Below are 57671 nucleotides of genomic sequence, written 5' to 3' on the forward strand. Positions count from 1 at the left end.
TGATGGTTATTAGTTTGTTGAGCGTGTGGAAATTTTGTTACCTGCACTTTATCCCCGAAGATACCAAATCACTTTTCTTCATCATGTTCTTATTTTCGTACTCATACATTAGAAAATCCTCGTTCTAAATAGGTGAAGAATTGGAGTATTTTTATGAATTTCTGCTGAATAACGATAAAAAATACATTACATAGCAAACTCAAAGAATATAAAAATCGCTTTTTTCCGGAAGCTTCGGTAAAAAACGAAACTTTTGTCTCTATGATTTTATTTTATAATGTAAACGGTTTCTTATATAGTATACTTATACTATCAATTTGCTCAAGTAGATACTGACAGGAAGGATAGAAAAACAGATGGAATACATAAATACAAGACAAAAAGAGATTTTGTATCTGTTGTTATCTGAACCTGATGACTATTTAGTTGTGCAAGATTTCGCAGATAGGGTACAGTGTTCTGAAAAAACAATCCGGAATGATTTGAAAGTGATCGAGGATTATCTCAATGAGCATTCTCATGCACAGCTTATTCGAAAACCAGGGTTGGGCGTTTATTTACATATAGAAGAACAGGAAAGGACCTGGCTAAGCCAACAATTACATACTGAACATTTTTCTTCTAGGCAGCGGAGCGATGAAGAAAGAATGCTGCACATTGCTTATGACTTATTAATGAATCCGAAGCCTGTTTCCGCAAAAGACATTGCTGCTCGGCATTTTGTCAATCGATCTTCCATAAAAAAGGATTTATACGCAGTAGAAGAGTGGCTGAAGCGTTTTGATCTCACACTGGTTTCTAGGCAGCGGCTTGGATTAAAGGTTGAAGGGAACGAAAGAAATAAAAGAAAGGCATTGGCAAGAATATCTGATTTGATTCACAATACAGAGTTTACCAGCCAATTTATTAAAAGTAAGTTTTTACATTATGAAGTAGACTTTGTGACGAAAGAAATCAAATCACTACAAAAAAAGCATGCCCTCTATTTCACAGACGAAACGTTTGAAAGCTTGCTGCTGCATACATTGTTAATGGTCCGCCGCATCAAAATGAAGCAGCCGATTTCATTGTCCCCAAAAGAAATGGCGGCAGTAAGAAAGAGGAAAGAATATCAATGGACATTTGCTTGTTTACAGCGGCTTGAACCGGTTTTTGCAATCCGCTTCCCTGAAGAAGAAGCCGTGTACTTAACATTACATATATTGGGCGGTAAAGTTCGTTATCCATTGCAGACAGAAGAGAACCTTGAAAATGCTGTGCTTCCTAAGGTTGTAGGGCATTTAATCAATCGTGTTTCAGAGCTGAAAATGATGGATTTTCATAAGGATCAGGATTTGATCAATGGTTTGAACATTCATCTCAATACTGTGCTACAACGGCTGAGCTACGATCTTTCTGTAGCAAATCCTATGCTCAATGACATCAAAAAGATGTACCCTTATTTGTTCCACCTCATCATTGATGTTTTGGAAGATATCAATCAAACATTTGATCTTCATATTCCTGAGGAAGAGGCAGCATATTTGACATTGCATTTTCAGGCAGCGATCGAACGGATGCAGTGCAACAGCGAGACACATAAAAAGGCGATTATCGTCTGCCACATGGGGATTGGGATGTCACAATTGCTGCGGACAAAAATTGAACGGAAATGTCATCAAATCGCTGTAATGGCCTGTATTGCAAAGGCCGATTTAAAGGATTATATCAAAAAGCATGAGGATATTGATCTTGTCATATCCACCATTGCGCTGGAGAATATAACGGTTCCCCATATTGTTGTGTCTCCGCTTTTAGAGCCTGGCGAAGAGAAGAAATTAAGTGCGTTTATACGTCATCTGGGCGAATCGCACCGCCAAAAACAAAAAACGTTTCAGATGCTGAACAATACGACTCCTTTTTTGGTTTTTTTGCAGCAGGAGGCGGAGCATCGCTACAAGTTAATCGAACAGCTGGCGACAGCTTTGTGTGAGAAAGGCTATGTTGATAAGGACTATGCGGTTCATGCGGTGATGAGGGAAAAAATGTCGGCGACAAATATTGGGTCAGGCATTGCCATTCCTCATGCAAACGCTAAATTTATTAAACAATCAGCAATCGCGATTGCCACATTAAAGGAGCCGCTTGAATGGGGAAATGAAAAAGTTTCGCTCGTTTTTATGCTGGCTGTCAAACACGAGGATCAAACCATGACAAAGCAGCTGTTTAGCGAGCTTTCATATCTTAGCGAGCAGCCGGCCTTCGTCCAGAAGCTGACGAAAGAAGCCAATGTCATGACATTTTTATCTCATTTGGATTATTAAAAGCAGGGATTATTCCTTGCTTTTTTTGTTATAGGGAAAAATGCCTTTATTACCGGAAGCCTATGGTAAAAAAAGCGATTTTAATGAGTTGATTTCGGTATACAGTTGAGACAAGATCTTATTATTCACACTTTAAAGGAGGTTTCCTATGAAACTGTTAGCGATTACATCTTGTCCGAATGGAATCGCCCATACGTATATGGCAGCGGAAAATCTGCAAAAAGCTGCTGACAGACTGGGCGTTAGCATCAAAGTTGAGACCCAGGGGGGAATTGGTGTCGAAAATAAGCTAACCGAAGAGGAAATTCGCGAAGCGGATGCAATCATTATTGCTGCAGACCGCTCGGTAAACAAAGACCGGTTTATAGGCAAAAAACTGCTGTCTGTGGGGGTACAGGACGGCATCCGCAAACCGGAAGAATTGATTCAAAAAGCTCTTAACGGGGATATACCGGTTTATCGTTCCGCTTTAAAATCGGAATCCGTCAATCATCAGGAGAAGAAACAAAATCCAATTTACCGTCATTTAATGAACGGCGTTTCATTTATGGTTCCTTTCATTGTTGTCGGCGGATTATTGATAGCGGTTGCATTAACGCTTGGAGGGGAGAAAACACCTAAAGGCTTAGTTATTCCGGATGATTCCTTCTGGAAAACGATTGAACAGATCGGCAGTGCTTCATTTTCATTTATGATTCCGATTTTAGCCGGCTATATCGCCTATAGCATCGCTGATAAACCGGGGCTTGTGCCAGGGATGATCGGCGGATATATTGCGGCGACTGGAAGTTTTTATGACAGCGCAAGCGGCGCCGGATTTCTCGGGGGGATTATTGCCGGGTTTTTGGCCGGATACGCTGCACTCGGGATCAAAAAATTAAAAGTTCCAAAAGCCATCCAGCCGATTATGCCGATTATTATTATTCCGGTGTTTGCATCACTGATTGTAGGTTTAGCGTTTGTGTTTTTGATCGGCGCGCCTGTAGCTCAAATTTTCGCCTCTTTAACAGTTTGGCTGGCGGGGATGAAAGGGTCGAGCTCGATCCTTCTGGCATTGATTTTAGGGGCAATGATCTCATTTGATATGGGCGGTCCCGTAAATAAGGTGGCGTTTCTGTTTGGATCGGCAATGATTGGAGAAGGAAATTATGAAATTATGGGACCAATTGCTGTCGCCATTTGCATCCCGCCGATTGGTCTTGGCATTGCGACGTTTTTAGGAAAAAGAAAATTCGAGGCATCTCAAAGAGAAATGGGGAAAGCAGCATTTACGATGGGACTCTTCGGCATTACTGAAGGAGCGATTCCATTTGCGGCGCAGGATCCTCTTCGAGTCATTCCAAGTATTATGGCAGGTTCTATGACAGGTTCTGTGATAGCCATGATTGGCAATGTGGGAGACAGAGTGGCGCACGGCGGACCTATCGTTGCAGTGCTTGGCGCAGTTGATCATGTCTTGATGTTTTTTATTGCTGTGATTGCAGGATCTCTTGTCACTGCTCTGTTCGTCAATGTACTAAAAAAGGATATTACGGCGTCTCCTGTGCTCAGTGAAACTGCACCGCCCTCCGCGCCAAGTGAAGCTGCGGCAGCAAATGAAATAAAGCAGCCAAATCAAAGCCAAAAAGCTGAGATGTCGGAAATCAAAAAACTGACAGATATTATCAGCCCGGAATTAATTGAACCAAATTTATCGGGGGAAACGAGGGATGACATCATAGATGAATTGATTCAGAAATTGTCCCGAAGAGGTGCGCTGCTTTCAGAGAGCGGGTTTAAACAAGCCATTTTGAATCGTGAACAACAGGGAACAACGGCGATCGGCATGAATATCGCAATTCCGCACGGAAAGTCTGAGGCGGTCAGGGAGCCGAGTGTTGCCTTTGGGATCAAACGATCAGGCGTTGATTGGAATAGCCTGGATGAATCAGAAGCTAAATTAATCTTTATGATTGCTGTACCGAAAGAGAGCGGGGGAAACCAGCATCTCAAAATACTGCAGATGCTATCTCGAAAGCTAATGGATGACAATTATAGGAAGCGGCTGCTTTCCGTGCAAACAACAGAAGAAGCCTACAAGCTGCTGGAAGAAATCGAATAAAGCGGGGGATTTTCATGACGACTGAACCGTTATTTTTCAAGCCTGTTTTCAAAGAAAGAATTTGGGGCGGGACCGCTTTAGCTGATTTTGGCTATACCATTCCGTCACAACGAACAGGAGAGTGCTGGGCTTTTGCCGCGCATCAAAATGGTCAAAGCGTTGTTCAAAACGGAATGTATAAGGGGTTCACGCTCAGCGAATTATGGGAACATCACAGACATTTATTCGGACAGCTTGAAGGGGACCGTTTCCCTCTGCTTACAAAAATATTAGATGCTGACCAGGACTTATCTGTTCAGGTGCATCCGAATGATGAATATGCCAACATACATGAAAACGGTGAGCTTGGAAAAACAGAATGCTGGTACATTATTGACTGCCAAAAAGATGCCGAGATTATTTATGGCCACAATGCAACAACAAAGGAAGAACTAACTACCATGATAGAGCGTGGAGAATGGGATGAGCTCTTGCGCCGTGTAAAGGTAAAGCCGGGGGATTTTTTCTATGTGCCAAGCGGTACTGTTCATGCGATTGGAAAAGGTATTCTTGCTTTAGAGACGCAGCAGAACTCAGACACAACCTACAGATTATATGATTATGACCGAAAAGATGCAGAAGGCAAGCTGCGCGAGCTTCATCTGAAAAAGAGCATCGAAGTGATAGAGGTCCCATCTATTCCAGAGCGGCAAACGGTTCACCATGAACAAATTGAGGATTTGCTTACAACGACATTAGTTGAATGCGCTTACTTTTCGGTGGGGAAATGGAACTTATCAGGATCAGCAAGCTTAAAGCAGCAAAAACCATTCCTTCTTATCAGTGTGATTGAAGGGGAGGGCCGTATGATCTCTGGTGAGTATGTCTATCCTTTCAAAAAAGGAGATCATATGTTGCTGCCTCACGGTCTTGGAGAATTTAAACTCGAAGGATATGCAGAATGTATCGTCTCCCATCTGTAACATAGCAGGGCTTGAGAAATAAATTTGCGAGTGAACACTCCTATTCTCCAGCAATGATCTAAATAAAATAAGAGTTTAATAGTTGGAGAAGAAATGTTACACTCTTTTCTGTATATGGTAAAGAATGAAAAAACACGATTCGGTTGGTAGTCCGGATGCATGATTGAGAATGTCAGTAACCTTCCCCTCCTCGGGATGTCCATCATTCTTTAATATCTTTTATGAGGAGGGAATCGTTATGAAATTAACGATTTACTACGATGGTCAGTTTTGGGTAGGCGTTGTTGAAGTTGTGAACAATGGAAAGCTAAGAGCCTTTCGTCATCTTTTTGGCAAAGAGCCGAGGGATTCTGAAGTATTAGAGTTTGTTCATAACCAACTTTTGAATATGATGGCCCAAGCTGAGCAGGAAGGAGTGAGTTTACAAGGCAGACGTCAAAAAAAGATCAATCCAAAAAGATTGCAGCGCCAGGTTTCAAAAGAGTTGAAAAACGCCGGAGTAGCTTCTAAAGCTCAAGAGGCGATAAAGCTAGAGCTTGAAGCAAGAAAGCAAAAGAAAAAACAAATAATGAAAGAACAACGAGAACATGTAAAAGAGCAAAGGTATATGCTCAAAAAGCAAAAAGCGAAAAAGAAGCACAGAGGTAAATAATCCAAACAAAAGCAGGCGCAGTGCCTGCTTTTGTAATTAAGAACTCTACTTTGTAACATATATCCAATGTTTATAATCCGCTGATTTATGATCCAATATAAACCCTAACTTCTCCAAGGTTTTTTGTGAGCCTAGATTATCATGTTCGCATCTTGCGGTGATCCGGTTTACTGTTTCTTGGCTTAATGCCCAGTTTATTAGTTTTTGGGCGGCTTCCACACAATAACCTTTGCGGCGATGACTTTTATTTGTTGCAAAACCGATTTCAATCATGCCATTTTCGTCTGGTTCACCTAAAAATCCAGTTCCCCCAACAATTTCATGACTGTCCTTCTTTACAATAATCCATGAATCAAATCCTTTTGTTCCATTGTTTTTGACTAAAATCTCGCGGAAATAAGGTATCGCTTCAAAAAAATCAGAATTTGGCCATTCACCATTTGTTTCATAACCTAAGTTTTTGATAGCCTGATGATCTTGTTTAGACGCGGCGTCAAGAAGGGGAATATCAATCGTTTTTAATCGTAATCGATTCGTTTCAAGGAGAACCATATATCTAATCCTCTTTTCTTTTTTACTGGGAATAATGATAACATATAACAATTTCCTCTGATACCTTGGCAGTAGAGAAAGATGAAGAAATTGAGGGGAATTGAAAGATGACAGGTAAGAGTTTGCCCAGACCAAAAACGGGTAGGAAAATGCCGATGTTAATGTGTCCCTACCCGTTTTTTTTCTGTTCCTGAATGCAGGGTTTCTGATAACATGTTGTGCTACCTTTTCGCAATCAAATAAAGCGATATGGCTCTTTGGGTTTGCACAGGATTATGAATGATAATGACCCATTGGTTTCTTCGTCTTGGAAAGCTTGCTACCGCATACAATGGAGCAGTATCGCGCGGAGTGAACCCGCCATTTATCACGTTGATATCTCTTCCTTCAAGATGACAAACTAAGTATTCACCTGGATTGATGACCTGTTGGTTCGTCCATGCGTAAGAATAAAAGCCGTCTCCAAGATCTTCGGTGGAAGATGGGGGGACAAAGCCATCTACAGTCAATGTGATTTCTCTTCTTCGCTGTCTTTCTGAAAAGTCTGGACTTCTTTGAGGGTTATGAGTATGTGAAAAGTAAGGAATTAACGCAGGGCCATAAAAGTAATGATACAAAGCAACCACTCCTTTATTTTCCATTCATACAAATTGTATGTGGGAGTTATTTGTTCATTCCTGTTTTGTTCCATGTAGACTAATAATGGGCTATAGGCGTCCAAGGTAATCAATTTGTCCTTTCGTTGATTCAATGCTAGTAACCTTGAAAATGCAGGTTAGGATGATAGAATTTACATATTACTGCAAGAAGTTAGACATACATCATTTTGATAGTGGGTGAAAACGATGGCGAAAAAAATAGCAAAAACAAATGCGGTTCGTCTGATAGAACAGCAGAACATCTCTTATGAGTTATTAGGGTATAAAACAGACGGCCAGCCTGTAGATGGCATCTCTGTTGCGGAAAAAATCGGTTATCCTTTGAAATTTGTATATAAAACGTTGGTGGCAGCAGCAGGAACAAATCATTATTATGTCTTTGTTGTACCCGTTGCAGAAGAGTTAGATGTAAAAAAGGCAGCAAAGGTGACAGGGGAAAAGAAAATAGAAATGATTGCAATGAAGGAGCTATTAGCGGTAACTGGCTATCTTCGCGGCGGCTGCTCGCCAATTGGCATGAAAAAATTGTTCCCGACCTATATTGATGCATCTGCAGAAACGCTTGATTTTATCATTGTCAGTGCAGGGAAAATCGGTATGCAGCTAAAGTTGGCGCCACAAGATTTAGCCAAATCATGTGATGCCGCATTTGCAGAAATTGTATAGATGCAGATATAGGGGAAACGAAAAAGCTTAGTCATATCGATTAAGCTTTTTCTGCATCTCTTTCAAATATGATTTCAAAATAAGCAGCTGCCCCATACCCATCTATACTGGGAGCGAAAATCTGAACAAATCTCCAGCCTCTTTTTGCATAATCATGGATGATTTGCTGGTAGTCTTCTTTAGGTCTTCTTCTCATCGTACTCAGCTCAACTCTTACGAATTCATATTCTTTCATCGTTTAATCCCTCCTAATAAGGTATACGTAAAATGGAGCAAGAAGTTCCGAAAACCTAGGTTAAGAGCCGAAAGTATATTTCCCTCACTAAAACAAATACATTTATGCCAGCTGCCTGTATGCATCTGGAAAGAGTTAAGGGGCTATAAAACGAATGTCACCGGGTCAGCAGTCCAAATGAATCTCTTGCTTATTGCATTTGACTGAGTATATAAGTAAAAAAAGAGCGGCCAGAACATATAAGAAGGAGATGATCATTAACGCACTCATAACAGGGTAATGTTTAGCGGAGTAGATGAAAAAATCAAGCTGTGAAATTTGTTTGGGGCTGCTGACGGCATCAATTCCATTTAGCAGTTTTGAGAGTTTAGCAGTATAGTTCCAATCAAATCGATCTGAAACAAGCTCGCTTCCTTGATACCAATTAACAGCAGCTAAAAACAGAAATACCATAATAGAAAATCCAAGCTGAACAACTAAAAATATTCCCTTCACTTTTGTATGACCTCCAGATCTATGAATATGGGAAAATCAAACAATATATTATCACCGTATGGGTTATTCTTGCAATTTCACTTTCATGCAACTCAAACGCAAGTCTATTTTTTTGTTTGTTTTTGGCTTATAATACCTGATGATGGAAAAAGAATGCGGGTTTATAGATTAGAGAAACAAATGTATTTCTTAGCATTTTTTATTTGTGGAGAGAGTATAGAAGCATTCGATTAGATCTGCTTTTTCACAGAAACGGTTTTCATCTGTTTGCCTGAGCTTTACAATTGGCTGGCAAAAAAACAATGATTTCTTTCAATCAAAACATGCAACGATGCGACACATTTTATATCTTTATGACTTATCTCATTGCCTTTAAGTCATCCTATCGAGAAAGCGATGGTATTTTATGAATAAAGAAACCCTAAAAAACATACTCATGATTTTTTCAATATGCGCAACCCTTCGAGAAACTGATGGTATGCGCATAGCTGATAGCTGGATTTTGAGTGAGATTATACGATTTTTGATTTGCATGGCTGTGTTTTTTGCCGTGACATTTCTATTAGATGCTGTTTTTTCAAATAAAAAAGAGTCACATTAATGTGTGGCTCTTTTTGCATCATCTGATCAGAAACATCATAAATGAATCGATCATCATGATGAAGAACAGCAAGCAAAAATAAATAAGCGAGTAGACAAACATATCCTTTGCCCACTTCACGTCATCGTCTGTTTTGAATCCTTTGATGCTTTTTTTGATCCATATGCCTCCGAGAACCAAGGCGGCTAAGAAATAAAATGGGCTTATATGGCCGGTGCCGAGAGAGAAAGGAAATAATAGCGTGACCGGCACCAGGACGGCAATATATTGCATCATTTTTATTTTTGTTACATGGTTGCCTTTGACTACTGGCAAGAGCGGAACGCCAGCGGCACGATATTCCTCTTTGCGTCTTATCCCAATCGCCCAAAAATGCGGCGGCTGCCACAGAAACATAATCGTGTACAACAGCACTGCTGTCATACTGAGGTCACCGGTTACGGCACAATACCCCATCAATGGCGGCGCAGCACCTGGAAAGCTCCCGACAAATGTGCTCCACACAGACGTTCGTTTCACCCATACCGTATAGATGATCGCATAAAAAATAAAGGCGGCCAGTCCGAGAAAGGCCGTTAATGGATTGAGGGAATAAAGCATGGCAAGACCTGCGATTCCTAAAACAGAGCCATATGTTAAGATCATGGCTGGCGGCATTTTCCCTGTGACCGAGGCCCTGCTGCGAGTGCGTGCCATTTTTGCGTCCATATGCCGATCAAAATAGTTGTTATAGACAGTGCCGGAAGCCATCACAAACGCGGTTCCCAACATTGCTGTCACCATTGTCATCAAAAAAGCCATTCCGGTTAACGTTTTTTCTGCGCTTGCAAACGCGATCCAAAATCCGCCGAAGGCTGCTATCGAGTTTGATATGATAATGCCGGGTTTTGCAAGTTTGATAAAATCGTAAATGGTTACCCGGTTCGAAGCTTTTATGTATTTTGTTTCAGATATGGCTGCAGAATCTCTTGTATTCTCCAAAAATAGACGCCTCCCCCTAAAACTGCATGCTTTTGTTATCGTAACAAGAGGGGGACGGAATCACAATTATTTCCTATATTTGTCATGATATTGTCATTTTTAAAATAAAAAAATGGGGAGCTGGACTGCCCCCATTTTGATATGCGGCGACTAGTAACCGTAACCTCCGCCATATCCTCCGCCATAACCGCCGCCGTAACCGTACCAAGGGTAGTAAGGCGGTCGCGGGCGCGGGTAGTAATAAGGCGGGCGCGGATAAAACGGGTAGAACGGATAATAATAAGGCGGATAAAATGGCCGTCTCGGACGCGGATAATAATAAGGCTGTCTTTCATCATAAGGGGTAATTTGTTCAAATGGCTGTTCATTCAAAGGGTAATCCAAGAGGAAAACCTCCCTAGCTTTTTTTATTCCTTTTACCATATTCCTGATGCTTAAGTTGGGTGTATGTACATTCATGAAACTCGGTTTTTTTTATGATGAAATTCCTTAAAAAGGATTGACATGAACTTCTAAATCTCATAGTATTACAAATGTGAAATAAATGTTACTACAATGTTACAAGAACATTTCTAAATAGATACAGTTCCAACTGATGAAGAGTAAATCGAAATGGCTACGAAAGAAGGAGTTTTTGTTGTTAGCAAAAAGAATCAAATGGTTTCATGTATTAATAGCAGTTGTATGTGTGGTGGGCCTTATCGGCTTTTTCCATAATCATTCATTGAAAAAAGAAACGGTCATGAATAAAGTAAGAACTGATTCTCAATATGGGAATGTTGAGATCGCAACGCTTGTGAATGACGGGAAAACTTTTAATTACGCGGTTAACTATCCCGTTTTCAAAAATGAAAAAATGGATTCGGCATTAAAAAGATTCGCAGAAAAAGAGGTTCGTCAATTTCAAAAGGAAACAAAAGACGTTGACCAAGAGCATACGACAAAACGCAACGAATTAAATGTTGATTATAAAATTGTCCATTATGCCAAACAGACAGTGGCGATTGTATTTAATGAATATAAATACATCGGCGGGGCACACGGGCAAACCGTGAAAAAAACGTTTAACTATGATTTTAGTAAACAAGCGTTTCTTTCCATTGATGATATTTTCAAAGAGGACGCTGACTACTTACATAAGCTTTCGTTAATCGCTTATCATGAGCTGAAAAAGAATAAGGACATTGCAGCGGACGATGCACTGTTAAAGGAAGGGACGGCTCCGAAAAAAGAAAATTTCAGCCGCTTTGCCATCAAGGAGGATTATATCGAACTTTACTTTGACACATATCAGGTTGCAGCAGGCTATCTTGGAGAGCAATCGATTGCCATTAAAAAAAGTCTTTTAAAAGACATTCTGAAAGAACAATATATTGATAAAGCAAAAAATAAAAATAAAATCAAAGAACAAAAGCCGAAGCATGAAGTGATTTCTTTACCCAAAGAGGAAACGGTTGATCCAAATCAAAAAGTCATTGCGCTTACTTTCGACGACGGCCCGAATCCTGCGACAACAAATCAGATTCTAGACTCCTTGAAGAAATATAAGGGTCATGCCACGTTTTTTGTTTTGGGGAGCAGGGTTCAATATTATCCGGAAACGCTAATAAGAATGCTGAAAGAAGGAAATGAGGTGGGGAACCATTCATGGAGCCATCCGCTTCTCACAAGGCTTTCAGTGAAAGAAGCGTTAAAGCAGATCAATGATACGCAAGACATCATTGAAAAAATAAGCGGATACCGTCCGACGCTTGTAAGACCCCCATACGGCGGCATTAATGATGAACTGCGGAGTCAAATGAAAATGGATGTTGCGTTATGGGATGTTGACCCGGAAGATTGGAAAGACCGTAACAAAAAAACAATTGTTGACCGTGTCATGAATCAGGCGAGAGATGGAAGAACCATTTTGATTCACGATATTTACCACACCTCTGCTGATGCGGCCGATGAAATTATGAAAAAGCTCACCGATCAAGGCTATCAATTGGTGACAGTTTCTCAGCTTGAAGAGGTTAAAAAACAAAGAGAATCGAAATAAATTAAAAAAGGCTGTCCGTACGGACAGCCTTTTTTCTATTTAATAAGAGCCTGTGGTGGCCCAAACATTTAAGTTTGGTCCTGAATACTTGCCGAAAGCGTAAGAAGTCCTTGGATCTAAATCATATACCATCGGTGTATAGCAAGACTTTTGGCCGGCCACCGCTTTTCCATTGCCGCCTGCAGAATCACAATTATATCTCTTTCCGTCCGTGTTCCGGGTAATCTCCGCATTTGCTTCAAAGCCAGACGTCAATGTATTATTCATCGTGATTTTTGCCCAAGCCGTTTTACATGTACTGCTGAATTTAAGCTCGACTACTCCGATGACTTGATTGCTGGCATTCACTAAGTTTGAGGATTTTTTTGTAGAGCCGCTGGACGCACAATCATTGTAATAAGGGCTTTTTCCATCGTAGGCATGGGTTTCCGCATTGGCGGGTACTCCTTTGACGGCAAAAACAAATACTACTGCGAATAACATCAATAAAGCCTTCGTAAACAGTCTTTTCATATCCTTTATGACCTCCTTAATATGGCAAACAATAAATCATACGGAGGAACAATCAAAACATGCATGCTTTTTTGTGAACAATAAAGGCGGCCGGGAGGATGGAGTTATTGGCCGCCTTTGGTGTGAGGTTAAGCTTTTACATCAATAGTTTGTCCGAGAGTCGGATGCTGAATCATCTTTAAGGTTTGATCGGCATTTTGCTGGGCGGTGTCCAGCATTTTTTTCGTTAAAGCGATATTAACATTCTGGGCAAGGGATGCTTGATGCATCGCAACTGATAAAGCAGGAATATCCATCGTTCCACCTCCTATGCCTTACCTATCGGCGGCTTTGTATCATTTTACAGTGAAAAATGGCTTAATTTTCGCTGTTGACCCTTACGCTGCGGCATATCGTATGTTTTTGACAAGGAGGGAATCAGGATGAATCTTGTAATGGAAAAGACCTTTGAGCAATACGAAAAGCTGTTTTCAATGGAAGAACAGAAAAGAGAAGATGAATTTCGGTATACGATGATGAGGCCGTTTGAAAGGATGTGGACCGCCATCCAAGTTCCGCTGAAAGCGAAGGAGCCAAACGGCTATGATGTGATCATGGCTGCGAAAATGCTGGGCTATTTGGATGTCCGTGATGCTGAAAGCGGCCAGAAAGCACTGCAAATACTGAAAGAATCATATGTTTCAGAGACAGCTGAATCTGCACTTTTGCAATGCATATTTTTTGCTGAGCGCGAACAGCTGCGGGTGAATGCAGAGGAGATCAAATTCGGCCTTTATATCGCTGATCCAAATAAACTTCAGCTGCAAAAAGGCTACTGCGGGTTTGGCGGGATACCGGACTTTGTTCATGTATGGATTGATCCGAACCGTTATAACCTGCCAAGGATTCCTTCAATTATTGCTCATGAGTTTCATCATAATGTGCGGTTTTCGTATATAGATTTTCATCATGGCTCTGTAAGTGTCGGGGATTATCTTGTGATTGAAGGATTGGCGGATTCATTCGCCAGAGAGCTGTTTGGTACGGAACGATTGGGCCCTTGGGTAACTCGTTTTGATCATGAGGATTTGCAATATTCCATTGATGTGATTAATGAGGTGCTGGATGTGAAAGGATTTTCGGAAGTCAGCCGTTATATGTTTGGTGATCCAATTGCTAACGACCAAGGCTTTAAGCCTGCAGGTTTATCGGCTTTTGCAGGTTATGCGGTTGGATATCATGCCGTTCAGTCATTTATGAATCAACATCATATCACGATAAGCGAGGCCACACGTTTGGATGCGAAGACCATTCTTTCTCAATGCAGGCTGTTTTCTACATGAAAAAAGCGTCACATACAGCGGCGCTTTTTGATTCCCAAAACCAGCAGTTCTATGGCGGCACAGGCGGCAATTCCGATTGTATATGCTTCGATATCGCTCCATAAAAAACCGTACCCCAGTACAAGTCCGCCAAGAGAAGTATCCCTAATCTGGTCAATCCATTCGGCATGATAGAGCTGGCTGAATTCAATGACAAAACAGAAAGAAAGACTGATAATGCCCGTTATCATTGTCTTCAGCTTCCGAAATAGAAATCCGCATCCCGTAAAGATCATGGCGGCCCACAACGAGTCTCCCAGATAAGTATTGAGGGTATCAGGAAGAACACTGGAGAATGCTCTGGATCCAAGCCCCAGCCCAATGATCAGTATGGTGAAAACTACATATATCCAACGATTTCGCTTCATTGCGAATTGATACCCCGTCTCTGTTTCATCTCCCTGTATTGTAAGGAATATAGCTTTTATTTGTCCACTAAAAAAAGCGGCTGAATAGCCGCGTAGGGTGTTTATTTTGCTTTTAGGTTTACATGGTCGGCTGTCTGATCCGTGCCTATTACAAAATGGAGTTCATAGCGGCCTGTATCATATACATAATCGATTTCATCGGTAAACGGGACGGTTAACACCCGATTTGCTGGTCCTAATTGCTTCTGCAGCACTTCCGGCGTAACTCCGCCTAAATTCTGCTGCCGTTCCACCCCGGTTCCAAAGTAGCGGATTTCTGAAATTGTCATGTCTTTATGATAGGCAAATCCGTAGCCCGGCTGTCCCATATTCCAGTGATATAAATCAAATCGATTGTCTCCCCCGACTGGTCTTTCCGGTTCCCCAAACGCAGCATGGACATCGCCTTTTGTGCTTTTGTTAATGGTAAGGCCTTGCGCCTGCTGAGGCATTTCCCCTTTATAGGCGGTGTTATAGAGGTTTTTGACAAGCTCGGCGGCTGATTGATTCGTGTTTTCGGAGAGCGTGTTTGTTTGAGCTGCGGCCTTTGCCGGTGCTGAAAAGGACGCAGCCCCAAAGCCTGTAAAACAGCTTGTTATTGCTGCCGCCGCGGTAATAGCAGACATTGTCTTTTTCATGTTGATCCCTCCTTATTGATCTACCATTCCGTTTCCCTGTGTTTGTGCAATAAAACATGTGAGTGCGCTTTGTATGTTTTATTGAGTTGTTGTAAGGGAACTGAAATAGGTAATTCGGTATATAAAGCAAGAAAGGGGAATGGAGATGGCTGGCAAGAAAACAATCACAATAAACGGCGTTGAAATGGAAGCGTCCGAGGAACAGACGGTGCTGCAGCTTTTGAATAACAGCTCGATTGAAGTGCCGCAAGTTTGCTATCATCCAAGCTTAGGGCCGATTGAAACATGTGATACGTGCATCGTCAGCATCAATGGTGAGCTGAAGAGGTCGTGCTCCGCTGAATTAAAGGATGGGGATATCATTGATACGCTCTCGCCTGACGTGAAAAAAGCGCAAGTCATCGGGATGGACAAGATTTTATATAATCATGAGCTTTATTGTACAGTTTGCGATTACAACAATGGGGGATGCGAAATACATAATACGGTGAAGGAAATGAAAATCAATCACCAAAGCATTCCGTTTGATCACAAGCCATACCATAAGGATGAATCCCATCCGTTTTATCGGTATGATCCAGATCAATGTATTTTGTGCGGGCGCTGTGTTGAAGCATGCCAGGACGTTCAGGTAACTGAAACGCTGACCATTGACTGGGAGCGGGAACGCCCGCGCGTCATTTGGGATAACGACGTGCCGATCAATGAGTCGTCATGTGTGTCATGCGGCCATTGTTCAACGGTCTGTCCGTGCAACGCGATGATGGAAAAAGGAATGGAAGGGGAAGCCGGATATTTAACAGGCATCAATAACGAAACGCTGCGACCGATGATCGAGATCACGAAAGGCGTAGAGACAGGCTACGGCTCGATTCTCGCCATTTCTGATATGGAATCCGCCATGCGTGATGAACGAATCAAAAAAACGAAAACCGTCTGCACGTATTGCGGCGTCGGCTGCAGCTTTGATGTCTGGACAAAGGGCAGAGACATTCTGAAAGTAGAGCCGCAGGAGGAAGCGCCAGCCAACGGCATTTCTACTTGTGTGAAAGGCAAGTTCGGCTGGGATTTCGTTAACAGCGAAGAACGCCTGACAAAGCCGCTGATCCGTGAAGGTGACCATTTCCGTGAAGCAGAGTGGGAGGAGGCGTTATCGCTGATCGCCAGCAAGTTCACGGAATTAAAAGAGGCGTTTGGCCCGGATTCTCTCGCTTTTATTACATCTTCTAAATGTACAAATGAAGAATCCTATCTTATGCAAAAGCTGGCCAGAGGGGTCATTGGCACAAATAATGTGGACAACTGCTCTCGCTATTGCCAATCTCCTGCGACTGCCGGCCTGTTCCGGACAGTCGGCTATGGCGGTGATTCAGGATCAATTACAGATATCGCGCAAGCGGACCTTGTTTTGATTATCGGTTCGAACACGTCTGAGTCGCATCCAGTCTTATCCACTCGCATTAAACGGGCTCATAAGCTAAGAGGGCAGAAAGTGATCGTCGTGGATATCAGAAAACACGAAATGGCAGAACGCTCCGATTTATTTGTCCAGCCGCGTGCCGGATCGGATATCGTCTGGCTGAATGCGATCGCCAAATATTTAATAGAAAACGGCAAGGCCGATGAACGATTTTTGAGAGAAAGAGTGAACGGACGGGATGAATATGTAAAAAGCCTCGCGCCGTACACACTTGAATATGCCGAGGAGAAAACCGGGATTGATCGAGAAACCCTTATCCAAATGGCAGAGATGATCGGGCAAGCTGACAGTGTGTGCGCATTGTGGGCGATGGGCGTGACACAGCACATTGGAGGAAGCGACACGAGCACGGCGATATCTAATCTGCTGCTTGTGACAGGAAACTACGGAAAACCGGGAGCAGGTTCTTACCCATTGCGCGGCCATAACAATGTGCAGGGAGCAAGTGACTTCGGAAGCATGCCTGACAGAATGCCGGGCTATGAAAAAGTGACGGACGAACAAGTCCGCCAAAAATACGAGCGGGCGTGGGGCGTGCCGCTGCCGAAGGAGCCGGGTATGACCAACCACGAAATGATTGAAAAAATCCATTCCGGACAGCTGAAAGCGATGTATGTAAAAGGTGAAGAAATGGGCCTGGTGGATTCCAACATCAATCATGTACACGCCGCATATGAAAAGCTTGATTTCTTTGTGGTGCAGGACATTTTCCTTTCACGTACAGCGGAGTTTGCTGATGTGGTTCTTCCTGCGAGCCCAAGCCTTGAAAAAGAAGGAACCTTTACAAACACAGAACGCCGGATTCAGCGTTTGTATCAGGTATTTGAACCGCTGGGCGAATCAAAGCCGGATTGGCAGATTATTATGGAGGTTGCCAATAAGCTTGGCGCCGGCTGGCACTATGAGCATCCTGCAGACATTATGGAGGAAGCAGCCAAGCTGTCGCCGATTTATGCCGGTGTCACCTATGAACGTCTTGAAGGCTATAATTCCCTGCAATGGCCTGTAAACGCTGATGGAAAGGATTCGCCTTTACTCTTTACAGAGCGCTTCCCTTTCCCTGACGGCAAGGCCATTCTCTACCCTGTCCAGTGGACAGAGCCTGAGGAATTCGGTGAGGAATATGATATCCATGTCAACAATGGGCGGCTCTTGGAGCATTTCCACGAAGGGAATCTGACTTACAAATCAAAAGGGATTTCGGAGAAAACACCGGAAGTGTTCTTAGAAATTTCTCCTGAGCTTGCGGCAGAACGAGGGATTCAGGACGGAACCCTCGTCAGACTCACATCGCCTTTCGGAAATGTCAAAGTGAAGTGCCTGATTACTGATCGAGTCAAAGGGAAGGAAGTATATCTGCCAATGAACGATTCAGGGGAAGCGGCGATCAACCTGTTAACAGGCAGCCATGCCGATAAGGATACCGATACGCCTGCTTACAAAGAAACATCGGCCAAGATGGAAATTTTGAAGCACGACGGAATCAGCCCGATGCCTAAGATCAACCACCGCAACGGCAATCCGCAGCCGCAAATCGGTGTGCAGGTTCAAAAGAAATGGGCGCGGAAGGATTATATTTTCCCTGGTGACGCTGTGAAAAGGGGGATGGGCCATAATGGCTAAAGCGATTAAACGAATCCAAAAAATCGAGGTAACCGAGGAGGATCAGCGAAAGCGTGATTTGCGGGAAATTGAAGATGCTCTAATTGACCACAAAGAAGCGATTCTCGAAACATTGCATATGCTGGGCCATATGAACGAGCGCGGTGTCCTGCCGTTGCTCCGCGGCCTTTTTGGCCAAGGGGATAAAGTTCTTGATATCCTGGTGAAAAAGGCAGATACAGAGGAAACAGCCAATACGCTGAAAAATCTGCTTCTTCTGTTTGGGACACTCGGCATGCTGGACGTGAAGCAGCTGGAGCCTCTCATTTTGAAAGTGAATGCGGGTGTGGCAAGCGCTGTAGAGCAGAAAAACAGCGAAGAAAAGACAGGTTATTTTGATATTATCCGCTCGCTAAAAGACCCGGAAATCAACAAATCAATTACACTGCTCTTTTCCTTTTTAAAAGGAATGGGACAAGATACAAAGGAGCTGGAACGCACGACGCAGCCTCCGGAACACCAAAAACATCATCAGGAACCTCGAGAGAAAAGAGGAATGAATAAGCGAGATTGACCTCCCACCCGAGCGGCTTCAGCCAGCTCGGGTTTTTTTGTGAGGTGAGTCTTAGGAACTGGGATGAAAGATCTAATTTAGAAACAAGACAAAGTAGCTTTGATTTTGGAAAAATGATATGACAGCATAGGCCCGTCCAGTATTTTTTCAGTAGAGGATAGATATCTATATCATTGGCTGACCTATAATAGAATGGAAATGATAGAGTAATTTGTTACTTTGTTCTCTGTTAAGAAAAGGAAAAGCGTGATTATAATAGAAAACGATTACTTTAGATGGAGGAACAGCAATGAAAAAAGCATTATTCATTTTGTTTGTGCTAGCGATTGGCTTTGCGCTTTCTGCGTGCAGCAAGTCAAGTGATGCGTCAGCTGAGCAAAAGACAGCAAAGAAAGAAGCAACAGCAACGGAAAAGAAAACAGAGGGGAAAAACGAAACCAAAACGGATGAAAAGGTGCATAAAGTAGGCGAAACTTTTAAAGCTTCCAGCACAAATTTCTCGGTCAATAAAGTATATACGACGGCAGAACAAGGTGAATATAAGGCGAAAATAGGAGATAAAGAAAAAACAATAAATCAAAAGGAAGAATTTTTAATAGCTGAGGTAACGATCGAAAATACAAGCGACAAGCCTTTCAATTATACGAGTGGCGGTTTTGAATTGAAAGACAGCAAGGATCAAACGATCAGAGCAAACATTGTATCTACTGCTGACCTGAAAACAAGCCTAAAATCAGGGAAGTTAGCCTCGGGTAAAAAGGTATCAGGCACAGTCAGTTTTGTGATTCCAAAAGGAGAAAAAAACCTTACTCTATCATATAATCCATCATTTTTAAATTTTGAAACAGAGGATATTACATATTTGGTAAAATTGAATTAAGGTATCTTTTGAGCATGTCACCGGTAGATCGGAGCATGCTTTTTTTATTTTAAAGACTTATGGTATAAAATGGTAGTGAGGTGATCGATTATGCAAACCAAATGGCTGGAACGGGCACAGCGGATTCGGGCGATCGCACAGGCGGGGCTTGCTTTTTCCAAGGATGTGTACGACAGGGAGAGGTACGAAGAGCTAATGAAGCTCAGCGCGGAAATGATGGCGGATTACTCGGAGAAGGACATTGAAGTCATCACTGATTTATGGAATGGGGAGAGCGGCTATCCGACACCGAAAGCGGATGTGCGCGGCGCAGTATTCCGAGAGAATCAGATTTTGCTTGTCCGGGAGAAGCATGATGAGCTGTGGTCGCTGCCGGGTGGTTTTTGCGAGATTGGTTTATCGCCAGGTGAAAACGTCGTCAAGGAAATCAAAGAAGAGTCGGGGTATGATACAGAGCCGTCTCGATTGCTGGCCGTGCTAGACAGCCATAAACACTCCCATCCCCCTCAGCCTTATCACTATTATAAAATCTTCATCGCATGCAGCATGACGGGCGGGCAGGGGGAAACAGGGATCGAGACGAATCATACCGCTTTTTTTCCGGAAGACAGCCTCCCGCCGCTTTCTCCTAAACGAAACACATCCTCACAGCTTAGCATGCTGTTTGACTTTTTGCGCCATCCGGACAAGAAAACGATATTTGACTAAAAAAGAAAGAGCCTATGGGCTCTTTCTTTTTTATAATGTAATGTGTTTTTCGTTGGCGAGTTTCAGAAGGGTCAAAATAGAATCGGCTTGTTTATGGCCGAGTTTTTGCTTTAATTTGTTTTCTTCAACTAATCGGCTGCCGTAAATTTTGACAGAGGCTTTGTCGACGACAGTATGCCAGTTTTCCTGTTTTTTTCCCTCAACAAGCGGTTTTTCATGTCTCTCAGAAAAAGAGAACACAAACAGTACGAATGCAAGTGAAAGTAGGATGCCGACAACTTGTTTTTTGTAATCAGTCTGTGCTGCCACGTTGTTCTCTCCTTCACCTTTTACCTTCTATTTAATCATAGAATCAGCTTATTTTACATAATGGGAAAGTCATTTTTGGAGTTAGTGCATTTGGTTGAAAACAGAGACGTTTTTTGAGCGGAGCGGTGCAATTGAATCCATATTGGATTTGCGTGCTTATGCCTAAGGTCACGTTGTGAGCCAAAACAGCAGTGCAGAATAGAAAAAAATTGAAAGATTATGGTAAGATGAACGAAATTCGAGGGGGAATATATGATGCCTGCATCGAACATCGTGATCGCCTGCCTGCTGTTATCAATTTGATTATTTGTGGTAGTCCCTCTCTTTTTCGAAAGCGGGAGGTGAAGTGGAACATTAATTGCTGAATTCTTTCAAGGGGAGTGACCATACATGAATGTGTTAAACCGCCGGCAAGCCTTGCAGCGAGCGCTGCTCAATGGGAAAAACAAACAGGATGCGTATCATCCATTTCCATGGTACGAATCGATGAGAGCGGATGCGCCTGTTTCCTTTGATGAAGAAAACCAAGTGTGGAGCGTTTTTCTTTATGATGATGTCAAAAAAGTTGTTGGGGATAAAGAGCTGTTTTCCAGTTACATGCCGCAGCAGACAAGCTCTATTGGAAATTCCATCATTAACATGGACCCGCCGAAGCATACAAAAATCCGTTCAGTCGTGAATAAAGCCTTCACTCCGCGTGTGATGAAGCAATGGGAACCGAGAATTCAAGAAATCACAGATGAACTGATTCAAAAATTTCAGGAGCGTAGTGAGTTTGACCTTGTGCACGATTTTTCATACCCGCTTCCGGTTATTGTGATATCTGAGCTGCTGGGAGTGCCTTCAAAGCATATGGATCAGTTTAAAGCATGGTCTGATCTTCTGGTCAGTACACCGAAGGATAAAAGTGAAGAAGCTGAAAAAGCCTTTTTGGAAGAACGAGATAAGTGTGAGGAAGAACTGGCTGCGTTTTTTGCCGGCATCATAGAAGAAAAGCGAAACAAACCGGCACAGGATATTATTTCTATTTTAGTGGAAGCGGAAGAAACCGGCAAGAAGCTGTCCGGTGAAGAGCTGATTCCGTTTTGCACGCTGCTGCTGGTGGCCGGAAATGAAACCACTACAAACCTGATTTCAAATGCGATGTACAGCATATTAGAAACGCCAGGCGTTTACGAGGAACTGCGCAGCCATCCTGAACTGATGCCTCAGGCAGTGGAGGAAGCCTTGCGTTTCAGAGCGCCGGCCCCGGTTTTGAGGCGCATTGCCAAGCGGGATACGAAGATCGGGGGGCACCTGATTAAAGAAGGTGATATGGTTTTGGCGTTTGTGGCATCGGCAAATCGTGATGAAGCAAAGTTTGACAGACCGCACATGTTTGATATCCGCCGCCATCCCAACCCGCATATTGCGTTTGGCCATGGCATCCATTTTTGCCTTGGGGCTCCGCTTGCCCGTCTTGAAGCAAATATCGCGTTAACGTCTTTGATTTCTGCTTTTCCTCATATGGAGTGCGTCAGTATCACTCCGATTGAAAACAGTGTGATATACGGATTAAAGAGCTTCCGTGTGAAAATGTAATAGATAAGGAGACTGGAGATTCATGAAAAAGTACCATATTTCAATGATCAATATCCCGGCGTACGGACATGTCAATCCTACGCTTGCTTTAGTAGAGAAGCTTTGTGAGAAAGGGCATCGTGTCACGTACGCGACGACTGAGGAGTTTGCGCCCGCTGTTCAGCAAGCCGGTGGCGAGGCATTGATCTATCATACATCCTTGAATATTGATCCTAAGCAAATCAGGGAGATGATGGAAAAGGATGACGCGCCCCTCAGCCTTTTAAAAGAATCACTCAGCATTCTGCCGCAGCTTGAGGAGTTATATAAGGATGATCAGCCTGATCTGATCATCTATGATTTTGTTGCGCTGGCTGGAAAATTGTTTGCTGAAAAGCTTAATGTTCCGGTCATTAAGCTCTGTTCGTCATATGCCCAAAATGAATCCTTTCAGTTAGGAAATGAAGACATGCTGAAAAAAATAAGAGAAGCAGAGGCTGAATTTAAAGCCTACTTGGAGCAAGAGAAGTTGCCGGCTGTTTCATTTGAACAGTTAGCTGTGCCGGAAGCATTAAATATTGTCTTTATGCCGAAGTCTTTTCAGATTCAGCATGAGACGTTCGATGACCGTTTCTGTTTTGTCGGCCCCTCCCTCGGAGACCGGAAGGAGAAAGAAAGCCTGTTGATTGACAAGGATGATCGCCCGCTTATGCTGATTTCTTTGGGTACGGCGTTTAACGCATGGCCGGAATTTTACAAGATGTGCATCAAGGCATTTCGGGATTCTTCATGGCAAGTGATCATGTCGGTTGGGAAAACGATTGATCCAGAAAGCTTGGAGGATATTCCTGCTAACTTTACCATTCGCCAAAGTGTGCCGCAGCTTGAGGTGTTAGAGAAAGCTGATTTGTTCATCTCTCATGGCGGGATGAACAGTACGATGGAAGCGATGAACGCAGGTGTGCCGCTTGTCGTCATTCCGCAAATGTATGAGCAAGAGCTCACTGCAAATCGGGTTGATGAATTAGGCCTTGGCGTTTATTTGCCAAAAGAGGAAGTGACTGTTTCCAGCCTACAGGAAGCGGTTCAGGCTGTATCCAGTGCTCAAGAGCTGCTCAGCCGCGTCAAGAATATGCAAAAGGATGTAAAAGAAGCTGGCGGAGCGGAGCGTGCGGCAGCTGAGATTGAAGCGTTTATGAAAAAATCCGCTGTCCCGCAGTAAAAACATAAAAACCGAAATCAAATTGATTTCGGTTTTCTGTTTAAATATTTTTTTTCATCCCGCATCTCCGGCATTCTCTAAGAAATTTTCCGCCTTTTACAGAGCTTTTGAACAGTGTGTAATCACAGTTGTCGCAGCGCCCGCTGCGGGCGTCCGGATATTCATTGAATTCGTAAACGATCGATGTATCGTAGCCTTTTGTTTCATATTCTTCTTTTTTTGTTTCCATGTCGTACCTCCGTTACAAGACGTGTCTGCTGTTTATCTTACAGCAAGCTTCCGGCGTATTCAATGGATTTTAGGGGTTTTGGTTTATCTTGATTTCTCCCTTGGTTTGCGCCAAAATAGCTTTATTAAGCTTATATACATAAAAAGCCTATGCAAAGAGGAGAGGAAACGGGTATGGGAAAAGGGTTACTTGGAAAACGCGTGGCAATCGGTGGCTCACGAAAAACGGAAGAAATCAGTACAATCATTGAAAAACAGGGCGGAATACCTGTCATCCGGCCTCTCCAAGGTACAGTTTACTTAGCAGAGAAGCAGGTGGAGCCGGATTTGCGGACGTTTGTGGAGGGAAAAAAAGCTGACTGGGTTATTTTCACGACAGGCATCGGGTTGGAGACTCTTGTCGATATGGCAGAGAAAATTGGACTGAAAGATGAGTTTCTGCAGGCCATTCGCCAAGCGAAAGCGGCATGCAGGGGATACAAAACGCTGTCTGCGCTGAAAAAGCTTGGGATCACACCGGAAGCTTCGGATGAAGACGGGACAACAAGAGGCTTAATCCGTTCTTTGGAGCCTCACGACTTTTCAGGAAAAACAGTCATGGTACAGCTTCATGGCGAAAAAGCGCCGGCTCTCATGGCATTTCTTGAAGAAAAAGGCGCGTCTGTCCTGCCGATTCTGCCTTATCAGCACATCCCGCCGGAGGAGGAAACGGTGGAGCGGTTATGCCGAGAGCTGATGAACGGTGAGATCGATGCCGTTTGTTTTACAACGGCCATTCAGGTTCGTTCCCTGTTTGATTTTGCTAAGGGGCGAGGTTATATCAATGAAGTGAAGAAGGTATTCGAAGAACGTGCCATCGCAGCTGCTGTCGGAAAAGTGACTGCTGAAGCACTGCGGGAAGAGGGCATTACGAGACTGCTTGCGCCAGAGATTGAGCGGATGGGTGCGATGATTGTTGAGCTGGCCAAGTATTATGAAGAAAAGGAATAACAAGTACAAAAAGCCGCTTTTCCCTTGGAAAGCGGCTTTTGTCTGTCATTCATTCTGCTTCAGCTGCTGATGAACGGTGAATAATGATGGGTATGTCAGCACGCTTAAGATTACACAAGTCAGCGCGGCTGAGGCCATCGTTGTAAACACGATTAAGAGTTGAAAGCGTACTGCCTGAATCGGGTCAGCGCCGGCTAGAATCTGGCCAGTCATCATGCCGGGAAGCTGGACAAGACCCAGTGTTTTCTGGCTTTCGAGCGTCGGGATCATACTCATTTTCATCGCTGAGGTAAGAATGCGCTGTATGGATTGCTTCGGTGTGCCGCCAAGTGACAATATTAATTGAATTTCTTCTTTGCGAACGCCGACTTCTGAGTTGAGCCGGTTTAGAAACAAACTTGAGAGCACCATCGAATTTCCGATGACCATCCCGCTGATCGGAATGACATATCGTGCCGTAAGCGGAATGATATGAAGAGACAGCAGAATTCCCTGTGTCACAATTTCTACGATTGCTAACGCGGCAAACACCCTCCAAAACGAACCGATTGTATTTTTCTTTCGCTTGATGACATTTTGCGCCGCCACCGCGAGCATTAACAGCACCATCAGCAGGATAAAAACAGGGTGGTCTCCGCGAAAAATCAGCGACAAAACATAACCGATGATAAGCAGCTGCACCGCGGCCCGGATGGTGGCGATGATCATGTCTTTTTCTACACCTGCTTTAAAGGATTTTGATAAAAACAAGGCGATCAAAACAAAGATCATCGTTAAAGAGAGAGAAAGGTAATCCATTACCGAGTCCCACCCTTCAAAAAATCTTTCGCTGCTTCATGCTGCGGAGCGGAGAAAAATGTTTCGGTTTCAGCGATTTCAAGCAGCCGGCCTTCTGCCATAAACCAAATGGTATCGGCTACTCGTTTTGCCTGCTCCATATTATGAGTGACCCACATGACTGTCCATTTTTTCTCTTGATGCTGACGTTTGATCAGTTCTTCAATCTCAAGAGCAGAAACCGGGTCCAAGGCCGATGTGATTTCGTCCAACAATAGAATGGAGGAAGGATTTGAGAGCGTTCTGGCCAGTGACAGTCTTTGCCGCTGCCCGCCCGATAAGTCTCTGGCGCTTCTGTCTAACAACTCTGGCGGCAGCCCTGCAAGAGAAGCCAGCTTTTCAGGAGAGTACAGCTGGGATTGATGCAGCCTTTGTACAAGACTTAAATTGTCACGCACTGTCCCGTCGAGCACGGGAGCCGATTGAAACGCGAGGGCTGCCGTTCGCCTCAGCTCATTGACATTCCATTCTCTGACTTCCTTTCCGTATATGTTGACTTCGCCGCTGTCAGGCGTTCTCATTAAATTACACATAGAAAGGAGGGTGCTTTTGCCTGAGCCGGAAGGACCTAAAACGGCTACGATTTCGCCCTGTTGAATGTCTCCGGTGACATCCTGCAGCACATCATAGGTTTGTCCATCTTGTTTATAGCTTTTTCTGACTGATCTGAAGGAGATGGCTGGTATGTTATGTGTTTGATCGTTTGCTTCCATTACAATAATCACCTTTCAATATAAGTAGGCTGACATTATATTTAACTATAACGTGAAACAGATCCCTTTTGGTAGCACAAATAAAGGAGAACAGGCTTTCACCCATTCTCCTGCAGATGCTACGCAGTCAGATTTGACTGTGCTTTCTTTTTCGGTTTTCTCGGCTGTGAAGCGAAGGTATGTAACATCATCCCCGCTATTATAATGAATAAACCGGCAAATGATAAAAGAGATGGGAAAACGCCTGACAGCAGAACAATTTCACCAAGCAGCGCGAAAATCACTTCACCGGATTGAGTGGCTTCAACAGCTGCGAGTTTTTGCGGATTGTCTCTTACCATATCAGTGGCCCAGAAAAATAAAACCGTCGCAATGATGCCTGAGCTGATGGCAACGATAAAGGATTGAACGGTTTGACTTGCTGATGGAAGGCCATCTGACCACCAGCCGTAAGCTGCTAATATAAGCCAGAATGGAAGGCTTGCCAATGTCATTCCAAGCACGCGCTGAAATGTATCAAGCCGGCCTCCGTATTCTTCAAGCATTCTCCTGTTTCCTAACGGATAGGCAAAAGCCGCAATGACAACCGGCAGCACACTGAAAAGCAGCATCCTCCCAGAAAGCGACTCTGCATGCTGAAGCTGAATCAGAGCCGCTCCAATCAGGATGATCATGGAAGTGCCAAGTGAAACCAGGGGAATCTTTTGGCGAACGAGCTGCGGACCGCCCGGCATATCTTGTTTGACATAAAACAAAGGAGATAAGAGCACCCCGGCTACAATGGTAATTTGCCAGGTTCCGGCTATGAGCCACCCCGGACCGTATGCAGCCGCAAATGTAATCGGCGCGTAAAAAAGCACGAAGCCAACGAAGCTCCATTTGATCCAATAAAACGGCTTTTTCCTCATCTCTAGTAAGAGAGGCGTGAATGTCCCTCTCAGGATGACAATCAAACATAAAAACGGCACCATAAAAATAAAGCGCAGCGAAGAGCTCCAAAGCCAGCTGCCTCCTGATAACTCCATCGCTCTGTTTAATATAAAGGTAACGGCGAAAAAGAGTGAAGCCAATATTCCGATAACGATAGCTTTCATGATATCCCTCATTCTGGCATTATTTTTTTATACTATACTATTCGGTATCATGCAGATCAATGGAATCATGAGAAAAACATCATGTTTTATAAACCACTATATGTGGAAGACAAAAAAGGGAGGTGAAATTGATGGAAAGAGAGACACAGACATACTTCTTTCCGGATGACGGCAGGATTCCGAATCACCCTGATTTTCCGCTCGTGGTGTATCAAAACGCGCTTAAGGACACCGGACTGGCAGAGCGGATCGTCACCCGGCATGGCTGGTCAAACAGCTGGTCAGGGAGTGTTTTTCCATACCATCATTATCACAGCAATACGCATGAAGTCCTGATTGCCCTTAGGGGAGAGGCTGTGATTCAGTTTGGGGGAGAAAAAGGGGCTGCCATCCCTTTCAAATCAGGCGACGCAGTCGTGATTCCAGCCGGAGTCGGACATAAAAAGCTCAGCTCAAGCCCCGATTTTACTGTCCTTGGCGCCTATCCCGGTGGCATTCAGTATGATATGAAGACGGGAAAGCCGAATGAGCGAGAGGAAGCGGTCAAACAGATTAGGCAGGCGGCGTTGCCGGCGAATGATCCGATCACAGGAAAAAGAGAGCCTCTATTGGAAATATGGGTAAAGTGAAGGGGAGAAATTGCTGGATTGTCAATAACTAGTGCCGCAGAAACGTTATGACATGAGCTCCATATAAATTAATTTCATAATCGAAGCAATTCACGTTCAAATTTTGTTCAAAAAGTGTTATCATATAGAAGGTAATCGAATTGGAGTTTTTTGTGTTTGCTATTTTCAGAGAGAGTAAAGGATTTTGACTTATTCAATTGTTTATTTTTAGATAAAAATAATACTGAATATGGCAAGATGAAAAACTGGGTAGTAAACATTTATTTTTGTAAATGATTGTGCACGAATTCACAATCCTTATTCTTATGCCTTAAAAGCGTGAGACAGGGAGAGGCACTACCCTTTCCAAAAAAATCAGCAAACTGCTTATAGTAAAGGAGAATTGGATATGCCAGAAACAATCGATCAAACAAATGCGTCTGTCAGCCAAAGCCAGCAAGATCTTATTGATCAGCTATTAAAGCCAGAAGTTCAAGAATCATTGACTGTTTTAGTTGACCAGCTTCCGAAGCTGACTGAGTTAGTGAATATTTTAACGAAGTCTTATGATTTCGCTCAGTCTGTAGCGACTGACGAAGTGTTAAAGAGCGACACAGTCGGTGCGATCACTGAAATTCTTGAGCCTGTAAAAGAAACAGCGAAAGAAGTAGCTGCGACTGCGATCGAAGCAAAAGACCGCGCGGAAGCAAGCACCGAAACAATTGGACTTTTCGGCCTTCTTCGCATGCTGAAAGATCCTCAAGCTCAAAAGCTGTTCCGTTTTGCTAACAGCTACCTTGAAGTCATGAATGAACGCGAAAACCAAAAATAATCTCAGATTCAAATTGATATAAAGGACGGAGGATATACGATGTCAAAACATATTGTCATTCTAGGCGCTGGTTATGGCGGAGTTCTTTCTGCTCTAACAGTTCGCAAACATTACACAAAAGAACAAGCACGCGTGACAGTGGTAAACAAATACCCTACTCACCAAATCATTACGGAATTACACCGCCTTGCTGCAGGCAACGTGTCTGAAAAAGCGGTTGCAATGCCATTAGAAAAACTTTTCAAAGGCAAAGACATTGATCTTAAAATTGCGGAAGTAAGCTCTTTCTCTGTTGATAAAAAAGAAGTTGCGCTTGCTGACGGTTCTACATTAACTTACGATGCGCTTGTTGTAGGTCTTGGTTCTGTAACGGCTTACTTCGGCATCCCAGGTCTTGAAGAAAACAGCATGGTATTGAAATCTGCTGCTGATGCGAACAAAGTCTTCCAACATGTTGAAGATCGTGTGCGCGAGTACTCTAAAACGAAAAACGAAGCAGATGCAACAATTCTTATCGGCGGCGGCGGCTTAACAGGTGTTGAGCTTGTTGGTGAGCTTGCTGACATCATGCCGAACCTTGCGAAAAAATACGGCGTAGACCATAAAGAAATCAAATTAAAACTTGTTGAAGCAGGTCCGAAGATCCTTCCTGTTCTTCCGGATGATCTTATCGAGCGTGCGACTGCAAGCCTTGAAAAACGCGGCGTTGAGTTCTTAACAGGTCTTCCTGTTACAAATGTAGAAGGAAACGTAATTGATCTGAAAGACGGATCTAAAGTTGTTGCCAACACATTTGTTTGGACTGGCGGCGTACAAGGTAACCCATTAGTCGGTGAATCAGGCCTAGAAGTGAACCGCGGACGCGCGACTGTAAATGACTTCCTGCAATCTACATCTCATGAAGATGTATTCGTTGCTGGAGACAGCGCAGTTTACTTCGGTGCAGACGGCCGTCCATACCCGCCAACTGCACAAATCGCATGGCAAATGGGTGAGCTGATCGGTTACAACCTATTCGCTTACCTGGAAGGCAAAACGCTTGAAACATTCAAGCCAGTAAACTCTGGTACACTTGCAAGCCTTGGACGCAAAGACGCGGTTGCCATCATTGGTGCAAATTCTACACCGCTTAAAGGTCTTCCTGCTTCCTTGATGAAAGAAGCAAGTAACGTACGCTACTTAACACACATTAAAGGACTTTTCAGCCTGGCTTACTAATCCTTTTTATGAATCTGACATTGCCAAAAGCGTTCCTTTCCGAGTGCTTTCTGGCAATGTCTTTTTTTTGTTTATATGCCAACGTTAACATTTCATTTTCAAAAAAGAGATTGATCCCAGAGGAATATAAAGGTAAAATAAATACAAATCAAAATGTTAACGTTAACATTTTGAAATAGAATGAAAGACGGTGAGGACATGGAACCCTTCATGGGCGAAAACTTTTTATTGAAAAATGAAACCGCTGTCAGCCTCTATCATAATTATGCGAAAGACATGCCAATTATTGATTACCACTGCCACTTAAATCCGAAAGAAATCTATGAAAATAAGACATTTCAAAACATCACGGAAGCCTGGCTGTATGGTGACCATTATAAATGGCGCATCATGAGGGCCAATGGAATTGAGGAGACATACATTACCGGAGATGCGCCTGATGAGGAGAAATTTATGGCTTGGGCAAAAACCGTGCCGATGGCGATTGGCAATCCGCTCTACAACTGGACTCACTTAGAATTGCAGCGTTTTTTTGGCATTTATGAGATTTTAAACGAGAGGTCCGGGCCGGCTATATGGAAACGGACAAATGAACTGCTCAAAGGGGAAGGCTTCGGGGCAAGGGATTTAATCGTGAAATCAAATGTAAAGGTAGTGTGCACCACAGATGACCCTGTCGATTCTCTTGAATACCATCTATTATTAAGAGAAGACAAAGACTTTCCTGTCAGCGTGCTGCCTGGATTTCGGCCGGATAAAGGACTTGAGATCAATCGTGAAGGCTTTCCTGACTGGGTGCAGGCGCTTGAAGATGCCGCCACTATATCCATTACAACCTATGATGAGTTTTTAAAGGCGTTGGAAAAACGAGTGCGATTCTTCCACTCAGCCGGCGGCAGAGTTTCTGATCACGCGATAGATTCAATGGTATTTGCCGAAACAACAAAAGAAGAAGCTGGACGGATTTTTTCTGACAGATTACAAGGAACAGAGGTTTCTTATGAAGATGAGAAGAAATTTAAGACATATACGCTTCAGTTTCTTTGCGGTTTGTATGCGGAGCTTGATTGGGCGATGCAGTTTCATATCAACGCTTTAAGAAACACGAATACAAAAATGATGAAAAGGCTCGGACCTGATACAGGCTATGATTCAATGAACGATGAAGAAATTGCTAAGCCTTTATACAAGCTGCTGAACTCAGTTGAGATGAAGAACCAGCTGCCGAAAACGATTTTATATTCACTGAATCCAAATGATAACTATGTCATCGCCAGCATGATCAACAGTTTTCAGGACGGTATTACCCCAGGAAAAATACAATTCGGCACAGCCTGGTGGTTTAACGATACTAAAGACGGGATGCTCGATCAAATGAAAGCGTTATCAAATGTTGGCCTTTTCAGCCGTTTTATCGGCATGCTCACCGATTCCAGAAGCTTTCTTTCGTATACGCGTCACGAATATTTCAGGCGGATCGTCTGCAATTTGATTGGAGAATGGGTGGAAAACGGCGAAGTGCCGCGCGATATGGAGCTTCTGGGAAGCATCGTTCAGGGGATTTGCTATGACAATGCGAAACACTACTTCCAATTTCAAGAAGAGAAAGCAAACGTGTAACAAAGTGTCCGCTTAGCATCGCTGAGCGGATCAGTATCCGAAAATTCTTAAGACACAGAGGTGGAACATGCGAACTGAACTGGCAAATAAGGTTGTGTCGGTCGAAACGGAAAAAAGGCTTTCATTGAAAGAGAAAATGTCCTATGGTTTTGGTGATTTTGGCAACGGTTTTATGTTTGATCTCGGCCAGATTTATTTATTGAAGTATTTCACTGATGTAGCGGGAATCCCCGCTGCGATGGCCGGCGGCATTTTTTTAGTTAGTAAGCTGTTTGCGGCAATAACAGATCCAATTGTCGGCTCATCAATCGATTATCGCAAAAACATCGGCAAACGGGGGAAATTCAGGCCTTATCTATTAATCGGCAGCATCGTGCTTGCGGTGCTTACTGTTCTTATTTTTCTGTCTCCCAATGTATCAACGACCGGAAAACTGATATATGCATATGCATCCTATATGATTTGGGGCATCGGCTATTCGTTTGTGAATATTCCGTACGGCTCATTAGGGGCAGCGATGACTCAAAATTCTGAGGACCGGACCTCCATTTCGACGTTCCGCCAAATCGGATCACTTGGCGCCTTGTTTATTACAAGTGTGGCCGTGATGCCGCTGCTCGTCAAGTTTGATAATCCGAAGGTCGGCTACCCGGTGGTCATGGGCTTATTCGCCGCGCTCGGTGTGTTTTGGTTTTATATTTGCTACCGCAACTGCAAAGAGCGCATTGTCATATCGGAAGCACCCAAAGAAAAATTAACACTCTCATCTGTCGTCAAAACATTTATTACAAATAAACCGCTATTAACCCTTGTCCTGATGACGATTTTTTCAATTTCCGCATACAACATTAAATCCGCCATGCTCGTCTATTTCGCACAATATAACTTGGGCAATGTTGAATTAATGGCTTATATGAACTTCATCATTATTGGTTCTTCCTTTTTGGGCGTCGTATTCCTACCAAAGCTCGTCAAGATGTTTGGAAAGAAACGAACGGCAATGATCGGCTTCGGCATCAGTGTGGCCGCGGATCTGATCAACTTTATGCTTCCATCTAACGTTTATATGTTTACAATTCTCGCCAGTATCGCCTTTATCGGAATCAGTATCCCAAATGGCATCACGTGGGCTCTTGTCTCCGATATTATCGACTATGGCGAATGGAAATCCGGTGAACGGAAGGAAGCAACGACATATTCACTTTTCAATTTCTCAAGAAAGCTTGCTCAATCTTTGTCTGGCTTTCTCTCGGGGATCGGTTTGGGGATTATCGGCTATGTGCCGAATGCAGTCCAGACAGCACAGGCGCTGATTGGCATCAAAGCGCTGCTTCTTCTGTATCCGGCCATTGCTTTGGCATTAGCGATGATCATTATCGGCTTTCTTTATAAACTCACAGACCAGCAGCATGCTCAGATCGTTCAGGATCTTCATCAAAAGATCTGACAATATAATATAGAGAATATTTAAAATAATTTGTAAATAAAATGTGTTTGTAGGGGGTTCGCTAGGAGAGTGCCCAAAAAACTGAAAAGGAAGGAGGCACTTACTTGAAAACGATAACAATTGCAGCTGAAGAAGCAAAGGAACTCGTTCGGCAAAAGCTGGCCGGTGCCGGTTTGAATGAACGAGATGCTGAAAAAGTAGCAGATGTTCTCGTGCACGCTGATTTGCGCAATGTACATTCGCATGGCGTGCTGCGCACAGAACACTATGTGAACAGGATTTTAGCGGGAGGGATCAATCCTGGGGCACAGCCTGTTTTTAAAGAAACGGGGCCTGTGACCGGGGTGCTTGACGGAGACGATGGTTTCGGTCATGTGAATTGCGACATGGCGATGGACCATGCAATTGACATGGCGAAGAAAAAAGGAGTCGGCATGGTCACGGCAGTAAACAGCAGCCATTGCGGAGCGCTAAGCTATTTTGTGCAAAAAGCGGCTGACGAAAAGCTGATCGGAATGGCAATGACGCATACAGACAGTATCGTTGTCCCGTTTGGGGGGAGGACTCCTTTTTTAGGGACAAATCCGATTGCTTACGGTGTTCCGGCTAAGCATAAAAAACCGTTTATCCTAGATATGGCGACATCCAAAGTGGCTTTTTGGAAGATTCTGCAGGCCCGTGAAGAGGGCAAAGAAATTCCTGAAGGATGGGGAGTCGATGAAAACGGAGAAGCAGTAACTGATCCTGACAAGGTCGTCTCACTTTCAACATTCGGCGGCCCGAAAGGCTATGGACTATCGATTATGGTGGATGTGTTTTCCGGATTGCTGGCGGGCGCGGCTTTTGGCCCTCATATTGCCAAAATGTACAGCGGCCTTGATCAAAAAAGAAAGCTGGGGCATTATGTTTGCGCGATCAATCCATCCTTTTTTACTGACTGGGATACGTTTTTAGAGCAGATGGATGCCATGATTGATGAACTGCAGCAATCACCGCCGGCTGTTGGATTCGAAAGAGTGTATGTGCCCGGCGAGATCGAGCAGCTGCATGAAGAAAGAAATAAGAAAAACGGAATTTCTATTGCCCGGAGCGTGTATGAATTCTTAAAAAGCAGGTGAGCAAAATGAAAGCGGTTCAAGTGCGAAAAGCGTATGATCTGGTGACAGCGGAGGTGAAGAAGCCAGTTCTTTCAAAGGATGATGAAGTGCTCGTGAAAGTCAAGCGAGTCGGCATTTGCGGTTCAGACATGCACATTTATCATGGAACGAATCCGCTTGCTACCCTCCCGAGAGTTATCGGACACGAGGTAACGGGACAAGTGGAGGTAGTTGGTGCGAATGTACAGAGCCTAAAACCCGGTGATCATGTGGTGATTGAGCCGATTTCTTATTGCGGATCGTGCTATGCCTGCCGCAAAGGGCGGCCGAATGTTTGCGCCAAGCTTTCTGTATTTGGCGTACATGAGGACGGAGGCATGCGGGAATATATTGTGCTTCCGGAAAGGCAGCTTCACGCGGTCTCAAAGGACTTGCCTTGGGAGGAAGCAGTCATGGCCGAGCCTTATACGATAGGCGCCCAGGCAGTGTGGAGAGGCCAAGTGGAAAAAGGTGATACCGTCCTGATCCAGGGAGCGGGGCCCATCGGGATCTGTGTGTTGAAAATGGCAAAGCTGGCGGGCGCTGCTGTCATGATGACTGACTTGAACAACGAGCGGCTGTTATTTGCGAAAGAAAACGGCGCCGATGCTGTTGTAAATGTCCAAGCAGAACATGTTGCCGAGCGGGTCCTTGAATGGACTGGGAATGAAGGAGCAAACGTGGTCATTGATGCTGTTTGCCTGCCGGAGACTTTTGCACTTTCAATTGAGGCTGTGTCACCGGCGGGACATGTGGTTGTGCTTGGATTTGATGAAAGAGCGGCTCAGATTTCTCAGCTGCCAATTACAAAAAAAGAAGTCACGATAACCGGATCGCGATTGCAGACCAATCAGTTTCCAAAAGTGGTAGAGCTTTTGAATGGAGGCCGGTTAGTGCATAACGGGCTGGTGACCCATACATTTTCAGTTGATGACGTTCATCATGCATTTCAGTTTATTAAGGAGCATCCAGATCAGGTGCGGAAAGCCGTCATCACGTTTGATTAAATGACTGAATCCGGAGGTGCGAGCATGAATATAACATTCCGATGGTATGGACGAGGCAACGATACAGTCACACTTGAATACGTGAAGCAAATTCCCGGTGTCAAAGGCATCGTTTGGGCTCTCCATCAAAAGCCTGTCGGCGACGTGTGGGAAAAAGAAGAAATCAGAGCCGAGACCGAATATATTCAATCCTATGGTTTTCATGCTGAAGTTGTAGAAAGCGTGAATGTTCACGAAGCAATTAAACTTGGGAACGAAGAACGCAGCCGGTATATTGAAAACTACAAGCAAACGATCCGCAACCTTGCCGGATTTGGCGTGAAAGTGATCTGCTATAATTTTATGCCGGTTTTTGACTGGACACGCACGGACATGTTCCGGCCGCTAGAAGATGGATCGACCGCTCTGTTTTTTGAAAAGGCCAAGGTGGAAAGCCTTGATCCTCAAGAGCTGATTCGGACGGTGGAGGATGCATCTGACATGACACTGCCGGGGTGGGAGCCCGAAAAATTGGCTCGGATCAAAGAGCTTTTTGCTGCCTACAGAACGGTCGATGAAGAAAAGCTATGGGACAATTTATCATTCTTTTTGCAGGAAATTCTTCCTGTTGCTGAGGCCTATGGTGTTCAAATGGCCATTCATCCGGATGACCCGCCGTGGCCGATTTTCGGACTGCCGCGCATTATCACAGGAGAGGCAAGTTATAAGAAACTGCGGGCGATATCAGATTCACCGTCTAATTGTATCACCCTTTGTACAGGTTCAATGGGAGCCAATCCCGCTAACGACATGGTGGAGATCGCTAAAACGTATGCCGGCATCGCTCCATTTTCACATATTCGCAATGTGAAAATTTATGAGAATGGTGATTTTATTGAAACATCTCATTTAACAAAGGATGGTTCAATCAACATTCAAGGCGTGATGGAAGAACTGCATAAGCAGGATTACGAAGGATATGTCAGACCGGATCATGGGCGCCATCTTTGGGGCGAGCAATGCCGCCCGGGATATGGCTTATACGATCGGGCACTTGGCATCATGTATTTGAACGGGCTGTGGGACGCCTATGAAGCAATGGCAAAAAAAGAGGTGGGCGTATGATCCCGCTGCATGAGAACCTGGCTGGTAAAACGGCTGTCATCACTGGCGGCAGCGGCGTGCTTTGCTCTGCGATGGCCCGGGAGCTAGCCCGTCATGGCATGAAGGTGGCGATTTTGAATCGGACGGCTGAAAAAGGCCAAGCGGTCGAGAAGGAGATAACGGCGGCTGGCGGCACAGCGTGCGCTGTTGCTGCGGATGTGCTGGACAGGATGTCACTGGAGCGGGCAAAGGAAGACATCCTTGGCCAATTTGGCGCTGTTGATCTGTTAATTAACGGGGCTGGCGGCAATCATCCTGCCGCGATAACCGATGTGGAGACATATGAAGAAGCGGGAGAAGGCCAATCCTTTTTTGATATGGATGAGAGGGGCTTTCTAACTGTATTCTCCACCAATTTCACCGGTGCGTTTCTGGCCTCGCAAGTGTTTGGAAAAGAGCTGCTGAAAGCCGATTCACCGGCGATTATCAATCTTTCTTCGATGAGTGCTTATTCACCTATGACGAAGGTTCCGGCATACAGTGCCGCCAAAGCATCGATCAATAATTTTACGATGTGGATGGCTGTTCATTTTGCAGAAACCGGGCTGCGGGTCAATGCGATTGCCCCAGGCTTCTTTCTGACAAAACAAAATCATGATCTGCTGATCAACCAAGACGGAACGTTCACCAGCCGATCTCACAAAATTATTGCGGGAACACCGATGAAGCGCTTCGGAAAACCCGAGGATTTGCTCGGTACGCTTCTTTGGCTGGCGGATGAATCCTATTCCGGTTTTGTCACTGGGATCACCGTTCCTGTCGATGGAGGATTTATGGCTTATTCAGGTGTGTAACGAAAGCGATGCAACAGAAACTGAACCAACATAGGGGTGAGGTTGAGATGTTTTCAAAAGATAAGCTTCCCGTTATCCTTTTTTTGTTCCTGGCAGGGGTGATTAATTACCTGGATCGCTCGGCGCTTTCCATTGCAGCTCCTTTTATTCAGGATGATCTCACATTGTCTGCAACGCAAATGGGCTTGATTTTCAGCAGTTTTTCGATTGGTTATGCGATTTTTAACTTTCTTGGGGGCGTGGCATCCGACCGCTATGGGGCAAAGCTGACCTTGTTTGTCGCGATGGTTGTTTGGTCGCTGTTTAGCGGAGCAGTCGCCCTTGCTTTTGGCTTTGTCAGTCTGCTGATTATACGCATTCTCTTCGGAATGGGAGAAGGCCCGCTTTCGGCGACCATCAACAAGATGGTGAACAACTGGTTCCCGCCGACCCAGCGGGCGTCTGTTATCGGTGTAACCAACAGCGGCACGCCGCTCGGGGGAGCCATTTCCGGCCCGATAGTCGGCATGATCGCAGTGGCGTTCAGCTGGAAGGTATCCTTCGTTCTCATTATGATTATTGGATTGATATGGGCAGTGCTCTGGTTCAAGTTTGTCAAAGAAAAGCCGCAAGAGACGATCAAGGAAGCACCGGCAATCAAAGCAGAAACGTCTCCCGGAGAAAAAATTCCGCTTACCTTTTACCTGAAGCAAAAAACGGTCCTGTTCACGGCGTTCGCTTTTTTCGCTTACAACTACATCCTCTTCTTCTTTTTGACGTGGTTTCCGAGCTATCTAGTCGACGAGCGGGGATTAAGTGTTGAATCGATGAGTGTCATCACGGTCATACCTTGGATTTTAGGCTTTATCGGGCTGGCTGCGGGGGGATTTGTTTCTGACTATGTGTACAAAAAAACGGCCCGAAAAGGTGTGCTGTTCTCGCGCAAGGTTGTGCTTGTCACGTGTTTGTTTTCATCAGCTGTCCTGATTGGTTTTGCCGGGCTTGTGGCAACGACTGCGGGGGCTGTCACTCTTGTCGCTCTGTCAGTGTTCTTTCTTTATTTGACCGGTGCTATCTATTGGGCTGTCATTCAAGATGTGGTTGATCAAAACAATGTCGGTTCTGTTGGCGGCTTCATGCATTTCCTCGCCAACACGGCAGGAATTATCGGTCCGGCTTTAACCGGATTTATTGTTGACCAAACAGGCACGTTTTCTGGAGCATTTTTGCTTGCCGGAGGGCTGGCTGTCTTCGCTTCACTTGCTGTGATTCGTTTTGTCCGTCCAATCATTGGCAAGCCAGCGGGAACAGGAGCGGAGAATCCTGTGTCTTATTAATCTGGAAATACAGTGGGAGAGGCGGTATGTTTGATGATACAATATACAGTAAATAATCGCAGCCGGTATGATAAGGAAGGGAATTAGATGGTAACCATAAAAGATATCGCAAAACTCGCAAACGTATCCCACACAACCGTTTCCAGAGCACTCAACAACAGCCCTTACATCAAAGAACATACGAAGAAAAAAATATTAGAGCTAGCAGAGCAGCTCAACTATACACCAAATGTAAATGCGAAAAGCCTGGCGATGCAAAAGTCGCATACGATCGGGCTGTTCTTTACAAGCATTACAAACGGAACCTCACACAGCTTCTTTGCGGACACAATCAAAGGCGTCAATCAAGCCATAAGTGAGGATTACAATCTGTATGTGCGGGGCATTGATGATCTGAAACACTATGACTCCGTTACACCGATGAGATATGACGGCATCATTTTAATGAGCCAAAGTGACATTGATAATTCTTTCATTTACCATATTCGCGAAAAAAATATTCCGCTTGTCGTGCTGAATCGTGATATTGATGATCGCACCATCACGAATATTTTGTCTAATGACAAGGAAGGCTCTCAAGAAGCTGTAGAATACTTCATTCAGTCCGGCCATCAAGACATCGCCATCATCGAGGGGATCGAAGGCTTTAAATCCTCCCAGCAGCGAAAGGAAGGCTACTTATCTGCACTGATTCAACATCATATTCCGATCAAGCATGAATACAGTGTCAAAGGACAGTACGATATGGAAAGCGGCTTTCAAGCGATGGAGCGGCTGCTGGCGCTGCCGAATCCTCCAACCGCTGTTTTTTGTTCGAATGATGACATGGCAATCGGAGCGATGAATGCGATATTCGCAAAGGGCCTGCGCGTTCCTGATGATGTTTCGGTGATCGGGTTTGATGATATTGGGTTTTCACAGTACATCACGCCAAGACTTACAACAGTAAAGCGCCCAGTGGAGAAAATCAGCGTGCTCGGTGCGCAAAAACTCTTGTCTCTGATCAGCGAGCCCGAAACAAAAGCAGAAAAAATCTTGGAAAACACAGAATTCATGGTGCGTGATTCAGTCAGACGATTGACGACGTGATGCCCCGTTTTTCAGCGGGCATTCTTTTATAAAGAAAAATGTTAACGTGTGCATAAAAAGAGGGAGGCAATAAGGATGCAGAAACTGAATAAAAATGTGTACGATCACTATACTCGGTATCCAGAAAAAATTCTCCAATTCGGAGAAGGAAACTTTCTTCGGGGATTTGTTGATTGGCAGATTGATCAATTGAATCAACACGCTAATTTTAATGGGAGCGTGGCAGTTGTCCAGCCAAGAGGCTCAGAAAAAATCAAACGATTAAATCAGCAAGATGGATTATATACGCTTTTTTTACAAGGAATGAAAGACGGAGAAGCGGTAAACGAGCATATGATTATCAACTCAATCAGCCGGGGAATTGACCTGTTTTCTGATTATGAAGCATACAAAGAATTGGCATCAAGCGAAAGGCTTCGGTTTATTATCTCCAACACCACTGAGGCTGGGATTGTATGTGATGAAAAAGATCGTTTAGAGGATAGGCCGCAAAAAACATTCCCTGGGAAATTAACTGCATTTCTCTACTTCCGCTATCAGGCTTTTAAAGGAGATCAGACAAAAGGGTGTGTCCTAATCCCATGTGAACTGATTGAGAACAACGGCGAAAAGCTGAAGGAAACGGTTCTTCATTATGCAGGTCTGTGGAAGCTGGAGGAAGGATTTACACAGTGGATTCATGAGGCCAATACATTTTGTAATAGTTTAGTAGACCGGATTGTTCCGGGTTTTCCCGTCGACAGCATTGATGAGATCACGGCGGATCTTGGCTATCAGGATGATTTGATAGTTGTGGGAGAGCAATATTATTTATGGGTTATCGAGGGGCCTGATTGGATTGGAAAAGAACTTCCCTTTGCGGCTGCAGGGCTCCATACAAAGATCGTCAGCGACCTCACCCCATACCGGACTAAAAAAGTAAGAATTTTAAATGGCGCTCATACAGCAATGACGCCAGTGGCTTTATTATACGGCTTAAAAACTGTTAGGGATGCTGTCGAGCATCCGGAAGTTGGGCGATTTATAAGAGAGCTGATTGACGACGAAATTCTTCCTGTTTTAAAAATGGAAGGTCTTTCTCAGTATGCTGACGATGTGCTGAACCGTTTTAAAAACCCGTATATTAAGCATTACCTGGAAAGCATTGCATTGAACGCCATTTCCAAATTCAAAACGAGAAACCTGCCGACTCTTAAGGAATATGCTGAACAAAAGGGACAGCTTCCAGAACGCTTGGTGTTTTCTTTCAGCGCTCTTCTGTATTTTTATCATAATAATGAGACATTGCAGGATGATCCGGCAGTGCTTCAATTTTTCAAAGAGGTTTGGTGTCAGGAGGAGGGCGACATGCTTCGGATTGCATCAAGAGTGTTAGGCGAACAGCGGCTGTGGGGGGCAGATCTCAATGAGATACCGAGGCTGACTGATAGAGTCGCTGTTTACTTGAATCATATTCATGAGCTGGGCATGCAGCGGGCTCTTGAACAATACTGCATACAAGGGGGAGAGGTACGTTGAAGTCGTTTATAAAGATTCATAAGCAAGATAATGTCCTTCTTGCTCTGCGGGATATCCAAAAGGGAGAGAGGCTGCATGCGGACGGCGTGTCGATTGAAGTAAAGGATGATATAAAAAGAGGCCATAAGATTGCATTGCAGTCTATCAAAGAAAACGACAGCATCATTAAATACGGGTTTCCAATCGGTCATGCATCACAAGATATCTCGATCGGAGAGCATATTCATGTCCATAATACGAAAACAAACCTGTCTGATATCCAATCATACAGCTATACACCGAGATTTGATGAAAATCCGTATTCTAATGAGAACCGGACGTTTAAAGGTTTTAGAAGAGAAAACGGAGATGCGGGTGTACGGAATGAATTGTGGATTGTCCCAACTGTCGGCTGTGTCAATGGAATAGCAGAAAAAATACTGCAGCGTTTTGTCAGAGAAACAGGGGATATTGCTCCATTTGATAACGTACTGGTGTTAAAGCATCAATACGGATGCTCGCAGCTTGGCGATGATCATGAAAATACGAAGCAGATCCTGCTGAATGCCATTCGCCATCCAAATGCCGGCGGCGTCTTGGTGTTAGGGCTTGGCTGTGAAAACAATGAGCTGGCAAGAATGAAGGAAGCACTGCAAGATGTGAACTTGAAGCGGGTGAAGTTTCTGGAATCCCAGTCGGTGACCGACGAAATGGAGGCAGGCGTTGCTTTGCTGATGGAAATTCATGAAGCGGCCAAAGGAGATAAGAGAGAAGACATTCCGCTGTCTGAACTGAAGATCGGGCTGAAATGCGGAGGTTCGGACGGTTTTTCCGGCATAACCGCAAACCCGCTGCTTGGACGTTTTTCAGATTATCTCATTGCACAGGGAGGGAGTACTGTGCTGACGGAAGTACCGGAAATGTTCGGCGCAGAAACCATCCTGATGCAGCGGGCTGCCAATGAAGAAGTGTTTCATAAGATAGTCCAATTAATCAATGATTTTAAACAATATTTTATCAAACATGATCAGCCGGTGTACGAAAATCCTTCACCGGGCAACAAAGCGGGCGGCATTTCTACACTTGAGGATAAATCGCTGGGCTGTACGCAAAAAGCGGGGAGTTCTCCTGTCACGGATGTCTTGAAATACGGGGAAGTGCTCAAGACAAGAGGGCTGACGCTTTTGAGCGCGCCAGGCAATGATTTGATCGCCTCCTCCGCATTGGCGGCTGCCGGCTGCCAAATTGTCCTCTTTACAACGGGAAGAGGCACGCCGTTTGGCACCTTTGTCCCGACGGTGAAAGTAGCGACAAACACCGAGCTGTATGAGGCGAAGCCGCATTGGATTGATTTTAACGCAGGCCTTTTAGCAGAGGATGATGTTCATGAGGAATATGTGCTGCGTGAGTTTATCCACTATATGATTGAGGTGGCAAGCGGCCAGCTTGTGAACCATGAAAAAAATGATTTCAGAGAACTCGCCATTTTTAAATCGGGTGTGACGCTATAATAAGAAAAGGCTATCCTTCAAGCGGATAGCCTTCTTCATTAAATCAATTTTAAACCGCTGACTAAAATAATGGACGCCATAATAAATTGCAGTGGACGCGGGGAGAATCGAGGCGAAAGATGGCTTCCGATCAGCACGCCGGGAATTGAACCAATGAGCAGATTAGCTGCCAGCATGTAATCCACGCTTCCGAAGCTTGCGTTCAAAATGCCTGCTGCCGTAACAAGAAGAAATGCATGCGCGATATCGGTTCCGACAATCTGTGACGCTTTCATGTTAAATAAGTAAATCATGGCAATTGCAAATAATGAGCCGGAACCGATTGATGTTAATCCGACGATAAACCCAAACACAACACCAATAAGAATTGTCAGAGCCCTCTTATTTTCAAGCGGCATCAGCTGCCAGCGGTTGGGACGAAGTTTTCTATCCAAAAACAAACGAACGATGATTGAAATGGCAACCAGCGTTAACACATATCCTAGAGCGTGCTTAATAATTTCTTCCTGATGCTGGTGAAAGGCGGGGAACAAATGCAATATGCCAATGGCTAGCGAAGCACTCGGAATACTGCCGATGGCTAAGTATTTTACCAATTTAAAGTTAATCGTTTTCTGCCGCCAATGGGAGGCAACGCCAAACAGCTTTGTGATCGAGTTATATACAAGATCTGTACCGACCGCGATGGAAGGATTAATTCCAAGCACAATTAAAAGGGGAGTTAATAAGGCCGCTCCACCCACTCCCGTCAATCCGACTAAGGCTCCGACAAACAAACCCATCAATATGATGCTTACACTCATGATAAAGGCCTCCTGAAAACCCGACTATTTTTATCAGATTATATATGATTAGGACGCGTTAATCAATTAAATTTTTTGAATTTTTGCACGTTAGCTGCTTGAAATTTTGGTATGCTCAATATCTCTATTCATTTGCCCTATAATGAGTGTCTGGACGAAATCGAGAAGTACTAAAGGCGCAAAAAAAAAGATACCTCTTAACAGGTATCTTTTTTCTTGTTTACGCTACATGCGCTGCTGATAGAAAGGAAGCTCAGTGTGGCCCATTTCCCGCACATACACGAACAGGTTGCCTTTATGGTGAATTTCATGCTCCATTGCAAGCTGAAGCAGCGCGCGGCCTGTGACTTTTCTGCCGAAAGCGGATGTCAGATCAATTTCTCTGTTCAGCTGCTCTTCAGTCAGCTGTTCAAGGATAGCGACCGTTTTTTCTGTATATGTTTTTGCCAGAACATTGAGATCTGTTTCTGTTTCTTCCTGCTTGTTTTGAAATGGTGAGGCATTGCCTTCCTTAATGACATTTGCGAACAAGTGGAAAGACGTAAGAATGTGTTTGACCAGCTCTTCTGCTGACATTGATGTTTCTGCCGGTTTGTAGCTGTAATGGTCTTTGCTGATTTTTTCGGCAAGCTCATTGGTCACGTTTCGATGGGATAAAAAATGGCTGACAATTTGATTGGATTGGCTCATTATGATCTCCTCCATATGTAAAAATAAATGGTGCAATGAAATCCTATATCAACGGTTATGAATTCACAAGTAATATGCTGTGGGATGAAACAAAATGCTATGTCAATCGTATATATAACGTTCACAATACATGAAATGGAGTATAAACATGACTAACATACCTTTCATTTATCAGTACGAAGAAAAAGAGAATGAAAGAGCTGCGGCGGGCTACGGCACTTTCGGTTACCTTATCACACGGATTGAAGAAACGCTTTATGATCAATACGGTGTATTCTATGAGCTCTATGCCAGTGATGATCCAAATACGGAATACTGGGAGCTTCTTGTAGAAGATGTCCGCAGCGGTTCATTGGAGCCTGAGCATGTGGCATATATATTTGAAAAGCTTGAAAAGAAAACCTTTGCTTACGATGAAGATGAGAAAGAACCGGATTATACCGTCCATAAGTCTATAAGAAACAGTGTATACGCGTATCCTGAAAAGGGAGTTGCTTTTGCCAGAATTCCATATTTTCAAGATGGGAGCATTATGAGTTTTGATTGTCTGTTTGCGGTTAACGATGAAAAGATGCGTGCATTTCTGGAGGGAGTCAGACCGCGTCTTTGGGAAAAAAGCAAGCGGAAAGTGACCGTGTTTACGGATGGAGATGGAGGGATTTCAAGAGAGCAGGAAGCCATTGTCAGAGAGGTTCAGCGGAGTCAAGTCATCATGAATCCGCTATTGAAAAAAGAGATATACAGATCAATTGATCAGTTTTTTCATAGTGATAAATCGTTTTATCAAACATATGACATCCCTTACAAGCGCGGCATTCTGTTATATGGACCTCCTGGAAACGGAAAGACGACGTTAGTGAAGTCGATCGCAGGCAGTATCGATGCACCTGTTGCTTATTGGCAAATTACTGAATTTACGTCGAGCGAGACAATAGAAGAAGTCTTTCAGGCAGCGAGACGCCTCGCTCCTGCAGTTCTGGTCATCGAGGATATAGATTCGATGCCGGAAGATGTGCGGTCCTTTTTTCTCAATACGCTGGACGGCGCGACATCAAAAGAGGGGCTATTTCTCATCGGTACGACAAACTATCCCGAAGAGATCGATCCAGGTTTGATGAATCGTGCAGGGCGATTTGACCGTGCCTATGAAATCGGGCTTCCGGATGAAGAGTTGCGGCTGGAATATATGAAAATGAGAGGCTTTGGCATCTTTTTGAGTGAAGGAGAAATAAAAAACGCCGCAAAACTTACAGAAGGCTTTTCCTTTGCACAGCTGGGAGAATTATATGTATCTTCAGCCCTTCAATGGCACCAAGAAGGGAATCACCATATTGAAACCATGGTGAAAGACATGACAGGAGAGCAAAGAAAAAGCCAGCGGGGAAGCTGGATGGAAAGAAACAAAGTCGGTTTTCACTAAAAGAAAGCACGGGTGTTTGAAAAACCCGTGCTTTTTTGTTGCGGTTAGCCGAAATTCGACAATTGCGGTTATTTTGCGTTCTTCTTTTTCTTGTAAATATGATAAAATATGACATATCTCGGGTAATTCAAAAGGGGGGATTAATTGAGGATGAAGCAGACGATTCCGTCCTCTTATGTCGGGCTTAAAATTAATGAATGGTATACTCATATCCGGCAGTTCCACGTCGCTGAAGCCGAACGGGTCAAGCTCGAAGTAGAAAGAGAAATTGAGGATATGGAAGAAGACCAAGATTTGCTGCTGTATTATTCTTTAATGGAGTTCAGGCATCGTGTCATGCTGGATTACATTAAGCCTTTTGGAGAGGACACGTCGCAGCTAGAGTTTTCAGAATTATTAGAAGACATCGAAGGGAATCAGTACAAGCTGACAGGGCTTCTCGATTATTACTTTAACTTTTTTCGAGGAATGTATGAATTTAAGCAGAAGATGTTTGTCAGTGCCATGATGTATTATAAACGGGCAGAAAAGAATCTTGCTCTCGTCTCGGATGATATTGAGAAAGCCGAGTTTGCTTTTAAAATGGCCGAGATTTTTTACAATTTAAAACAAACCTATGTTTCGATGAGCTACGCCGTTCAGGCATTAGAAACATACCAAATGTATGAAACGTACACCGTCCGCAGAATCCAATGTGAATTCGTTATTGCAGGTAATTATGATGATATGCAGTATCCAGAAAGAGCATTGCCCCACTTAGAACTGGCTTTAGATCTTGCAAAGAAAGAAGGCAATCCCCGCCTGATCAGTTCCGCCCTATATAATCTCGGAAACTGCTATGAGAAAATGGGTGAACTGCAAAAGGCAGCCGAATACTTTGAGAAATCTGTTTCTATTTGCAAGTCGGAAAAGTTCGATAATCTTCCGCATTCTATCTACTCTTTAACACAAGTTCTGTATAAACAAAAAAATGACGCCGAAGCGCAAAAAAAGTATCGTGAAGGATTGGAAATCGCCCGTCAATACAGTGATGAATTATTTGTGGAGCTTTTTCAATTTTTACATGCGTTATACGGAAAAAACATAGACACAGAATCAGTCTCACACACCTTTCAATTTCTTGAAGAACATATGCTGTATCCTTATATTGAAGAGCTGGCGCATGATGCTGCCCAATTCTATATAGAAAACGGACAGCCCGAAAAAGCACTTTCATTTTATGAGAAAATGGTGCACGCACAAAAACAAATCCAGAGAGGAGATTGTTTATATGAAATCTAAATGGATGTCAGGTTTGTTGCTCGTTGCGGTCGGGTTCAGCTTTACTCAGGTGATGGTTCATGCAGGTGAAACAGCAAACACAGAAGGGAAAACATTTCATATTGCGGCACGCAATCAAACATGATGCATAAAAAAGACCCTTAGGGGTCTTTTTTATTTCTTCAGCTTCCATTCTTTTATCGTCAGCTCAGAAGATCCACTTGCCACCAGCGGATCCGCATGCCCGATTTCCGCTGCCTCTTCCAGTGAATCTGCTTCGATGACATACGCTCCGCCTGTGGCGTCGCTGAATGGCCCAAACATTTTTAAACGTTTTTCTGCCTGTAAACGATCCAGAAATTCATAGTGCCCAGCCACATGCTCCTGATTAAATTTCTCCGTTCTCATTGTCAGCATTAAATATGTATACATATTCAGACCCTCCGTGAACTTCAATTTAACACATTTATCCATATTACGGTGATAGATATATGAGCTTTTCGTCCTACGAATGCCACCTATTTATGAAAAAAGAAAAGGAGAGATGATAGGTGAGCATTCCGGTAAAGAAAAATTTGGTTTCTGAGGCGAAATACGCGTTGAAGTGTCCTAATGCGATGTCCGCTGAATACATTACCATTCACAACACGGCAAACGATGCGTCAGCGGCAAATGAAATCAGCTATATGATCGGGAACACAAGCTCGACAAGCTTTCATTTTGCAGTCGATGATAAAGAGGTGATTCAAGGTCTGCCGCTTAACCGAAACGCCTGGCACACAGGTGACGGCACAAACGGTCCGGGAAACCGCAAATCAATCGGCGTTGAGATTTGCTACAGCAAATCGGGAGGCCCGAAGTATGAGGCAGCTGAAGCCTTGGCGATTTCATTTGTTGCACAGCTGTTGAAGGAGCGCGGCTGGGGCATCGATCGGGTGAGAAAACATCAGGACTGGAGCGGAAAGTATTGCCCGCACCGCATTTTATCAGAGGGGCGCTGGGATCAAGTGAAGGCGGCGATTGAAAAGGAATTAAACGGTGGCGTATCAGCGAAAAAAGCTGCAGTCTCTTCTTCGGCGTCTGAATATCATGTAAAAAAAGGCGACACACTGTCAGGGATTGCCGCATCACACGGGGTCAGTGTGAAAACGCTGCAAAGCATAAATCATATCTTTGACCCGAACCACATCAAAATCGGACAGGTGATCAAACTGCCTCAGACGGCATCTGCTTCTAAAAGCCATGCCGCATCCTCATATCCGCTCCCATCCGGCGTGATCAAAGTGACAAGCCCGCTGACGAAAGGGACAAAAGTAAAGCAGGTGCAGACCGCTTTAGCCGCTCTTTATTTTTATCCTGATAAAGGAGCGAAAAATCACGGCGTTGACGGCGTTTATGGCCCGAAAACAGCAAATGCAGTGAAACGTTTTCAGTCTGTCAGCGGTTTAACGGCTGATGGGATTTACGGTCCGAAAACGAAAGCGAAGCTGGAGGAAAAGCTGTAATAAAAAGACGGAAGCTGTAAAGCTTCCGTCTTTTCACCTTACATACAAACTGCGGCAAGCACCTTTTGAATATCATAAATGCTTTCATCTTTTTTAAACTGCTTTGAGACGGCGGGAAGTTCCGCGCCGGAGATCCAAATTTTCAGCTCTGAATCAAGATCAAAGCGGCCGGCGGTTTCCACGCTGAATCTGGAAATGCTTTTGTACGGAATCGATTGAAATTCCGTTTTCTTGCCTGTGATTCCCTGTTTATCTACAAGGATAAGCCGCTTGTCAGTAAAGACAATCAAATCGCGAACCAGCTTAAACGCGGCTTCAACATTCTCACTCTCCAGCAAAATATGGGCAAGCTCTTCTTTCACAGCAGCCGTTGAAAGTGTTGACGCATTGCCGAGTAATCCATCAATAAACCCCATCATATACCTCCTCTGCGTATTCTATCAAATCATACTATAAAAAAGGTTTTCATTCATAGATGAGTAGAGTAAACTGGTGCTGACTGGTAAAGGGGGCGTTCAAAATGGAAGATATGTATGACAGCTTTGCGGCCCTTTCTGCTTCTGAGTCGGAGTACCGGATTATTTATGAGGAGAAAAACGGAAGTGAGCTTATCGTCCTCGGTCCTCACGGCGGCAGAATTGAGCCTGGCGTCAGTGAACTGGTGCGGGCATTTTCTGATCGATGTTCCATCTATTTGTTTGAGGGTCTAAAGCAGCGAAACAACCGTTCCTTGCATCTCACTAGCATTCGTTTTGATGAGCCGCTGGCTTTAGAAAAAGTGAATGACCACCATTACGCATTAGCGTTTCACGGGTATTATGATCCGAAAATCCCGCATACATTGGTCGGCGGGGCGGATCGTAAAAAAGCCAAGCTCATTTGTGAGCGTCTGAATGAAGCGGGTTTTAGCGCCGAGCTCACTAATGAGAAAGACCGCCTGGCAGGTGTACACCCAAACAATATTGTCAATCGGACGAAAAGAGAAATGGGACTGCAATTGGAGGTAAGCACGGCGCAGCGAAACGCGCTATTCCGCAATTTTGGGTGCCGTGATAAAAGCTACATACAAAACGATTTGTTTGATCGATATGTGGAAGCCGTCAAGCTTGGCTTTTATAAATAAAACTAGACGGGACCTGCACGGTGGGCCTATTCCTTCATACGCTGGGGTTGTGCGAAAGTGTGGGGAGGAATGATTCATGTTTTATCATATAAAAGAGCTTCAATATCAAGCAAAGCCAGCTCATCCCGATCCGGTTTATGCGAAAAAACTTCAAGAGGTGCTCGGCGGCCAATTCGGTGAAATTAGCGTCATGATGCAGTATTTGTTTCAAGGGTTTAACTGCAGGGCGGATGCTAAGTATAAAGATTTGTTATATGATGTGGGGACCGAAGAGATTGGGCACGTAGAAATGCTGGCAACGATGATTTCCAGGCTTCTGGACAATGCACCCGCGGATGTACAGGAGGATGCTTATAAAAGCAATCCCGCTATCGCAGCAGTCATGTCAGGGATGAATCCTCAGCACGCGATTGTGTCCGGATTGGGGGCGATGGCATCAGATAGTGAGGGCTATCCGTGGAATGCAAAATACATTATCTCAAGCGGAAACCTGCTGGCCGATTTTCGCGCTAACTTAAATGCGGAGGCCCAAGGACGCCTTCAGGTGACACGGCTTTATGCCATGACCGATGATCCAGGGGTAAGAGATATGCTGTCATTTTTGATTGCAAGGGATACCTATCATCAAAATATGTGGTACGCGGCCATTAAAGAGCTGGAGGAAAGAGAACGGGATATTGTCGTCCCGACGACGTTTCCGCGTGAGCTCGAAAAGCAGGAAGTCTCCTATGACCTGTTTAACTTTTCCAGGGGGGATGAAAGCTCACAAGGAAGATGGGCACATGGGGAAGCCTTTGACGGCCGGGGTGAATTCAGGTATATCCCGGCTCCGATTGCGTTCGCATCTGCGCCTCATCTTAAACCGGCGCCCATGTGGCTGCATAATACAGTTCCCCCAATGTCGAAATGTTAGGTTCTCTTCTGGGCTGAGGAATATATCCTTAGCCCGTATTTGATCAGATGTTTTTGCCAATATGATATAACGCTTTTTCCTCAGCAACATGCAAGTGCTGCTGATCGCCTTCCTCGTACGCATGTGGCCGCTTGTGGGATAATAAATAAGCGAGCCGCTTCTGAAATTGAATACCTGCTTTACGCCGTTCAAACATGTCAAGCCTTTTATCAGCAAATTCCTTTGTTACCCGGAATACCGCCGAAATTGTGGCGAGTGCCTGGCTTCTCCATTGCGGCAGTTCCATCTGCAACAGCATAAAGGTTGGCACACAGAAGTGGTACATAAATTGATTTGCCTGAAATTCCTGAAGCTCTCTGAAGAGCTTGTTCATCTGAAAATGATTGCCTGCATGCTTTAACACGTGGCACAGCTCATGGCCAAAATCCTCCCATTGCTCTTCCCGTGACTTTTTTTGGTTCAATACGATACTGTACATGCCGTCGTATTTCACCATCATGCTCCCCATATCCTCAAAATGCACCCAAATATCCAGATCCTTTGCGATTTTCAGCATGTCAATGTGATGAGGGGATGTGATGCCCAGCCGGCCGTATAAATTTTTAACGTATTCCTCCAGATGTGATAAGTAATCGCCCAATTGAATACTCCCTTTCGAACGTTTGTTCTGTTTTTAGCGAGAAAGAAAAGCCCGTATAGGACTGGAAAGTAGTGTAGAAATCTTTCCCTTTTCTTTAAAAAATAAACACTTTTTTCTTTATATCGGTCTACTTTTTATATGTTTTAGAGAACAGAGAACGATTTATTTATTTTTCGGTTTGCGGTTTTTCTCTTTTTCTTTTAAATAGTTGATAAATTCGATGGCCTGCTGTTTGCTTTCTGGGGAAAAATCCTGCATATCGCGGTATGCAAGCTGCAGGTCCGGATCTGAGAACATATCGTCATCGGATTTTTTGTCTTTTCCCGTTAATAAGTAATCAGTCGTTACTTGAAAGTAATCAGCCAGCTTTTGGAGTGTGTCGTAATCAGGTTCGCTTCGCCCGTTTTCATAGTGGGAATATCGTGCCCGTGACACACCGATGTGTGATGCGATTTCTTCCTGTGTCCTTTTCCCTCTGAGACTCTTCAATCTGCCGCCTATCATACTATGACCTCTCTTTTTTAAACTCCCTAAGTTACTTATGATTATAGATACAATATGTATCAAAATAAAGTTATGATAAAAAAAGTATCAAAAATAACTTGATGATACAGTTCGTATCGTTTATACTTGGTAACATCCGATACAAAATGTATCAAAAAAAGATCAGGAGAGTGATCACATGTATCCGATCCAAATCGTTTTTAGTGAAAATCCCATAGATCAGCGCCATCTCGTACAATCCGGCGGCACCATTTCGTTTACCGCTTGCGGACTTCCGGTGTTTCACTTTGAAACGCAGGAACAGTTTCAAGCATACATGATGTTAAAAGGAGAAGCGGCGTAAAATGAAAAACGATAAAAGCTATCCTTTTCCGACGTATTCAGGGTTACTGAATTCAGAACATTATGACAAAATCGGCCCGGCGCTATGGCTGTTTCTCTGGTTTATCAGCTCAACAACAAAAGAAATCGAAAAAGACGGCGTAAGCTGGGGCATCGTCCTTGGCCATAAGCCGTTAAAAGCGAGAGAAATGGCGGCAGTCTTCGGCGTAAGTGAAAAAACCGTCAGAAGATGGCTGGAGCTTCTCGAAAACCATGATTACATAAAGGCCGTCCGTGCGCCATACGGACTGATGATTTCGGTAAAGCATTCCAAAAAATTCAGCTTCAGATCGGACAATACTGTACACGGGAGTCTAAAAGAACGGCCATTTTCGCCGCAGACACCGGACACAAACGACCGTACAGATATAGATAAAACAAACAAATATACTGCTGCTGATGATGCAGTGGATCACATTGCGAAGCGGTTTACACAATTACGGTCGGCTCAAGAAGGACGCACCGTGTATCCTTCCTCAAGAGATTATCAAGCCATCGCCCGCATTGTTGCCATCGGCGTTCCTGTCACGCAAACAATCAAATGGCTTGAAGAATGCTTTCAGGCTTTTGAAAACCGGCGGACCGCCGCTTCTGAAACAATCAAGGCTTTTCGCTACTGCTCGAAATTCATTGAAGATCGATTTTTCGCGCAGCAAGCCAAAAAGAATGCCGCAATTCAGAATGAGAGGATGAAAAAACATGACAAAACGAACAATCGAACAGATTTTGGACGAGCTGAGAAGAGGGAGACGTCCATTACTGGTGGACAAACCGGCCGAATCAGACGTAAGCAGGTATGATTGCCTACGCTGCAAGGATCAGGGAGGTTATCTCGTCAGGCAGAATGGCCTGGAAGTTTGGACGATGTGCAGCTGCATGGCAGAACGGAAAGTGAAGCGGCTGCTGGGTGCAAGTGAGATTACCCATGCTTTCAGACAGCTGGGCTTCAAGGAATTCCGCACGGAGGGAAAGCCGCAGGCCATAAAAGACGCATTTGAGTGTACAAAAGAGTATGTTGCCGATTATGAACAAATCAAGGATTGCCGAAAAAACAGCATTGCTCTTTTAGGACAGCCTGGATCAGGGAAAACACACCTTTTGACTGCCGCTGCCAACGAATTAATGAGAACATGCTATGTGCCTGTCATTTATTTTCCGTTCGTGGAAGGCTTTACTGATCTGAAAAATGATTTTGCCCTATTAGAAGCGAAGCTGAACCGGATGAAGCAGGCGGATGTGCTGTTCATTGATGATCTGTTTAAACCGGTTAACGGCAAACCCCGCGCTACAGATTGGCAATTAGAGCAAATGTATTCGGTACTCAATTATCGCTACTTAAATCATAAACCGATTTTGCTTTCGAGCGAGCTGACAATTGAAGCACTTGTACGGGTCGATGAAGCGCTCGGCACGAGAATCTATGAGATGTGCAGTGACTATTTAGTGATTATCAAAGGAGCAGCCTACGAGCTTAACCATAGATTGGAGGGCATCAGATAATGTGCAAGCTTTGTCAAACAAAGAAAGTCATTGTGGAACATACCGGTATTGGAGTCGTTTTTCATCCATGTCCGAACTGCCGGTCCGGCACTGATTTAACGCCTGTCATTCAAAAGCTGGAGCAAATGCTGACAGCGGGAAAAGCGAGGCTGAATGTCTATGATTAAACAGCTGACTGCACTAATCGCTTTGCTGTTTCGGGCAAAGCGAACAGAAAAAAACATTGAACAATGGTATAAGGACGACGGGAAGTGAAAGTGTTGGCAAAGACAAAACAGGCAGAGAAAAGCCCTGCGCCGTGGCGTGCTGTCCCGTGCGGGGATACGAAACCGATCTATATTTATTCAGCTTACAGTGAAGAAGAAAAAGAAAGATTCCCATATTCAAACGGACGGCTGATTGCCGCTGTATTTGACCTCAGCTCTTATTCGCAAAAAAGCAATGCCGCTTTGATGGCCGCTGCGCCTGAATTGCTGGAAGCGTCTAAAGCAGCACTTGATTTTCTGAAGGGAAATTCTGTTCATTCAAAGGAGCGCATCATTCAGCTATTAGAAAAAGCCGAAGCAAGCGCTGCACCGAAAAAGGGAGGAAAAGAAACATGATTCATCCTAAAAAACTGCTACATATCGATTCCATCACGCTTAAGAGCCAGCTGGAGGAAGGGAAAATCCGTGTCATTATTGTGGATGGCATCAAGCAAGAAGCATGGGTTACAGAAGCGCCCGAGCATGGAAAAACGCTCGTCGAAACAAGAAAGGGCGATCTTGCCCGTGTGGAATTTGAAATCGGCTACAAATTAAATTAAAGCGAAAACAGAATACGTCCAAGACGGAAAGCCTGCGGACACTGATCAACTGCACAGCATTTGTGCGTTGATTGGTGTCCGTTTTTTATTTGCCGAAAATAAGGAGGATCATAGAATGCAAGACTTACTATTTGAATATAAACGAACGCTCAAACAAACAAGAATGCAATATAAACCGTTCGCTGAGGCAGATGAATCCGTACTCTCAGCTGAAGAGCTGAAGGATAAAAAAATCATCAGAAATATGATTACTGATCTTGAATATGTAACAGAATGGCTCGAAAAAGGAAGGCAGCCCGGCATCAGACGGGCGATTGACCGGCGTGATGCCTACCAGCGGCTGATGATCAAAGACCCGAGAATCATCGAATCATTTTCCAGCGCTATGATGTTTGAGCCGGACGGACAGGTATCAGAAGAAGACAGAGAGAAAATTCGAGAAGCATTAGCCCTGTTAACGGACAGAGAAAAGGAAATGTTTTTGCTGCATAAGGTAGAATGTTTTTCTTATGAACGGATCGCCGATCTTCTCGGCGTGAAAAAATCGACAGTGCAAACGACGATTAAACGGGCGAGTTTAAAGATGCAAAGACAGCAGGAAGAAATGAATCGATCACTTGCCTGAAAGCTTGTCATACGTTTGCCACCTATAAGTGAATAGAGCATGACACATAAGCGGCTGGCATGATCAGCCGCTTTTATGAATAAACAACCATGCTGGAGGTGGCGGTGATGCCGTAGCATGAAAACACAACAGCGCGAACAAGCATTAGCAATCTATCAACAACATCAAGGAAAGATCACAAATCGGGCGATTGCGGACACAATCGGTGTTTCCGCGAAAACAATCGGCATCTGGAAAAAACAAGACAAATGGAAAGAGGTCCTGTTTTCTGCGTCCAAAAACGAACAAAAACAGCGCCCTATAGACAACGATGAATTAAATGAACGCCAGCGGCTGTTTTGCCTGTATTACGTCAAAAGCTTCAATGCCACACAGTCAGCAATCAAAGCGGGCTATTCTCCGGACAGCGCTCATGTGACGGGCAGCCGGCTCTTAAAAAACGAAAAGGTCGCTGCTGAAATCAGACGCATAAAAAAAGAAATGGTCAATGAGATGTTTATTGAAGCGATGGATGTGCTGCAGGTTTATATCAAGATCGCGTTTGCGGATATTACGGACTATGTGACCTTTGGAAAAAAAGAGGTCCAGGCTGTCGGGAAATCGGGTCCGCTGTTTGATGAAGATGATAACCCGATTATGAAGGAAATCAGCTTTGTCGATGTCAAAGACTCGGGGCTCGTTGACGGCACAATTGTAACGGAAGCAAAGCTTGGCAAAGAAGGCATTGCCATCAAGCTTGCAGATAAAATGAAGGCGCTTGAGAAGCTGTCCTTATATTTTGATTTGTTTCCAGATCAATTTAAACAAAAAATTGAAAATGAGAAATTGAAGCTTGCCAAACAAAAAGCGGAGAAAACAGATGACAGCCAGGAGCCGATTGAAATTATGATCAAACGAAAAGAGGGCAAGTCATGATTGTAAAAGAAATCAATCCTCATTTCGAAGATTACGTGTTCAATTGGGAGCAGACGTACCAATTTCTCGTCGGCGGCTACGGCTCCTCCAAAAGCTATCATACCGCATTGAAAATCGTGCTAAAGCTGCTGAAGGAAAAACGGACGGCCCTTGTGATCCGGGAGGTGTTCGATACCCATCGGGATTCGACCTTCGCCTTGTTTCAAGAGGTGATCGAAGAGCTCGGTCTCACAAAGGCTGTGGCATCTCTTTCTTCCCCGCTGCAGCTGCGATTTCACAATGGCAGCCGGATCATGTTCAAAGGAATGGACAATCCGGCAAAATTAAAATCGGTTCATAACATTTCATTAATATGGATTGAAGAGTGCTCAGAGGTGAAGTATGAGGGGTTCAAGGAATTAATCGGACGTCTTCGCCATCCTGAGCTGAAGCTTCATATGATCTGTACCACCAATCCCGTCGGCACCTCCAATTGGACGTATAGGCATTTTTTTCGGGATGAACGCAAGAAACGGTTTGTGCTGGATGACAGCGAACTTTACGAAAAGCGGACAATTGTGAAGGGAGATACGTATTACCATCATTCCACCGCTAACGACAATCTTTTTCTCCCGGAAAGCTATGTGAAACAGCTTGACGGACTCAAAGAGTATGATCCCGACCTGTACCGGATTGCCCGCAAAGGACGATTCGGCGTCAACGGGATCAGGGTGCTGCCGCAGTTCGAGGTACTCCCGCATGATCAAGTGAAAAAATGTATCGCAGCCATTAGCAAGCCAATCTTTCGTACAGGCATGGATTTTGGATTCGAGGAATCCTATAATGCCGTCGTCCGGCTTGCTGTAGATCCTGAAAAAAAATACCTCTACATTTATTGGGAGTATTATCAAAACAAAATGACAGATGACAGGACGGCTGAGGAGCTGCGTGAGTTTATTGAGACACAGGAATTGATCAAAGCCGACTCGGCTGAGCCGAAAAGCATTCAATATTTCCGCCAGCAGGGCTTTCGGATGGTTGGAGCCAGAAAGTTTCCCGGCTCCAGGCTTCAATATACCAAAAAGGTAAAACGGTTCAAAAAAATCTTCTGTTCGGACCGCTGTGAAAATGTCATCTATGAGCTCAAGACACTTACGTATGCCAAAGATAAAAACGGAGCTCTGATGGAGGATGAATTCACGATTGACCCGCATACGCTTTCTGCCATTTGGTATGCGCTTGATGATTATGAGGTTGCTGATTTGAAAGAGACAGCACACAAACGAATCCGGCCAAACCGAGAAAGGAGGAGGTCATAAATCATGCACAATCAAACAGTCAGAGCAACTGTATTTAAAGCCAATGCCGCGGCTCCTCAGACAAAGCAAATCTATGAAGATGACTTTTCTGAGCTGTACGGAGAGGACATTATCGCTCCGCCCTACAATATCATCGAGCTCAAAACCATTGCCGAATACTCGACCATTCTTCAGCAATGCATTGATGCGTATAGAGTGAATATTACAGGATTTGGATTCGATGTTGAGTACACATTTGATGTCAACGCAAGTGATGTCGATCAGGCAAAAAAGAAAAGAGCGGAAAAAGACTGGGCCAGACTCGAAGCCTTTTATAAATGTCTTCACTTTGATGAATCAGCTGAAATGATTTTAGGCTATGCCATCGAAGACAGAGAAAAAACAGGCAACGGATTTATGGAAGTGCTTCGTGACGGGGCGGGAAAACCTGCAGGCATCGAATATTTAGATGTGAAATATATGCGCGTATGCGGAGCAGGCGAGCCTGTAGAGGTCTCATTTGTATATGAAGAAAACGGGAAAATGAAAAGGATCAAAAGGCAAAGACGCTTCCGAAAATATGTGCAGATGATCAATGGAAAGAAAGTATTTTTTAAAGAATACGGCGATCCGCGAAAAATGGATATGCGTACAGGTGAATATGTAAACACATTGGCAGAGAAGTATCAAGCAAATGAAGCCATTCACCTCAAAATTGGAAGCGGCGT

64 protein-coding genes (1 of these 64 only partly in view) are annotated in these 57671 nt (G+C 44.2%); 43 read left to right on the forward strand and 21 right to left on the reverse strand.

The genetic code is table 11. The features are described from left to right. Positions 1–356: 356 nt before the first annotated feature. From manR to NYE49_RS06585, 4 genes are all read left to right on the forward strand, one after another. A complete protein-coding gene (manR, locus tag NYE49_RS06570) occupies positions 357–2303 on the forward strand; it encodes a mannose transport/utilization transcriptional regulator ManR (RefSeq protein WP_047182458.1) in 1947 nt (648 codons plus the stop codon). Between the two features lie 148 nt (positions 2304–2451). Further along, positions 2452–4404 (forward strand): PTS mannose transporter subunit IIABC, encoded by a 1953-nt coding sequence (gene manP, locus NYE49_RS06575; RefSeq protein ID WP_015383389.1) that lies wholly within the window; start codon positions 2452–2454, stop codon positions 4402–4404. Positions 4405–4418: 14 nt separating this feature from the next. After that, on the forward strand, positions 4419–5366 hold the full coding sequence (manA, locus tag NYE49_RS06580; protein ID WP_015383390.1) for a mannose-6-phosphate isomerase, class I: 948 nt from the start codon (positions 4419–4421) through the stop codon (positions 5364–5366). Between the two features lie 169 nt (positions 5367–5535). After that, the gene (locus NYE49_RS06585; RefSeq protein WP_080030658.1) at positions 5536–6018 is read left to right on the forward strand and encodes a YjdF family protein; all 483 of its coding nucleotides are present in this window, start codon (positions 5536–5538) and stop codon (positions 6016–6018) included. A 45-nt stretch (positions 6019–6063) separates the two neighbouring features. On the opposite strand, the gene NYE49_RS06590 is transcribed toward NYE49_RS06585, so the two are convergent. Both NYE49_RS06590 and NYE49_RS06595 read right to left on the reverse strand, forming a co-directional pair. After that, entirely contained in the window at positions 6064–6570 is a 507-nt protein-coding gene (locus NYE49_RS06590; protein ID WP_047182460.1) for a GNAT family N-acetyltransferase, read from the reverse strand. A gap of 221 nt (positions 6571–6791) precedes the next feature. Further along, positions 6792–7187: a hypothetical protein gene (locus tag NYE49_RS06595; protein ID WP_009967031.1), complete on the reverse strand. Its 396-nt coding sequence runs from the start codon at positions 7185–7187 to the stop codon at positions 6792–6794. Positions 7188–7415: 228 nt separating this feature from the next. On the opposite strand from NYE49_RS06595, the gene ybaK reads away from it, so the two are divergent. Next, entirely contained in the window at positions 7416–7895 is a 480-nt protein-coding gene (gene ybaK / locus NYE49_RS06600; protein WP_015483105.1) for a Cys-tRNA(Pro) deacylase, read from the forward strand. A 40-nt stretch (positions 7896–7935) separates the two neighbouring features. Here the strand turns inward: ybaK and NYE49_RS06605 are convergent, their stop codons facing one another. The 4 genes from NYE49_RS06605 to cotT all read right to left on the reverse strand — a co-directional run bounded on the left by NYE49_RS06605 (position 7936) and on the right by cotT (position 10591). After that, a complete protein-coding gene (locus tag NYE49_RS06605) occupies positions 7936–8130 on the reverse strand; it encodes a DUF4177 domain-containing protein (RefSeq protein WP_003232825.1) in 195 nt (64 codons plus the stop codon). Between the two features lie 165 nt (positions 8131–8295). After that, positions 8296–8625, reverse strand: coding sequence for a YjdJ family protein (locus NYE49_RS06610; protein WP_003232822.1), 330 nt, complete (start codon positions 8623–8625; stop codon positions 8296–8298). A gap of 619 nt (positions 8626–9244) precedes the next feature. Continuing rightward, positions 9245–10246: a heme o synthase gene (cyoE, locus tag NYE49_RS06615; RefSeq protein WP_174616633.1), complete on the reverse strand. Its 1002-nt coding sequence runs from the start codon at positions 10244–10246 to the stop codon at positions 9245–9247. 111 nt (positions 10247–10357) lie between these two features. Continuing rightward, a complete protein-coding gene (gene cotT / locus NYE49_RS06620; protein ID WP_014479515.1) occupies positions 10358–10591 on the reverse strand; it encodes a spore coat protein CotT in 234 nt (77 codons plus the stop codon). A 253-nt stretch (positions 10592–10844) separates the two neighbouring features. Between cotT and pdaC the strand changes: the two genes are divergently transcribed. Next, positions 10845–12248 (forward strand): peptidoglycan-N-acetylmuramic acid deacetylase PdaC, encoded by a 1404-nt coding sequence (gene pdaC / locus NYE49_RS06625; protein WP_047182461.1) that lies wholly within the window; start codon positions 10845–10847, stop codon positions 12246–12248. A gap of 39 nt (positions 12249–12287) precedes the next feature. On the opposite strand, the gene NYE49_RS06630 is transcribed toward pdaC, so the two are convergent. Both NYE49_RS06630 and NYE49_RS06635 read right to left on the reverse strand, forming a co-directional pair. Next, the gene (locus NYE49_RS06630) at positions 12288–12761 is read right to left on the reverse strand and encodes a YjfA family protein (RefSeq protein WP_015383395.1); all 474 of its coding nucleotides are present in this window, start codon (positions 12759–12761) and stop codon (positions 12288–12290) included. Positions 12762–12889: 128 nt separating this feature from the next. Next, on the reverse strand, positions 12890–13057 hold the full coding sequence (locus NYE49_RS06635; RefSeq protein WP_014476499.1) for a YjfB family protein: 168 nt from the start codon (positions 13055–13057) through the stop codon (positions 12890–12892). A 126-nt stretch (positions 13058–13183) separates the two neighbouring features. Here NYE49_RS06635 and NYE49_RS06640 point away from each other — a divergent pair, with 126 nt between their 5' ends. After that, on the forward strand, positions 13184–14083 hold the full coding sequence (locus tag NYE49_RS06640) for a DUF2268 domain-containing protein (protein ID WP_015483107.1): 900 nt from the start codon (positions 13184–13186) through the stop codon (positions 14081–14083). A gap of 8 nt (positions 14084–14091) precedes the next feature. Here NYE49_RS06640 and NYE49_RS06645 read toward each other — a convergent pair whose 3' ends face one another. Together NYE49_RS06645 and NYE49_RS06650 are read right to left on the reverse strand one after the other, a co-directional pair. After that, a complete protein-coding gene (locus NYE49_RS06645; RefSeq protein ID WP_041517813.1) occupies positions 14092–14490 on the reverse strand; it encodes a DUF2809 domain-containing protein in 399 nt (132 codons plus the stop codon). A 101-nt stretch (positions 14491–14591) separates the two neighbouring features. Then, positions 14592–15167 (reverse strand): YjgB family protein, encoded by a 576-nt coding sequence (locus NYE49_RS06650; RefSeq protein WP_015383397.1) that lies wholly within the window; start codon positions 15165–15167, stop codon positions 14592–14594. A gap of 145 nt (positions 15168–15312) precedes the next feature. On the opposite strand from NYE49_RS06650, the gene fdhF reads away from it, so the two are divergent. The 4 genes from fdhF (at position 15313) to NYE49_RS06670 (ending at position 20411) form a co-directional block, all read left to right on the forward strand. Then, positions 15313–18270 carry a formate dehydrogenase subunit alpha gene (gene fdhF, locus NYE49_RS06655; RefSeq protein WP_015483108.1) on the forward strand — a complete coding sequence of 986 codons (2958 nt, stop codon included), beginning with the start codon at positions 15313–15315 and terminating at the stop codon, positions 18268–18270. Beyond that, a complete protein-coding gene (locus NYE49_RS06660) occupies positions 18263–18823 on the forward strand; it encodes a DUF1641 domain-containing protein (protein ID WP_003232799.1) in 561 nt (186 codons plus the stop codon). The genes fdhF and NYE49_RS06660 overlap by 8 nt, the downstream gene beginning before the upstream one ends. 289 nt (positions 18824–19112) lie before the next feature. After that, positions 19113–19703, forward strand: a complete 591-nt coding sequence (locus NYE49_RS06665) for a DUF4352 domain-containing protein (protein WP_047182464.1) — start codon at positions 19113–19115, stop codon at positions 19701–19703. Positions 19704–19793: 90 nt separating this feature from the next. Beyond that, positions 19794–20411 (forward strand): NUDIX hydrolase, encoded by a 618-nt coding sequence (locus NYE49_RS06670; protein ID WP_174616625.1) that lies wholly within the window; start codon positions 19794–19796, stop codon positions 20409–20411. A 30-nt stretch (positions 20412–20441) separates the two neighbouring features. Here NYE49_RS06670 and NYE49_RS06675 read toward each other — a convergent pair whose 3' ends face one another. Beyond that, positions 20442–20720: a hypothetical protein gene (locus NYE49_RS06675; protein WP_003232791.1), complete on the reverse strand. Its 279-nt coding sequence runs from the start codon at positions 20718–20720 to the stop codon at positions 20442–20444. Positions 20721–21110: 390 nt separating this feature from the next. On the opposite strand from NYE49_RS06675, the gene yjiB reads away from it, so the two are divergent. Next, the gene (yjiB, locus tag NYE49_RS06680) at positions 21111–22301 is read left to right on the forward strand and encodes a monooxygenase YjiB (RefSeq protein ID WP_015383401.1); all 1191 of its coding nucleotides are present in this window, start codon (positions 21111–21113) and stop codon (positions 22299–22301) included. Between the two features lie 22 nt (positions 22302–22323). After that, positions 22324–23502, forward strand: a complete 1179-nt coding sequence (locus NYE49_RS06685; protein ID WP_015383402.1) for a glycosyltransferase — start codon at positions 22324–22326, stop codon at positions 23500–23502. A 40-nt stretch (positions 23503–23542) separates the two neighbouring features. On the opposite strand, the gene NYE49_RS06690 is transcribed toward NYE49_RS06685, so the two are convergent. Continuing rightward, a complete protein-coding gene (locus tag NYE49_RS06690; RefSeq protein WP_003232781.1) occupies positions 23543–23731 on the reverse strand; it encodes a hypothetical protein in 189 nt (62 codons plus the stop codon). Positions 23732–23904: 173 nt separating this feature from the next. Between NYE49_RS06690 and NYE49_RS06695 the strand changes: the two genes are divergently transcribed. Continuing rightward, positions 23905–24720 (forward strand): uroporphyrinogen-III synthase, encoded by an 816-nt coding sequence (locus NYE49_RS06695; protein WP_047182466.1) that lies wholly within the window; start codon positions 23905–23907, stop codon positions 24718–24720. 45 nt (positions 24721–24765) lie between these two features. On the opposite strand, the gene fetB is transcribed toward NYE49_RS06695, so the two are convergent. The 3 genes from fetB to NYE49_RS06710 form a co-directional block, all read right to left on the reverse strand. After that, complete coding sequence (gene fetB, locus NYE49_RS06700; protein ID WP_003232776.1) at positions 24766–25518, reverse strand: iron export ABC transporter permease subunit FetB; 753 nt, start codon at positions 25516–25518, stop codon at positions 24766–24768. Continuing rightward, a complete protein-coding gene (locus tag NYE49_RS06705; RefSeq protein ID WP_047182467.1) occupies positions 25518–26270 on the reverse strand; it encodes an ATP-binding cassette domain-containing protein in 753 nt (250 codons plus the stop codon). The genes fetB and NYE49_RS06705 overlap by 1 nt, the downstream gene beginning before the upstream one ends. 119 nt (positions 26271–26389) lie before the next feature. Continuing rightward, positions 26390–27364 (reverse strand): multidrug resistance efflux transporter family protein, encoded by a 975-nt coding sequence (locus NYE49_RS06710; RefSeq protein WP_015483113.1) that lies wholly within the window; start codon positions 27362–27364, stop codon positions 26390–26392. A gap of 131 nt (positions 27365–27495) precedes the next feature. On the opposite strand from NYE49_RS06710, the gene NYE49_RS06715 reads away from it, so the two are divergent. The 13 genes from NYE49_RS06715 (at position 27496) to NYE49_RS06775 (ending at position 42582) form a co-directional block, all read left to right on the forward strand. After that, positions 27496–27993: a cupin domain-containing protein gene (locus tag NYE49_RS06715; protein ID WP_015383406.1), complete on the forward strand. Its 498-nt coding sequence runs from the start codon at positions 27496–27498 to the stop codon at positions 27991–27993. A gap of 388 nt (positions 27994–28381) precedes the next feature. Further along, positions 28382–28804: a DUF1641 domain-containing protein gene (locus NYE49_RS06720; protein ID WP_047182468.1), complete on the forward strand. Its 423-nt coding sequence runs from the start codon at positions 28382–28384 to the stop codon at positions 28802–28804. Between the two features lie 39 nt (positions 28805–28843). Further along, positions 28844–30022 (forward strand): NAD(P)/FAD-dependent oxidoreductase, encoded by a 1179-nt coding sequence (locus NYE49_RS06725; protein WP_015383407.1) that lies wholly within the window; start codon positions 28844–28846, stop codon positions 30020–30022. A gap of 198 nt (positions 30023–30220) precedes the next feature. Beyond that, the gene (gene uxaC / locus NYE49_RS06730; protein WP_047182469.1) at positions 30221–31642 is read left to right on the forward strand and encodes a glucuronate isomerase; all 1422 of its coding nucleotides are present in this window, start codon (positions 30221–30223) and stop codon (positions 31640–31642) included. A 67-nt stretch (positions 31643–31709) separates the two neighbouring features. Beyond that, positions 31710–33089 (forward strand): MFS transporter, encoded by a 1380-nt coding sequence (locus tag NYE49_RS06735; RefSeq protein ID WP_047182470.1) that lies wholly within the window; start codon positions 31710–31712, stop codon positions 33087–33089. Between the two features lie 104 nt (positions 33090–33193). Then, positions 33194–34207 carry an ureidoglycolate dehydrogenase gene (gene allD / locus NYE49_RS06740; RefSeq protein WP_047182471.1) on the forward strand — a complete coding sequence of 338 codons (1014 nt, stop codon included), beginning with the start codon at positions 33194–33196 and terminating at the stop codon, positions 34205–34207. 5 nt (positions 34208–34212) lie between these two features. Continuing rightward, entirely contained in the window at positions 34213–35232 is a 1020-nt protein-coding gene (locus tag NYE49_RS06745) for a zinc-binding alcohol dehydrogenase family protein (RefSeq protein ID WP_047182472.1), read from the forward strand. A 24-nt stretch (positions 35233–35256) separates the two neighbouring features. Then, complete coding sequence (uxuA, locus tag NYE49_RS06750; protein ID WP_047182473.1) at positions 35257–36336, forward strand: mannonate dehydratase; 1080 nt, start codon at positions 35257–35259, stop codon at positions 36334–36336. Then, positions 36333–37169, forward strand: a complete 837-nt coding sequence (locus tag NYE49_RS06755) for an SDR family oxidoreductase (protein WP_015383413.1) — start codon at positions 36333–36335, stop codon at positions 37167–37169. Before uxuA ends, NYE49_RS06755 begins: the two co-directional genes overlap by 4 nt. A gap of 47 nt (positions 37170–37216) precedes the next feature. Further along, on the forward strand, positions 37217–38485 hold the full coding sequence (locus NYE49_RS06760) for an MFS transporter (protein WP_047182474.1): 1269 nt from the start codon (positions 37217–37219) through the stop codon (positions 38483–38485). An 87-nt stretch (positions 38486–38572) separates the two neighbouring features. After that, positions 38573–39574, forward strand: a complete 1002-nt coding sequence (locus NYE49_RS06765; protein ID WP_047182475.1) for a LacI family DNA-binding transcriptional regulator — start codon at positions 38573–38575, stop codon at positions 39572–39574. Positions 39575–39649: 75 nt separating this feature from the next. Then, on the forward strand, positions 39650–41092 hold the full coding sequence (locus NYE49_RS06770; RefSeq protein WP_047182476.1) for a tagaturonate reductase: 1443 nt from the start codon (positions 39650–39652) through the stop codon (positions 41090–41092). After that, complete coding sequence (locus NYE49_RS06775; RefSeq protein ID WP_047182477.1) at positions 41089–42582, forward strand: altronate dehydratase family protein; 1494 nt, start codon at positions 41089–41091, stop codon at positions 42580–42582. Before NYE49_RS06770 ends, NYE49_RS06775 begins: the two co-directional genes overlap by 4 nt. Positions 42583–42620: 38 nt before the next feature. Here NYE49_RS06775 and NYE49_RS06780 read toward each other — a convergent pair whose 3' ends face one another. Next, positions 42621–43385 (reverse strand): sulfite exporter TauE/SafE family protein, encoded by a 765-nt coding sequence (locus NYE49_RS06780; RefSeq protein WP_014476525.1) that lies wholly within the window; start codon positions 43383–43385, stop codon positions 42621–42623. Between the two features lie 225 nt (positions 43386–43610). Further along, positions 43611–44075, reverse strand: coding sequence for a DinB family protein (locus NYE49_RS06785; RefSeq protein ID WP_047182478.1), 465 nt, complete (start codon positions 44073–44075; stop codon positions 43611–43613). Positions 44076–44223: 148 nt separating this feature from the next. Here NYE49_RS06785 and yjoB point away from each other — a divergent pair, with 148 nt between their 5' ends. From yjoB to phrA, 3 genes are all read left to right on the forward strand, one after another. Then, entirely contained in the window at positions 44224–45495 is a 1272-nt protein-coding gene (gene yjoB, locus NYE49_RS06790; RefSeq protein WP_015383418.1) for an ATPase YjoB, read from the forward strand. Between the two features lie 144 nt (positions 45496–45639). Beyond that, entirely contained in the window at positions 45640–46776 is a 1137-nt protein-coding gene (gene rapA, locus NYE49_RS06795; RefSeq protein WP_080030661.1) for a response regulator aspartate phosphatase RapA, read from the forward strand. Next, positions 46766–46900 carry a phosphatase RapA inhibitor PhrA gene (phrA, locus tag NYE49_RS06800; RefSeq protein WP_003245487.1) on the forward strand — a complete coding sequence of 45 codons (135 nt, stop codon included), beginning with the start codon at positions 46766–46768 and terminating at the stop codon, positions 46898–46900. The genes rapA and phrA overlap by 11 nt, the downstream gene beginning before the upstream one ends. A 29-nt stretch (positions 46901–46929) precedes the next feature. Here phrA and NYE49_RS06805 read toward each other — a convergent pair whose 3' ends face one another. Next, positions 46930–47187 carry a YciI family protein gene (locus tag NYE49_RS06805; RefSeq protein ID WP_003232731.1) on the reverse strand — a complete coding sequence of 86 codons (258 nt, stop codon included), beginning with the start codon at positions 47185–47187 and terminating at the stop codon, positions 46930–46932. Between the two features lie 119 nt (positions 47188–47306). Here NYE49_RS06805 and NYE49_RS06810 point away from each other — a divergent pair, with 119 nt between their 5' ends. Then, the gene (locus NYE49_RS06810; protein WP_015483118.1) at positions 47307–48260 is read left to right on the forward strand and encodes an N-acetylmuramoyl-L-alanine amidase; all 954 of its coding nucleotides are present in this window, start codon (positions 47307–47309) and stop codon (positions 48258–48260) included. Between the two features lie 38 nt (positions 48261–48298). On the opposite strand, the gene NYE49_RS06815 is transcribed toward NYE49_RS06810, so the two are convergent. Further along, complete coding sequence (locus NYE49_RS06815) at positions 48299–48676, reverse strand: PH domain-containing protein (protein WP_047182479.1); 378 nt, start codon at positions 48674–48676, stop codon at positions 48299–48301. Between the two features lie 104 nt (positions 48677–48780). On the opposite strand from NYE49_RS06815, the gene NYE49_RS06820 reads away from it, so the two are divergent. Continuing rightward, positions 48781–49383, forward strand: a complete 603-nt coding sequence (locus NYE49_RS06820; RefSeq protein WP_015252289.1) for a poly-gamma-glutamate hydrolase family protein — start codon at positions 48781–48783, stop codon at positions 49381–49383. 76 nt (positions 49384–49459) lie between these two features. Further along, a complete protein-coding gene (locus NYE49_RS06825; protein WP_003245071.1) occupies positions 49460–50296 on the forward strand; it encodes a manganese catalase family protein in 837 nt (278 codons plus the stop codon). A gap of 43 nt (positions 50297–50339) precedes the next feature. On the opposite strand, the gene NYE49_RS06830 is transcribed toward NYE49_RS06825, so the two are convergent. Together NYE49_RS06830 and xre are read right to left on the reverse strand one after the other, a co-directional pair. Beyond that, complete coding sequence (locus NYE49_RS06830; RefSeq protein ID WP_015483120.1) at positions 50340–50936, reverse strand: ImmA/IrrE family metallo-endopeptidase; 597 nt, start codon at positions 50934–50936, stop codon at positions 50340–50342. Positions 50937–51098: 162 nt separating this feature from the next. After that, positions 51099–51440, reverse strand: coding sequence for an HTH-type transcriptional regulator Xre (gene xre, locus NYE49_RS06835; RefSeq protein ID WP_003232719.1), 342 nt, complete (start codon positions 51438–51440; stop codon positions 51099–51101). Positions 51441–51618: 178 nt separating this feature from the next. On the opposite strand from xre, the gene NYE49_RS06840 reads away from it, so the two are divergent. The 10 genes from NYE49_RS06840 to NYE49_RS06885 all read left to right on the forward strand — a co-directional run. Beyond that, positions 51619–51783: a hypothetical protein gene (locus NYE49_RS06840; protein ID WP_047182480.1), complete on the forward strand. Its 165-nt coding sequence runs from the start codon at positions 51619–51621 to the stop codon at positions 51781–51783. Between the two features lies 1 nt (position 51784). Then, positions 51785–52621, forward strand: coding sequence for a phage portal protein (locus NYE49_RS06845; RefSeq protein WP_047182481.1), 837 nt, complete (start codon positions 51785–51787; stop codon positions 52619–52621). Further along, positions 52521–53321 carry an ATP-binding protein gene (locus NYE49_RS06850; RefSeq protein WP_080030662.1) on the forward strand — a complete coding sequence of 267 codons (801 nt, stop codon included), beginning with the start codon at positions 52521–52523 and terminating at the stop codon, positions 53319–53321. The genes NYE49_RS06845 and NYE49_RS06850 overlap by 101 nt, the downstream gene beginning before the upstream one ends. Next, on the forward strand, positions 53321–53488 hold the full coding sequence (locus NYE49_RS06855) for a hypothetical protein (protein ID WP_015383425.1): 168 nt from the start codon (positions 53321–53323) through the stop codon (positions 53486–53488). Before NYE49_RS06850 ends, NYE49_RS06855 begins: the two co-directional genes overlap by 1 nt. Positions 53489–53572: 84 nt before the next feature. Beyond that, the gene (xkdD, locus tag NYE49_RS06860; protein WP_015383426.1) at positions 53573–53923 is read left to right on the forward strand and encodes a phage-like element PBSX protein XkdD; all 351 of its coding nucleotides are present in this window, start codon (positions 53573–53575) and stop codon (positions 53921–53923) included. Next, the gene (gene xtrA, locus NYE49_RS06865) at positions 53920–54126 is read left to right on the forward strand and encodes a phage-like element PBSX protein XtrA (RefSeq protein WP_047182482.1); all 207 of its coding nucleotides are present in this window, start codon (positions 53920–53922) and stop codon (positions 54124–54126) included. Before xkdD ends, xtrA begins: the two co-directional genes overlap by 4 nt. Before the next feature lie 115 nt (positions 54127–54241). Then, positions 54242–54751, forward strand: coding sequence for a sigma-70 family RNA polymerase sigma factor (locus tag NYE49_RS06870; protein ID WP_095010683.1), 510 nt, complete (start codon positions 54242–54244; stop codon positions 54749–54751). 117 nt (positions 54752–54868) lie between these two features. Beyond that, positions 54869–55666 (forward strand): phage terminase small subunit, encoded by a 798-nt coding sequence (gene xtmA / locus NYE49_RS06875; protein WP_049140762.1) that lies wholly within the window; start codon positions 54869–54871, stop codon positions 55664–55666. Continuing rightward, positions 55663–56964 carry a PBSX family phage terminase large subunit gene (locus NYE49_RS06880; protein WP_342410978.1) on the forward strand — a complete coding sequence of 434 codons (1302 nt, stop codon included), beginning with the start codon at positions 55663–55665 and terminating at the stop codon, positions 56962–56964. The genes xtmA and NYE49_RS06880 overlap by 4 nt, the downstream gene beginning before the upstream one ends. Positions 56965–56967: 3 nt before the next feature. Next, positions 56968–57671 carry the 5' end (the start) of a phage portal protein gene (locus NYE49_RS06885; protein WP_047182485.1) on the forward strand. The gene runs 784 nt beyond the window's last position, so the window shows 704 of its 1488 coding nt (coding positions 1–704); the start codon lies at positions 56968–56970; its stop codon lies off the right edge, out of view.

The organism is Bacillus sp. FSL L8-0358 (assembly GCF_038593095.1).
Lineage (GTDB): Bacteria > Bacillota > Bacilli > Bacillales > Bacillaceae > Bacillus > Bacillus subtilis.

Coding starts and splice junctions, on each gene's coding strand:
- manR (WP_047182458.1), top strand. CDS start 357: ATGGAATACATAAATACAAGACAAAAAGAGATTTTGTATCTGTTGTTA.
- manP (WP_015383389.1), top strand. CDS start 2,452: ATGAAACTGTTAGCGATTACATCTTGTCCGAATGGAATCGCCCATACG.
- manA (WP_015383390.1), top strand. CDS start 4,419: ATGACGACTGAACCGTTATTTTTCAAGCCTGTTTTCAAAGAAAGAATT.
- NYE49_RS06585 (WP_080030658.1), top strand. CDS start 5,536: ATGTCAGTAACCTTCCCCTCCTCGGGATGTCCATCATTCTTTAATATC.
- NYE49_RS06590 (WP_047182460.1), bottom strand. CDS start 6,570: ATGGTTCTCCTTGAAACGAATCGATTACGATTAAAAACGATTGATATT.
- ybaK (WP_015483105.1), top strand. CDS start 7,416: ATGGCGAAAAAAATAGCAAAAACAAATGCGGTTCGTCTGATAGAACAG.
- NYE49_RS06605 (WP_003232825.1), bottom strand. CDS start 8,130: ATGAAAGAATATGAATTCGTAAGAGTTGAGCTGAGTACGATGAGAAGA.
- NYE49_RS06630 (WP_015383395.1), bottom strand. CDS start 12,761: ATGAAAAGACTGTTTACGAAGGCTTTATTGATGTTATTCGCAGTAGTA.
- NYE49_RS06635 (WP_014476499.1), bottom strand. CDS start 13,057: ATGGATATTCCTGCTTTATCAGTTGCGATGCATCAAGCATCCCTTGCC.
- NYE49_RS06640 (WP_015483107.1), top strand. CDS start 13,184: ATGAATCTTGTAATGGAAAAGACCTTTGAGCAATACGAAAAGCTGTTT.
- NYE49_RS06645 (WP_041517813.1), bottom strand. CDS start 14,490: ATGAAGCGAAATCGTTGGATATATGTAGTTTTCACCATACTGATCATT.
- NYE49_RS06650 (WP_015383397.1), bottom strand. CDS start 15,167: ATGAAAAAGACAATGTCTGCTATTACCGCGGCGGCAGCAATAACAAGC.
- fdhF (WP_015483108.1), top strand. CDS start 15,313: ATGGCTGGCAAGAAAACAATCACAATAAACGGCGTTGAAATGGAAGCG.
- NYE49_RS06660 (WP_003232799.1), top strand. CDS start 18,263: ATGGCTAAAGCGATTAAACGAATCCAAAAAATCGAGGTAACCGAGGAG.
- NYE49_RS06665 (WP_047182464.1), top strand. CDS start 19,113: ATGAAAAAAGCATTATTCATTTTGTTTGTGCTAGCGATTGGCTTTGCG.
- NYE49_RS06670 (WP_174616625.1), top strand. CDS start 19,794: ATGCAAACCAAATGGCTGGAACGGGCACAGCGGATTCGGGCGATCGCA.
- yjiB (WP_015383401.1), top strand. CDS start 21,111: ATGAATGTGTTAAACCGCCGGCAAGCCTTGCAGCGAGCGCTGCTCAAT.
- NYE49_RS06685 (WP_015383402.1), top strand. CDS start 22,324: ATGAAAAAGTACCATATTTCAATGATCAATATCCCGGCGTACGGACAT.
- NYE49_RS06690 (WP_003232781.1), bottom strand. CDS start 23,731: ATGGAAACAAAAAAAGAAGAATATGAAACAAAAGGCTACGATACATCG.
- NYE49_RS06695 (WP_047182466.1), top strand. CDS start 23,905: ATGGGAAAAGGGTTACTTGGAAAACGCGTGGCAATCGGTGGCTCACGA.
- fetB (WP_003232776.1), bottom strand. CDS start 25,518: ATGGATTACCTTTCTCTCTCTTTAACGATGATCTTTGTTTTGATCGCC.
- NYE49_RS06705 (WP_047182467.1), bottom strand. CDS start 26,270: ATGGAAGCAAACGATCAAACACATAACATACCAGCCATCTCCTTCAGA.
- NYE49_RS06710 (WP_015483113.1), bottom strand. CDS start 27,364: ATGAAAGCTATCGTTATCGGAATATTGGCTTCACTCTTTTTCGCCGTT.
- NYE49_RS06715 (WP_015383406.1), top strand. CDS start 27,496: ATGGAAAGAGAGACACAGACATACTTCTTTCCGGATGACGGCAGGATT.
- NYE49_RS06720 (WP_047182468.1), top strand. CDS start 28,382: ATGCCAGAAACAATCGATCAAACAAATGCGTCTGTCAGCCAAAGCCAG.
- NYE49_RS06725 (WP_015383407.1), top strand. CDS start 28,844: ATGTCAAAACATATTGTCATTCTAGGCGCTGGTTATGGCGGAGTTCTT.
- uxaC (WP_047182469.1), top strand. CDS start 30,221: ATGGAACCCTTCATGGGCGAAAACTTTTTATTGAAAAATGAAACCGCT.
- NYE49_RS06735 (WP_047182470.1), top strand. CDS start 31,710: ATGCGAACTGAACTGGCAAATAAGGTTGTGTCGGTCGAAACGGAAAAA.
- NYE49_RS06745 (WP_047182472.1), top strand. CDS start 34,213: ATGAAAGCGGTTCAAGTGCGAAAAGCGTATGATCTGGTGACAGCGGAG.
- uxuA (WP_047182473.1), top strand. CDS start 35,257: ATGAATATAACATTCCGATGGTATGGACGAGGCAACGATACAGTCACA.
- NYE49_RS06755 (WP_015383413.1), top strand. CDS start 36,333: ATGATCCCGCTGCATGAGAACCTGGCTGGTAAAACGGCTGTCATCACT.
- NYE49_RS06760 (WP_047182474.1), top strand. CDS start 37,217: ATGTTTTCAAAAGATAAGCTTCCCGTTATCCTTTTTTTGTTCCTGGCA.
- NYE49_RS06765 (WP_047182475.1), top strand. CDS start 38,573: ATGGTAACCATAAAAGATATCGCAAAACTCGCAAACGTATCCCACACA.
- NYE49_RS06770 (WP_047182476.1), top strand. CDS start 39,650: ATGCAGAAACTGAATAAAAATGTGTACGATCACTATACTCGGTATCCA.
- NYE49_RS06780 (WP_014476525.1), bottom strand. CDS start 43,385: ATGAGTGTAAGCATCATATTGATGGGTTTGTTTGTCGGAGCCTTAGTC.
- NYE49_RS06785 (WP_047182478.1), bottom strand. CDS start 44,075: ATGAGCCAATCCAATCAAATTGTCAGCCATTTTTTATCCCATCGAAAC.
- yjoB (WP_015383418.1), top strand. CDS start 44,224: ATGACTAACATACCTTTCATTTATCAGTACGAAGAAAAAGAGAATGAA.
- phrA (WP_003245487.1), top strand. CDS start 46,766: ATGAAATCTAAATGGATGTCAGGTTTGTTGCTCGTTGCGGTCGGGTTC.
- NYE49_RS06805 (WP_003232731.1), bottom strand. CDS start 47,187: ATGTATACATATTTAATGCTGACAATGAGAACGGAGAAATTTAATCAG.
- NYE49_RS06815 (WP_047182479.1), bottom strand. CDS start 48,676: ATGGGGTTTATTGATGGATTACTCGGCAATGCGTCAACACTTTCAACG.
- NYE49_RS06820 (WP_015252289.1), top strand. CDS start 48,781: ATGGAAGATATGTATGACAGCTTTGCGGCCCTTTCTGCTTCTGAGTCG.
- NYE49_RS06825 (WP_003245071.1), top strand. CDS start 49,460: ATGTTTTATCATATAAAAGAGCTTCAATATCAAGCAAAGCCAGCTCAT.
- xre (WP_003232719.1), bottom strand. CDS start 51,440: ATGATAGGCGGCAGATTGAAGAGTCTCAGAGGGAAAAGGACACAGGAA.
- NYE49_RS06840 (WP_047182480.1), top strand. CDS start 51,619: ATGTATCCGATCCAAATCGTTTTTAGTGAAAATCCCATAGATCAGCGC.
- NYE49_RS06845 (WP_047182481.1), top strand. CDS start 51,785: ATGAAAAACGATAAAAGCTATCCTTTTCCGACGTATTCAGGGTTACTG.
- NYE49_RS06850 (WP_080030662.1), top strand. CDS start 52,521: ATGACAAAACGAACAATCGAACAGATTTTGGACGAGCTGAGAAGAGGG.
- NYE49_RS06855 (WP_015383425.1), top strand. CDS start 53,321: ATGTGCAAGCTTTGTCAAACAAAGAAAGTCATTGTGGAACATACCGGT.
- xtrA (WP_047182482.1), top strand. CDS start 53,920: ATGATTCATCCTAAAAAACTGCTACATATCGATTCCATCACGCTTAAG.
- NYE49_RS06870 (WP_095010683.1), top strand. CDS start 54,242: ATGCAAGACTTACTATTTGAATATAAACGAACGCTCAAACAAACAAGA.
- xtmA (WP_049140762.1), top strand. CDS start 54,869: ATGAAAACACAACAGCGCGAACAAGCATTAGCAATCTATCAACAACAT.
- NYE49_RS06880 (WP_342410978.1), top strand. CDS start 55,663: ATGATTGTAAAAGAAATCAATCCTCATTTCGAAGATTACGTGTTCAAT.